We start from the raw sequence: 56,201 nt of genomic DNA on the forward strand, positions 1-56,201 counted from the left end.
TCAAGGGTGCATTCGCCGAGAAGACGGGCAACAAGCTCTCCTTCCTGCCGTTCTTCGCTCTCGCCGCCGCCGAGGCGCTTCGGGCCATCCCCATTGTGAACGCCACGATAGATGGCGACACGATTGTGTACCCGGCCTCGGAGAACATCAGCATCGCCGTCGACACCGAGCGTGGACTGCTGACCCCGGTTGTGCGCAACGCCGGCGAACTCGATCTGGCCGGTTTCGCCGCGCAGATCGCCGACCTCGCCGCTCGTACCAGGGACAACAAGCTCAAGCCCGATGAACTGAGTGGTGGAACGTTCACGCTGACCAACACTGGTTCGCGCGGTGCCCTGTTCGACACGCCCGTGGTGTTCCTGCCGCAGAGCGCCATTCTCGGCACCGGAATCGTCTACAAGAAGCCGCTCGTCGTCACCAACGACGGCCTCGACTCCATTGCAATCCGTTCCAGCGTGTACCTCGCGCTGTCGTACGACCACCGCATCATCGATGGAGCGGATGCTGCCCGCTTCCTCACCACGATGAAGGCACGGCTCGAAGCCGGTGCATTCGAGGGCAACCTCGGAATCTGACCAGCTCGAACTGCGTGAACGTTCGGCTCGCTACCTGAGTCGTTGAAAAACTCCGTGGGTGAAGACTCAATAGTCGAAAATCTCACGGAGACGCCAGCCGCCCTCGCCCTTGACCACAAGGACCGAGGCCGGCTGGCTTTCTTCGTGCCCCGGCGACGGGATCAAGGCAACGACGGCCAGGTCGCCGTTTCGTTCCGCCAGCGTCGGCAGGAACCCCACGTAGTCGGCCAGGGGGCCGCCCGTTCTCCCCTTCTGACGTTCTCGGGCGTCGTAGCTGTCGAGGGCCAGCAGGGCCGAACCGGTCTGATCCACCTCGACCAGGCAGACCAGGGACGCGGCCGCGAGACAGGACGCCCGGCGGGCGAGCAGCGCTACGACCGCCGAAACCGGGTCATCGCCCGCTATTGCCGCCTGGTCGGGGGCCGCCGCACCGTCCGCCACGGACGGAGTGGCAGGCGCATCGGTCGGGGCGGCCGAGCCGGCGGCATCCGCTGGTGGGTTGGCGGGTGCGTTGGCCGGCGCCAGCGCACTTGGAGAGCCGCTGGCGCGATCGCCCGATCCTGCACCGTTGTCTTCGCCAGTCTCGCCCGCCTGCCCCAAGACGGGAAACAGGGTGAGAGCGAGCACGAGCAGGCTCGCACCGCCGAAGGCCGACACCAGGAGTGGTCGCCGGTGACCGTGCAGCCGTTTTCGCAGCAGGTGACCGGCGTCTCTGAGCGGATGCGAGTCGACCACGGTCGCGAGGGTGCGACCCAACCGGGCTTGCCGTTGTCCTGTGCGCCTGCGGGCGGCCCAGCGGTCGGTGAGTCGGCGCAGGGCGACCCTGGCCTGGCCGAAGGGTGCGCGGGGCGGCACGTCATCGAATTCGTGGTCGCCGCCGAGGTCGCGGTCAAGGTCGAGGTCATGATCAAATTCGGTGTCGAAGCTGGTGTTGAATCTGTCGTCGATTTGAATGTCGAACCCGTCATCGTTGTCGGGATGTGTCGGGTGCGCCGGATCAGTACCGACGTGATTGCGGAATCTACTGAGAATCTTGTTCTGAGCGTGGTGGAAATTGTCGTGAATTCCGTCGCCGTGATCGCTGGTCGAGAGAGCGGGCTCGATGCCACGAGGTGCCGAGGAGAACGCGGGACCGGGCGTGCTCGGTGCGTTCACCTCCCCGGGGGCAGCGGCGTGAAAACCTCGCAACGGTGCGGCGTCGGCCCAATCGAAAAGGTTGCGCTCCAGGGTGCCGAGGATGGCCCCGAGGGGCGCGCCCGCAGTTCTCGCCCCGGACCCTCCACCGATCAGGTTCGTGGCCGCCTGGAATCGCCGCGCTATCGCCGCCCCGCTGCGGAACTGCGGGTGGGCCGGGTCGAGCGTGTCGACGAGGGACTGCATCACGATGCCGAGGCGCGCGTAGTCGGCTCGGAGCAGCCGCATCCGTTCACGGGGCAGGTCATTGAACTGCGTGACAGCTCCAAAACCGGTCAGCACGGCTCGACCGCTTGCGTCGAGCAGGATGCTGGCCAGGCTGAGGCCGCCGTGCGCGAACCCAGCCGTGTGCAGGGAGGTCAACGCCACGGTGACCGGTGCCAGCAACGTCACGACCTCCCCGGGTGACAGCCGCGGGTTGTCGACGAGGTACCGCGCCAAGGATCCCCCGGGGAGTCGTTCGAGGACCAGGCAGATTCGACCGTCACCGAGCTGCGCGACATCGAGCAACTGCACGAGCCCAGGCGCGGCCGGTGACGTGAGCACGGCAATATCGAGCTCGATACTGGAGGCCGCGATGTCGGCCCGAAAGACTTTCAGAGCCACGGCGCTCGCGCCCGGAGAATGGCCCAGGTACACCGTGGCTCGAGTCCCCGTACCGAGCAAACGGAGCACCCGATGTCCGGCGACGACACCATCGGTTTGTATCGTTGCCGCAGCGGTGAGCTGAGCTTCCCCGCCGGGCGGGGCGGACTGGCCACGACGGGGACGAAGCGAGGCCTCATCCTCGACCGGGGCCAGCTGTTCAGGGCGTCGTTTCACACCTTCATGTTCGGGCGCGGCCCCCTCTGCCGCGCAGCGCATCCCGCATCCGTGCACAACCAGCGCTGCCCTCCGCGGTGGAGGAGTCGAGGCACCATGAGCGGCCGCCTGCCAACGCCGCAGCCCACCAGTCGAACTCTGCCCCTAGACTAAGCAGATGCTCGACTTTGTCGTCGCGGGGCTAAGCGCCAACTCCGTGCCGTATGTTGAGGGCCTTGAGCTCCAACGCGCAGTCCACCGTTCCGTCGTCGCCGGAGAGCGGCCGGACACCGTCCTCCTGATGGAGCATCCCGCCGTCTATACGGCCGGTAAACGCACCCTGCCCGAGGAACGCCCGATCGATGACACGCCGGTCATCGACGCCGACCGAGGCGGCAAAATCACCTGGCACGGCCCCGGCCAATTGGTTGGCTACCCCATTGTGCACCTGCAGGAACCGGTGGACGTCGTCGGCTACGTTCGATGCCTCGAGGGCATACTGATCGAGGTTCTGATCGAATTCGGCATCGGTGCGGTTCGGGTGCCCGGACGGTCTGGGGTGTGGGTCGGGAAAGCCGGTCACGAAGACAAGATCGCCGCCATCGGCATTCGGGTCGCCCAGGGCGTGACCATGCACGGCTTCGCGCTCAATTGCAGCAACTCGCTCGAACCTTACTCGCGAATCATCGCCTGCGGAATCCGCGACGCCGGGGTGACCACGATGACACGTGTACTCGGGCACTCCGTCGACCCCGCCGAGCTGATCGACCCCATCACCAACGCGTTCCGTCGCGCACCGGGGCTGCACCAGGCGGCCCTGTCCCCCGCCAGCCTTGAGACCGTCAGGACGAACGCATGAGCGCAGTACCCGAAGGTCGCAAACTCCTGCGCCTGGAAATTCGCAACGCAGAAACCCCGATCGAACGTAAGCCCGCCTGGATCAAGACGGTCGCCCGGATGGGGCCCGAATATCAGAAACTGCAAAGCCTGGTCAAGAGCGAGAACCTGCACACCGTGTGTCAGGAAGCCGGCTGCCCCAACATCTTTGAATGTTGGGAAGACCGCGAAGCGACGTTTTTGATCGGCGGCTCGCAGTGCACCCGGCGATGTGACTTCTGCCAGATCGACACCGGCAAACCGGCCGACTACGACACCGACGAACCGCGTCGGGTCGGCGAATCCGTGGTGACCATGAACCTGCGTTACGCCACGGTCACCGGTGTGGCCCGAGACGACCTGCCCGATGAGGGCGCCTGGTTGTATGCCGAAACGATTCGCCAGATTCACCAGCAGAGTCCCGGCACGGGCGTTGAGATCCTCGTGCCGGACTTTTCCGGTAACCCGGAACACCTCGCTCAGGTCTTCGACGCCAAACCGGAGGTCTTTGCGCACAACGTGGAGACCGTGCCGCGCATCTTCAAGCGCATCCGCCCCGCGTTCCGCTATGACCGGTCGCTCGACGTGCTCACTCAGGGCCGGAACGCCGGCCTGATCACCAAATCCAACCTGATCCTCGGCATGGGTGAGGAACGCGCGGAGATCAGCCAGGCGCTGCACGACCTCTACGAGGCCGGAACCGACATCATCACCATCACGCAGTATTTGCGTCCGAGTGCCCGGCACCTGCCGGTGGCCCGGTGGGTGCGCCCGGAAGAGTTCGTCGAGCTCAACGAGGAAGCCAAGGAGATTGGCTTCCTGAGTGTTCTCTCCGGCCCGCTCGTGCGCTCGTCCTACCGTGCCGGGCGTCTGTGGGCGCAATCCATGGTCGCAACCGGGCGGGCGATCCCGCCCGAACTGCGCCAACTCGCGGATGCCCAGCTCGGCTTTGCGCAGGCCGTTTCCTGATGCGAGAGTGATTCCTAATGAGAGAGCACAGACGAATTCGGTCACGCGGCATTCGAGTGACTGGGTAGTCTTATACCCATGGCACGCAGCAAGGAAAAGACCCCCAAAAAAGCAAAACAGCCCGGCCGCTTGAAGCAAATGTGGCAGGTTTTCCAGATGACGAGACGCTACGACTCGAACATCGTCTGGATTCTGGTTTTGGCCTTCCTCTTACCGGTTTTGATCAGCCTGGCACTGGCCCTGCTGATCCCGGGCAGCAACGTCTTCACGATGGTGCTCTGGATCGTCGCCGGCGTTCTCGCCGGTATTCTGGCGATGCTCATCATCCTCGGTCGACGTGCCGAAAAAGCCGCATATTCGCAGATCGAAGGCCAGCCCGGTGCAGTCGGTGCCGTGTTGCGCAGTTCACTCAAACGCGGCTGGGTCGGCAGTGAGATGCCGGTCGCCGTCAACGGCAAAACCCAGGATGCGGTCTATCGGGCGGTCGGTCGTGGCGGCGTCGTATTGATCAGTGAGGGCCCCAAGACGCGTACCGCCCGCATGCTCGACGAAGAGAAGCGCAAAATTGTGCGTATCGGCGGCAATGTCGGCGTGACTGTGATCTCGGTCGGACCCGACGAAGACGCCGTGCCGCTGCATAAGCTGGCCCGGCGCCTCACCCGGATCAAGCCCACCCTGACCAAGGCGGAGGTGCTGGCCGTGAACAACCGGCTCAACTCCATGGGCACTAAGCTTCCCATTCCCAAGGGCGTCGACCCGATGAAGGCGCGCCCCCAGCGCGGCTGACGCCACGAGCAAAACGACGAAGGGCCGGACACGATGTCCGGCCCTTCGTCATTCCGGCATCCGCTGTTCCGGCGGATCCCTACTGACGGATAAGAGCCGTTCCGGCGATTTTGTCGTGGAAGCCGCGCTGGTCGGAGTCCCACACGAGCGCGGGAAGCGCAATGCCCAGCAGCACGGATCGCACGACCGGACGCCACAGTCCAACCCACCCGCCGTGAATGGAAATGATCCGCAGCCCCACGAGACGATGACCGATACTGGCGCCGATCGTCGGTATGAAAATGATTTGCAGAATGACGAAAATGATCAGGTTGGCGGCCGGATCGTAGTCGAAGAAGATCGCGGAGGCGCCGATGGCGATCGCCCAGTCAATGGCGAAGCCGAGCAGGCGTCGCAGCGGACGACCAATGGAACCGGGCCCGATCTTGGGTAATCCGAGCCGCTCCCCCGGCCATTTACTGGGCGGAAGCTGACCAAAAGTGTTCGGGCGGGAGCTGGAGTCTGGCACCCGATGAGTCTACCGAGGAGCCGCGCCTGTAACATGGGCGAAACATAAGCGTCACGGACAAGTAACGCAGCGCTACTAATCTCAATGAAGCCGATGCGTCCGATTCGGCCGTTTCCACACCCTCGTCGTCTGGAGTTAAAACCGCATGTTCCGCGATTCGTCCGAAGTGCTCAAATTCATCAAAGACAATGACGTCAAGTTTCTTGACATCCGTTTCACCGATCTCCCCGGTGTGCAGCAGCACTTCAACATTCCGGCTTCCACCGTCGATGAAGAGTTCTTCACCGTTGGCCAAATGTTCGATGGCTCCTCGATCCGCGGTTTCGCGTCGATCCACGAATCCGACATGCAGCTCATCCCCGACGTGTCGACGGCGTACCTCGACCCGTTCCGCACCGAGAAGACACTTATCATGCTCTTCGACATCTACAACCCCCGCAACGGTGAGATCTACTCGAAGGACCCGCGCCAGGTAGCAAAGAAGGCCGAGAAGTACCTCGCCTCCACCGGCATCGGAGACACCGCATTCTTCGGCTCCGAAGCCGAGTTCTATATTTTCGACGACGTGCGCTACGAAGTGAACCAGCACACCAGCTACTACAAGGTCGACTCCAGCGAGGGTGCCTGGAACTCGGGCCGCAAGGAAGACGGCGGAAACCTCGCCAACAAGACGCCGTTCAAGGGTGGCTACTTTCCGGTCAGCCCGGTCGACCAGCACGTTGATATGCGCGATGACATCTGCCTCAAGCTGATCGAATCGGGCCTTATCCTCGAACGCAGCCACCACGAGGTCGGCACCGGCGGTCAGGGCGAGATCAACTACAAGTTCGACACCATGGTGCACGCCGCCGACGACCTGCTCAAGTTCAAGTACATCGTCAAGAACACGGCGCACGAATGGAACAAGACGGCGACCTTCATGCCCAAGCCGCTGTTCGGCGACAACGGCTCCGGCATGCACACCCACCAGTCACTGTGGTCCGACGGCAAGCCGCTGTTCTACGACGAGGCCGGCTATGGCGGACTGTCCGACCTGGCCCGCTGGTACATCGGAGGCCTCCTCAAGCACGCCCCGGCCGTACTCGCCTTCACCAACCCCACGGTCAACTCGTACCACCGTCTCGTTCCCGGCTTCGAAGCCCCGGTCAACCTGGTCTACTCGGCCGGTAACCGTTCCGCGTCGATCCGTATCCCGATCACGGGCACCAACCCGAAAGCCAAGCGCCTCGAATTCCGCGCTCCCGATGCGTCGGGTAACCCGTATCTCGCCTTCGCCGCGCAGCTCATGGCCGGCCTCGACGGTATCAAGAACCGCATCGAGCCGCACGAGCCCGTTGACAAGGACCTCTACGAACTGCCGCCCGAAGAAGCCAAGAACATCCCGCAGGTTCCGGCTTCCCTCGAGGAGGCCCTGCAGGCCCTCGAAGTCGATCACGACTTTCTGCTCGCCGGAAACGTGTTCACGCCGGAACTGATCGAGACTTGGATCGAGTACAAGCGCGAAAACGAGATCAAGCCGCTCGCCCAGCGTCCGCACCCGTTCGAGTTCGAACTGTACTACGGCGTCTAAGCTCCGGCACACGCAGCTGCACGAATCACGGCTGCAGCAACAGGGGCACAGGGACCGCATCTTCGGATGCGGTCCTTTTCTCTTCGCGGCAGCCGCGCCTGCCCGGTCAGCCGACGGTCGGGCCCGGACGCTCCACGGGGCCGTAGAAGAGGCGCTCGAACACGGCGCGAGAGCGTCTGGTCACGGCGAGGTAGTCGTCTTCGAGTTGGTTTCCCGAGCCGGGCGGGTATTCCATGACCCGCGCGATGCCTTCAAGGGCCGCACGGTCGGTCGGCAAGACGTTCGAGGTGTGGTTCGTCCACAGCGTGATGGCCGAGCGGGCGCGGGACGCGAAGATCCAGGCGCTGCGCAGCACCACGGCATCCACTGCCGGTATCAGGCCGGCGCTGACGGCTTCAGCCAACGCCGACAGCGTCGACGTTGTGCGTAGCGCCGGAATCGCGGCTGCGTGCTGCAGCTGCAGCAGCTGAACCAGCCACTCCACGTCGCTCAGCGAGCCGCGCCCGAGCTTGAGGTGCCGGTTCGGGTCGGCGGCCTGCGGCAGCCGCTCGTTCTCCACTCGGGCCTTGATGCGGCGTACCTCCCGCACGGCCTGCTCGCTGATGGCGGCCGGGTACCGCACCTCATCGGCGACGGCTTCGAAATCGCGCAACAGAGCGGCATCGCCGGCCACACCGCGTCCGCGGAGCAGCGCCTGGGCCTCCCAGGTGAGCGACCAGCGCCGGTAGTACGCCTGATAGGAGTCCAGCGACCGCACCGCCGGGCCGTTGCTGCCCTCCGGCCGCAGCCCGATGTCCAGATCGAGCGGCAACCGACCGTCTTCGGTGAGGCGGTTGAGTTCCCGTACGATGAAGCGGGCCCGTTCGTTGGCCGCTTCACCCTCGAGGGTGCCCGCACGGAATACGTACATGACGTCGGCGTCGGAGCCGAAACCGAGCTCGGCTCCCCCGAAGCGACCCATGCCAATCACGCCGAATTCGATTCCGTCGCCGGCGGTACCGGCAGGATCAGCCGCGCCGCCGACCGCATCGGTATCCTCCGAAACGGTCAGATCGCCCCCGCGGATGGCGGCGATCACGCCCTGAATGTAGGTTGCGTTGACGTCGGTCAGACCCTGGCCGAGCTGGTCGAGGTCGATCTGGCCGAGGAGCGCCGCGAAGGCCAGCCGAAGCATCTCCCGGCGCCGGGCCGCGCGCAAAATCGTCGCGGCGGCATCCGGGCTCTCATGCCGTCCCAGCACCGCCCTGGCTTCGTCCTGCAGGGCCTTGAGCGGTCGGGGCTGAAGATCCGCCTCGTCTTCGAGCCAGGCGACCGCTTCCGGGATCTTCTCCAGCAACTCGCCGATGTACCGGCTTCCCGACAACACCCGGGTCAGGCGCTCTGCGGCGCCGGAGGAGTCGCGCAGCATGCGCAGAAACCAGTAGGTCGAGCCGAGGTTGTCGCTCAGTCGTCGAAAGGCCAGAAATCCGTAGTCCGGGTCGGCGCCCTGAGAGAGCCACTGTAACAAGACGGGCAGCAGATGTCGTTGGATAGCTGCACGCCTGGATACCCCGCCGGAAAGAGCAGCGATGTGCGCGAGCGCCCCCTTGGTATTGAGAAAACCGATCGCCGCCAGGCGGGCCTCGGCCTGTGCGCTTGTCAGGTTCAGTCCTTCCGCCGGCAGCGACGCCACCGCAGACAACAGCGGACGGTAGAACAGCCGTTCGTGCAGGCCACGCACCCGCTGTTTCGTTTCAGACCAGCGGATGGTCAGCCCGGCAGCGCTCGTAGCCAGGCCGGTCGATCGGGCCAGCACCCGCAGTTGGGTTTCGTCACGCGGCACCAGGTGGGTGCGGCGCAGTTTCTGTAGCTGCAGCCGATGTTCCATCAGGCGAAGCATGCGATAGTCCAGGGCGAATTCGGTGGCCTCGGCACGGCCGACATAACCGGCCGTCGCCAGCGCGGTCAGCGCGGGAAGCGTGCCGGCCTGGCGAACGTCGGCGTCGGTCTGGCCGTGCACCAGCTGGAGCAGTTGCACAGTGAATTCGATGTCGCGCAGCCCGCCGGGGCCGAGCTTGAGCTGCACGTCGACCTCTTCGTCGGGGATGTTGTCGGTGACCCGCTCCCGCATCCGCTGCACGGATTCGACGAAATTCTCCCGGCTGGCGCTGCTCCAGACCTTGGGGCTGACGGCGTCGATGTAACGAGCGCCGAGCTCCCGGTCACCGGCCAGCGTGCGGGCCTTGAGCAGCGCCTGGAATTCCCAACTCTTGGCCCAGCGATCGTAATAGGCCAGGTGCGATTCAATCGATCGGACGAGGGCGCCGCTCTTGCCCTCGGGGCGCAGGTTGGGGTCGACCTCCCACAGTTCCGGTTCAATCCCGGATTCGCCCAGGCCCCGCATGATCAGCACGGCGAGTCGGGTGGCGATTTCAACGGCACGGGAACTTTCCAGACCGGCCGTCTCGTCGCCGTCGGCGACGAAAATAACATCGACGTCGCTGACATAGTTGAGCTCGCTCGCGCCGGCCTTGCCCATGCCGATGACGGCCAGGCGGGTGGCGCGTACCTGGTCGATCAGAAAGACGCCGCGGCCGGCCGTTTCTCCGCTCGACATGGTTCGGGCAACGGCGAGGGCTGTTTCCAGCGCCGCAGTGGCGAGATCCGACAGGGTGCGGGCGACGCCGTCGAGCCCGGCAACCGGGTCGACCTGTTCGAGGTCGAAGGCGGCGAGCTGCGCCAACCGGCGGCGGTAGCGAACCCGGAGGGCAACCCAGGCCTCATCATCGATGAGGAGCGAGAAGCCGGCGACCGCACCGACGGCATCGAGAAGATCGTGCACCAGATCGTTGACGCTTGGAAGTACCACCAGCGGCGTCGTCAGCACCGGTAGCTCCTCGGGGTGGCGGAGGAAGAAGTCGGCGAGCCCGCTCGACGCCCCGAGCACTTTCAGGAGTCGCCCGGTCGCCGCGGGAGTGTGGAGGAGCGCGAACAGTTCAGCCGACCCTTGTCGCAACAGGGCGACCAGGGCGACGAGCGCTGCATCCGGGCTGGCCGTTGCCGTGAGCAGCGGCAACAGCGCACGGGTGTCGGTCGACCGGCCAGTCGCCGCCGAGCCGCTGTGCGGGCTGTTCGCACCGAGCTCGGCGACCTCGTCGAGGCGCGCGTGCACCTCGGCGAGATCAACGAATCCGACCCGAACGAGCTCGGTCAGGGTCAGTTGCAGACGCTCCATCGCGGGTGTTTCCTTCGATCATCGACACCTATGAGCAGTTTGAGCGAACTCCGAGGAACTAGAGCATCTCCAGGTTTTTTTGCAGTTCGAACGGGGTGACCTGCGACCGGTAATCGCGCCATTCCTGCCGCTTGTTCAGCAGGACATAGTTGAAGACCTGTTCGCCGAGGGTCTCGGCGACCAGTTCAGACTCCTCCATGAACTGGATGGCGTGGTCGAGGCTGGCCGGCAGCTGCGTGTAGCCGAGCGCACGGCGCTCGGTGTCGCTCAGGCTCCACACGTTGTCTTCGGCCTCCGGCGGTAGTTCATAGCCTTCTTCGATGCCTTTGAGCCCGGCAGCCAGCATGAGCGAGTACGCGAGGTAGGGGTTGGCCGCCGAATCAATGGCACGGTACTCCACGCGGGCGCTCTGGCCTTTGTTGGGCTTGTAGAGCGGCACCCGCACCAGCGCCGACCGGTTGTTGTGACCCCAGCAGACGAAGCTCGGGGCCTCGTCGCCGCCCCACAACCGCTTGTACGAGTTGACGAACTGGTTGGTCACTGCGGTGATTTCCGGGGCGTGCTTGAGCAGCCCGGCAATGAACTGGCGGCCGATCTTGGAGAGCTGGTACTTGGCGCCGGCCTCGTAGAAGGCGTTCGCGTCGCCCTCGAACAGTGACATGTGGGTGTGCATGCCGCTTCCCGGGTGTTCGGACATGGGCTTGGGCATGAACGTCGCGTAGACGCCCTGCTCGATCGCGACCTCCTTTACCACGGTTCGGAAGGTCATGATGTTGTCGGCGGTGGTCAGCGCGTCGGCGTAGCGCAGGTCGATCTCGTTTTGGCCGGGACCGGCCTCGTGGTGACTGAATTCCACGGAAATTCCGAGGTCCTCGAGCATGCGCACGGAGCGACGACGAAAGTCGTGGGCGGTTCCGCCGGGAACGTTGTCGAAGTAGCCGGCCGAATCGACCGGGATTGGTCCGTTCTTGCCGTACTTCGACGACTTCAGCAGGTAGAACTCGACCTCGGGGTGGGTGTAAAACGTGAAGCCGCGGTCGGCAGCCTTCGCGAGCGTGCGCTTGAGCACGTTGCGCGGGTCGGCCACGGCCGGCTGGCCGTCGGGCGTGGTGATGTCGCAGAACATACGAGCGGTCGGATCGACTTCACCTCGCCAGGGCAGGATCTGGAAGGTGGTGGGATCCGGGTGGGCCAGCACATCCGCTTCGAAGGAACGCGTCAGACCCTCGATGGCCGAGCCGTCAAAACCGAGGCCTTCGTTGAAGGCGCCTTCGACCTCGGCCGGTGCAATGGCAACGGATTTCAGGGTGCCGACGACATCGGTGAACCAGAGTCGAACGAACTTGATTCCCCGTTCCTCGATGGTCCGAAGAACGAAGTCGCGCTGCTTGTCCATTCACGCTCTTTCTGATTGCTGCAACCGGTACGGATTCAAATAGCCACGGTCCTGCATAGCTACCATCTAGGCTACTGGCTCCCGGCAGGATTGCTCGCCTGACTACACTTGTCGCATGCCAGAGTTGACAGCACGCGAGCCCGAGCCGACGGAATCTCCAGCGGTGCAGCATCCCTATGGCGCGGCTGCCGGGCCCAAGCGGGTGCGCACCCGCCACTTTCACAACGCCAAGTCGCAGGGCATCCCCATTACGGGACTGACCAGCTACGACATGCTCACCGCTCAAATCTTCGACGAGGCCGGGATCGACTTTCTTCTGGTGGGCGATTCGGCCGGCAACAACGTCTTCGGGTACGAGACCACCCTACCGGTCACCGTCGACGAACTCATCCCACTCACCCGTGCCGTTGCGCGGGCAGTAACCCGCGCGCTCGTCATCGCCGACATGCCGTTCGGTTCGTACGAGAGCGGTGCCGACCAGGCCTTGGCGACAGCCGTGCGGTTCATGAAGGAGGCGCAGGCGCACGCGGTGAAGCTCGAGGGCGGTCGGCGCAGTCACAAGCAGATCCGGCGCATCGTCACGGCCGGTATCCCCGTGATGGGCCACGTGGGATTCACCCCTCAAAGCGAGCACGGCCTGGGCGGCCACATCATCCAGGGCCGGGGGGACGAAGCCGCAGAACTTCTGGCGGATGCTCTCGCCGTGCAGGACGCCGGGGCCTTCGCCGTGGTGCTGGAGATGGTGCCGGCGACCGTCGCAGCGCGCGTGACGGAAGAGCTGTCGATCCCCACCATCGGTGTCGGGGCCGGGCCTTCCGTTGACGGTCAGTTGCTCGTGTGGACCGACTTTGCGGGCATGACCAGCGGTCGGGTGCCCAAGTTCGTGCGGCAGTACGCCGATGTGCGGGCGGTACTGACGGATGCTGTGCAGCGCTTCACCGCGGACGTCGCCTCGGGTGCGTACCCGGCTCCCGAGCACAGCTACGAGTAGAACCCGCAGGGACCGCGCTTACTCAGCGGGCGTCGCGGGCGTCGTCTTCCGACCATTTCGCACTGTTGGCGCGCAGCTTCTCCAGGGCATGAGCCGCCTCGTCGCGTGTGGCGAACGGCCCGACCCGATCCAGTGATGCCGACTGCAAGCCGTGCTCCACTTCACCGGTGCGCATGTTGTACCAGAATGCGTGTTCCTTGTCCTCGGCCATAAGCTTGATCCTATGCCTAAGGATTCGATCGGTCACCTCATCCCGGGAACGGTGTCATCGACGCGTTCCGTTCCCTCCCACATCGTTCGTCCCGAGTACGTGGGCAAGAAGGGGCCGAGCCCGTTCACCGGCTCCGACGTTTATTCGGCCGAGAAGATCGAGCTCATTCGTGAATCCGGCCGCATCGCCGCTGAGGCTATTGCCGCCGTCGGCCGGGCCATTGTGCCCGGCGTCACGACTGAAGAGCTCGACCAGGTCGGTCACGACTTCTTGGTGGCCAATGATGCGTACCCCTCGACCCTGGGCTACCGCGGCTACCCGAAATCGCTGTGCAGTTCGGTGAATGAGGTCATCTGTCACGGGATCCCCGACACCACGGTGCTTGAGAACGGTGACATTGTCAATATCGACATCACTGCCTTCAAGAACGGTGTGCACGGCGACACCAATGTCACGTTCATCGTCGGTGACGCCAGCGAGGAGGTGACTCTGCTAGTCGAACGAACCAGGGAGGCTCTCGCCCGCGGTATCAAGGCCGTAGCTCCCGGGCGTCAGGTCAACGTGATCGGACGCACAATCGAGACGTACGCCAAGCGTTTCAACTACGGCGTCATCCGCGACTACACCGGCCACGGCGTCGGCGAGGCGTTCCACTCCGGACTCATCATTCCGCACTACGACGCACCCCAGTACGACACGGTCATGGAGGTCGGAATGGTCTTCACCATCGAGCCGATGCTGACCCTCGGCACCAGCGACTGGGATATCTGGGGCGACGACTGGACGGTGCTCACCCGCGATCGGAGCATCACCGCACAGTTCGAGCACACCCTCGTCGTGACCGAGCGTGGCGCCGAGATCCTGACCCTCGCCTGACCGACTCGTTCCTAGGGCTCGTCCTCGGCATTACAGAGAGAGAATAGGCACATGACTGCAACGACGGCAATCGGTATCGACATCGGCGGTACCGGAATCAAAGGGGCGGTGGTTGACCTTTCGACCGGTGCTCTCCTCTCCGACCGGGTCAAGCTGCCCACACCGAGGGGCGGTCGCCCGCAGGACATCATCGAGGCCACCCGCACCCTGCTCGCCACCGTTTCGAAAAACGTCGAGGGCCTGCCGGTCGGTGTCTGCTTTCCGGCCGTCGTGAAGAACGGGCACACCATGTCGGCCGCGAATGTGTCGACGAAGTGGATCGGACTGGCTGCCGAAGCGTTGTTCGAAAAGGGACTCGGGCTTCCGATCCACTTCGTGAACGACGCGGATGCTGCCGGGTACGCCGAATCACAGTTCGGTGCTGCGCGGGGCGTGGCCGGCGTCGTTCTGCTGACCACCCTCGGCACCGGTATCGGTTCGGCGCTGCTCAACGACGGTGTGCTCGTGCCCAACACAGAACTGGGCCACCTGCAAATCGACGGCTACGACTACGAGACACGCGCGGCCTACTCGGCGAAGGAACGTGAGGACCTCAGCCGGGATAAGTGGGCTGCCCGGCTGCAAAAGTATTATTCAACTTTGGAACTACTCTTCTCCCCCGACCTGTTCATCGTGGGCGGCGGGGTCTCCAAGCACCACGAAAACTTTCTGCCCCTGCTCAACCTGAAAACGCGCATCATTCCCGCTGTGCACCGCAATAACGCCGGAATTCTTGGCGCGGCTTCTCTGGCCGCTCGGTTCTCCGACTAGCCGGCGGCCGGGAGCGCCCCGGAAGGCCCGGCCTGACACAATGGCCGGTCGGGCACGAGGGCCTGCCAGGCACGAGGGGTGGTCGGGCACGAGGGGTGGAATGGGCCGGCTAGTACGCCGGGTTCTGTCCAAGTGTTTGCACACCGTCGACGGCCATCTATCTCGTGACTACGTTGCCGCAGCCCTCTAGCGGCCTACCCGAAAGCTCGGCGAGCAGCCTCAACGCTTTCTGTCTGACCTTGCTCCGGACGAGGTTTACCGAGCCGACCAGGTCACCCTGGCCTCTGGTGGTCTCTTACACCACCGTTTCACCCTTACCGCCAGGTCCAACCCGAGGGCAGGGCGCTGGTGGCGGTCTACTTTCTGTGGCACTGTCTCGCGGGTTACCCCGGGTGGGTGTTACCCACCATCCTGCTCTGTGGAGCCCGGACGTTCCTCGGCAATCGCGTGATCCGAAGACCATACGACTGACGCGACCGTCTTGCCGACCCATTCCGAAAATCAAGCCTACAGGGCGTGCGCCGCGGCGCTGAACCTCGGCTAGATTCCGGACTCGTCGGTGCGCACCAGCACGGCACCACAGTCGGGGCAGAAGATAACTTCGTCGGCCGGCGCCTGGCGCACATCGGCGAGGTCGCTTCCGGTCAGTGTCATCGTGCATCCGCTGCAGGCGCGCGCCCGCAGCAGGGCCGCCGCATTGCCGTGGCCGGTGATCCGCAGGCGCTCGTACAGTGCCGCGAGGTCATCGGGGATGGTGGCGGCCACCGTGGCACGGTCCCGCGTCAGTTCACCGAGCTGACGGGTGAGGTCAACGAGCACCTCATCGCGCGCCAACTCCGTAGCGCTCACGCGCTCCGTGATGGCGTCCCGTTCCTGCTGCACGACGGCGACTGCGGCCTCGTGCTCTTCCTGACGCTCCAGCACGGCGATTTCGATCTCCTCCAGGTCGAAGAGACGCTTCTTGAGCGAGGCGATTTCAGAGTCCAGGGCCTGGATGTCCTTAATCGACGGGGTGTGCTGCAGACGGTCGGTGTCGCGCGCGATGCGCTTTTCGACGACCTCGACGTCGCTCTCGATGCGCCCCAATTCGGTGCGCACGTCGTCGAGCTCGCCCGAACGACCGAGCAGCTTCATGCGGCTGGCTTCAGCTTCACGATTGAGCGCGGCCAGCTCGGTGTGCTGCGCGAGCGACTTTGACTGGTGGCTGAGCTGAAGAACCTTGATGTCCAGGGCCTGAAGCCGCAGAAGTTCCTTCTGCTGGAGTGGTGATGCCTTCACGATGTCCTGACCTAACGCTGGAAGTGAGATGTGGTGCGGAAAAAAGGGAGCGACTCGGAGATTAGTGCACGAGTCAGTGCACGACGGCGAAGGACCACGGATCGGAATTCAGCTCGCTGACCGTGACCACCATCCCCGGCAGGGCTGCGCGCAGTTGTGCGGCTGCCGGTTCCAGCCAGAGCCATTCGCTCGCCCAGTGCGACACGTCTATGAGAGCCGGTCCACCGGCGCAGAGCGCCTGCTCGCGGGCCTCAGAGGCCGGGTGGTGGCGCAGGTCCGAAGTGATGTAGACATCCGCTGCCAGAACCTTGGGCTGGCGCAACAGCGAGTCCCCAGCACCGCCGCACAGCGCGACCGTGTTGATCGGTGCGGAATAATCGCCAGCGGCCCGCACCCCCGACGCCGTGGCCGGCAGCAGAGCCAGCAAAACGTGGGCCAGATGTCCGAGGGTCGTCGGCTGCGCAAGTCGACCGACCCGGCCGATCCCCGTACCGGGCAGCGCGTTCTCCGTGATGGGGGTCACCTCGACCAGCCCGAGCCGGGTGGCGATGATGTCGGAGACTCCGTCGGTGACGACGTCCGCATTGGTGTGGGCTGAGAGCAGAGCACACTCGGCGCGGATCAGCCGACTGAGCAGTGCACCCTTGTAACGGTCTTCGGCAATGCTCGTGACACCGCGAAGCAACAGCGGATGATGGGTCAGGAGCAGGTCGGAATCGGTGGCGATAGCCTCATCGACCGTAGCTGCGACCGCGTCGACGGCCAAGTGGATACTGCGCACCGGTCTCGACGGATCACCGCTGACCAGGCCGGGGGCATCCCACTCCTCTGCACCGGCAAGGGGCCACAGGGTATGGGCGACGCGGGTAACGTCGGCTAGCGAGAATGGCACCCGTTCAGCCTACCCGGAGACCGAGGTCGGAGCTTCGCCGGGCACGACGCACCCCGTTGCGCCGTGCCCGCCGAATATCGGGTCAGTAGTCGAAATCGTCGAACTGCGCGGCAGCCGACTCTTCACGGGTCCAGGCGGCCGGAATCATGGCACCGGTCTGGGCCTTACGGTGTAGAAAATCGGTGGTCTCCGGCTCTACAAGTTCGGGTGACGGGCCATCCGCCGTCACGCTGACCAGTTGGCTCGCCGAACCGATCAAGAACTGCGCCCGCAGCAGGTTACCGTCGTCGTCCATGACCGGGATATCCACGACATCGACCTGGCGTCGGTTACACAGTGCCTCGGCATAAAGCAGTACCGCGTCAGCAAGATCGCTGCCGGTTACTACTGAACCGCCCGGGTGAAATATGCGTTTCATGCTCGCCCCTCGAAAACTCGGAAAAAATCGCGTGCTACCAGGGTCCGGGGTTGCGAGAGCAAGTATATGCGCGGTCTACCCCAAGTCGACGGAATCTCGGCTATCTCGCATGTTGAGCTTCTACCGGACGGCGACCCGGCTGAACCCGAGACACTGCAGTGAACCCGAGACTCTATAGGGTGAGCGCGCGATTCACGATGCGTTCAGCAACGGCGGCCAAGGGAAGGCCATTGTTTCTGGCGTATTCACGAATTTTATCGAAGGCATCGCCCATGTGCACGCCGTGCGTATAGGCCACCACGCCCTTGGCCTGTTCGATCAGCACGCGGCTGCTGAGTGCGTGTTGGAGCTGCTGGCGAACAATGTCACTCTCCCGAATGGCGCGTTCCTGCAGGATGCCGATGGTCGCGACATCAGCCAGGGCCTGCACCGTATTGGTATCTCCCGTGCTCAGTCCCCCGGTGCGGTCCCAAAACAAGTTGAGGGAGCCGATCGTCGTGGCACGCAGCCGCAGCGGGACGGCATGCATGGAAGCGAACCCTTGGGCCAGAGCACCCGCCCGAAACTTTGGCCATTTGTCGCCGGTACCCTCAATATCGGGAATGGCTACGGCCCGGCCGGTCGTGAAGCTTTCCACGCACGGACCGCTTCCGGCTCGCAACTGAAGGATCTCGACGAGGCGGCTGCGCTCATTGGTTGAAGCCACAACCTCTAATTTTCCGTCGCCCGCCGACAGAATAATTCCCGCCGCCGAAGCCTCCAGCAGGGCGGCGCATTTTTCTACCAGGGTGTGCAGCAAATCGACGACATCGTAGTCGGCGACGAGAGTGTCGGCCAGGGTTACGAAGGTCTCGACGAGTTGACCTTCCCGGGTTTTTGTCACCATAATTCCATCCTAAGATTCGGGCATCGACGAAAAATCCAGTCGTCGTGTCACTACATCCGCGGCAACTTCCCGAACCGTTCGTCCGTGAGAGAACGCGTGGCCATGAATCATCAGGAGCGCATCCGCCGCGGAAAGATTGAGCTGGGCCAGAACCATTCCGGTCGCATGGTGTACGACACGCCTCGAGTATCCTTCATTATCTTCCAGATTCGTCTTCAATGTTCGCGACGCGAGCGATCGGCGCAAAACCTGCCCCGCAGCGATCTGGGCGAGCGCCTCAGCGTCGACGATCTGGCCAGGAGTCAGCTCCTTCGGACCCCGCGAGAACAGGGACACCGCGCCGATATCGAGCGACCCCATCGTCAGCGGGAACACATAGACAGTCCGAACGTCGATGCTGCGTGCTGCCTTCTGGAGTGCCGGCCAGGCCGCGTGTTGCACGGATTGAAAATCATCGATCAGCACCGGGCGCCGCGTCGTCAGGGCATCCCAGGACGGCCCTTCACCCAGATCGAACTGCAGCTCGTCAAAGATGGCCGCCAGGGTGTTGCTCGCGCAAATGGTTTCGGACCCGAACGGGGTGCCCAGTGTGCACACGGTGGCAGCGTGCACGGGCAAGGCCCGCACGAACGGCGCGCACATGCTCGTGTGCCGTTCAAACGATGCGGTCAGCTCGGCGATGGCGGCGCCGAACTCCCGCCGATCAATCATCGCGGATCGAGGCGGATCGGTCGACTTCGAACCGGTATTGAAGACCACATCGTTCCGTCATACGACCTCACGATCACGTCATTTCGCGTGAAACGCAGATCGTTTCACGCGGCCCGCCCGCCAAAACATCCGCTGCCGCCCCGTGGGCGACCACGACTAATGTTCTGTGGGCCCTACCGGGCTCGAACCGATGACATCCACGGTGTAAACGTGGCGCTCTACCAACTGAGCTAAAGGCCCCGACGACGACGAACAGTCGCGGGTCTGTTCAGTATAGGTCAGAGTCGATGCCTGATTGGCGACCCACGTGGGTTAGAGCACCGGTGCCAGCTGCCCGAGTGCGGCGCGGTAGGAGTCGATCGAACGCGCTTCACCGGGAGCGGTGATGAAACTGGCGCGGATGATGCCGCTCGGGTCGATGAGGAAGGTCGCCCGATTCGCGAATCCCTTTTCTTCGAGGAAGACGCCGTATTCCTTCGCCACGGCTCCGTGCGGCCAGAAATCAGCGACCAGGTCGAAGGTGTATTTCTCCTGCTCGCCGAAGGCGCGCAGGGCGTGTCGGGAGTCTACCGAAATGCCGATCAACTCGACGCCGCCGTCCTCGAACAGTGCGAGATTGTCCCTGAGCTCACACAACTCTCCGCTGCAGATTCCCGAGAATGCCAGCGGAAAGAAGACGAGCGCCACCGACTTCGTGCCCCGGTACTGGCTCAGCTGAACGCTTTCACCGAACTGGTTGATGAGTTTGAAATCGGGTGCCTGGGTGTCATTTTCGAGAGCCATGAATGCTCCTTTCCTGGTGCGCCCTCAGCGCACGGATTGGCCGGTGACACACTCTAGCCCGGCAATGTGCGCGCGTTCACAGTACCCGTCGGTTTTTTCGTCATCGGCACCCCCGTGCGCGGACAACGGGCGAAATCTGTAGGCTTACGTGGTGCCGCTGGTTGCAATCCAACCTGCTCTTTTATGGCACGTGCCCCCGTGGCGGCGCAAACGGTCGCCACGGAGCATCATCGCTGCACAAACCCCAAGGAGAGGTCGACTGTGACGGTCAACGACCAGGACCCGTATTCGACGAACAACGCCGACTCCGATCCGGAGGAAACGGCGGAGTGGTCGCAATCCCTCGATTCGCTCGTTGCCGAACACGGCCACGAACGCGGACGGGAGATCATGCTCAGCCTGTTGAAGCGTTCGAAAGAGCTGCATCTGGGTGTTCCCATGGTTCCGACGACGGATTACATCAACACCATCGCCACGGAGAACGAACCGGATTTTCCGGGTGACGAAGACATCGAGCGCCGCTACCGCGCCTGGATCCGCTGGAACGCCGCCGTTCTGGTGCACCGCGCTCAACGCCCCGGCATCGCCGTCGGTGGGCATATCGCGACCTATGCGTCATCCGCTGCCCTCTACGAAGTCGGTTTCAACCACTTCTTCCGCGGCCAGGACCACCCCGGCGGCGGAGACCAGATCTTTATCCAGGGCCACGCTTCCCCTGGCACCTACGCGCGTGCCTTCCTCGAGGGCCGGTTGACGGAGAACCAGCTCGACGGATTCCGTCAGGAAAAGTCGCACGCCCCCGACGGCATCTCGTCGTACCCGCACCCGCGGTTGATGCCGGAGTTCTGGCAGTTTCCCACGGTCTCCATGGGGCTCGGCCCGATCAACGCCATCTATCAGGCGCAGTTGAACCGCTACCTGACCAACCGCGGCATCAAGGATGCGAGCGACCAGCAGGTCTGGGCATTCCTGGGCGACGGCGAGATGGACGAGGTGGAAAGCCGCGGCCAGCTTCAGGTGGCTGCCAACGAGGGCCTCGACAACCTCAACTTCGTCATCAACTGCAACCTGCAGCGCCTCGACGGCCCGGTGCGCGGTAACGGGAAGATCATCCAGGAACTGGAAAGCTTCTTCCGCGGTGCCGGCTGGAACGTCATCAAGGTGGTCTGGGGCCGCGAGTGGGACAACCTGCTCAAGAACGACGTCGACGGCGCCCTGATCAACCTGATGAACGTCACGCCCGATGGCGACTATCAGACTTACAAGGCCGAGAGCGGCGCCTACGTGCGGGAGAACTTCTTCGGTCGGGACCCGCGTGCGCTCAAGCTCGTCGAGCACTTGAGCGACGACGAGGTCTGGAACCTCAAGCGCGGCGGCCACGACTACCGCAAGGTCTACGCGGCGTTCAAAGCCGCCTCCGAGCACAAGGGGCAGCCCACCGTCATTCTGGCGAAGACGATCAAGGGTTACGGCCTCGGTCCGAGCTTCGAGGGCCGCAACGCGACCCACCAGATGAAGAAGATGACCCTCGACAACCTCAAGTCGTTCCGAGACAGCATGCACGTGCCGATCACGGATGCCCAGCTCGAGGAGAACCCGTACCTGCCGCCGTACTACACCCCCGGCGACAAGGACGAGGCGATCGAGTACATGCACGAGCGCCGCCGTGCGCTCGGCGGTTACCTTCCCGAACGTCGCACCACGCACGCCAAGCTCAACCTCCCCGGCGACGAGACCTACAAGGTTGCCAAGAAAGGTTCGGGTACGCAGGAGATCGCTACGACGATGTCTTTCGTTCGGCTCCTCAAGGAGCTCGTGCGGGCGAAGGACTTCGGCAACCGCATCGTTCCGATCATCCCCGATGAGGCGCGAACCTTCGGTATCGACGCGTTCTTCCCCACCGCCAAGATCTACAACCCCAACGGCCAGCACTACACGTCCGTGGACCACGCCCAGCTGCTCTCCTACAAGGAGAGCCCTCAGGGTCAGATCCTGCACGTTGGCATCAACGAGGCCGGCGCTGCGGCCGCATTCACCAACGTCGGCACCTCGTATTCCACTCAGGGTGAACCACTCATCCCGGTATACGTCTTCTACTCCATGTTCGGATTCCAGCGCACGGGCGATGCTCTCTGGGCAGCCGGCGACATGATGGCCCGCGGGTTCATCATCGGCGCCACGGCCGGCCGCACGACGTTGACCGGCGAAGGTCTGCAGCATGCCGACGGACACTCGCCGCTGCTGGCGTCGACCAACCCGGCCGTGGTCTCCTATGACCCCGCCTACGGCTACGAGATCGGCCACATCGTACGCGCCGGCCTCGAGCGCATGTATGGCGGTGCCCACACCGACCCGAACGTCATGTACTACATCACGGTGTACAACGAGCCGGCCGTGCAGCCGGTTGAGCCCGCCGATGTCGACGTGGACGGCATCCTGCGCGGTCTTCACCGGGTCAGCGCGTCCACCGGGAGCGGTCCGAAGGCGCAGCTGCTGGCGTCCGGGGTCGCCGTTCCGTGGGCGCTGGAAGCTCAGCAGTTGCTCGCCGACGACTGGGGTGTCTCGGCGGACGTCTGGTCGGTCACCTCATGGACCGAACTGCGCCGCGACGGCCTGGCCGCTGAGGCACATAACTTCCTCAACCCCGACGACGAGCCGCGCATCCCGTACGTCACCGCAAAGCTCGACGGCGCTGCCGGCCCCTTCGTGGCGGTGTCGGACTTCATGCACGCCGTGCCCGACCAGATTCGGCAGTTCGTTCCGAGCGACTTCGCGACGCTCGGGGCCGACAGCTTCGGATTCTCCGACACCCGTCCGGCGGCACGTCGGTTCTTCAAGATCGACGGTCCGTCGATGGTCGTGCGCACACTCGAGCTGCTCGCTCGCCGCGGTGAGGTGGACCGGAGCCTCGCCGGTCAGGCAATCGCCAAGTATCGCCTGCACGACGTGAGCGCGGGTACCACCGGCTCTGCCGGGGGCGAGAGCTAAGAAACCGTGGCACCGGCGCCCAAGACGAAAGAGCAGACTCTCAACTGGCTGCGCACCATCTCCGGTGAGCTGTCGACCCAGACGCTTAAACGGCTCGAAGACACGCTGTCCTGGTATGGCGATATGCCCCCAGGGCGGCGGTCCGCCGTCGGCTTAGTGGCCCAGGCCGGAATCACGAGCTTCATCTCATGGTTCGACGATCCGCGGTCCACACCGTGGATCGCCGCTGACGTCTTCGGCGCCGCCCCGCGAGAACTGCTTCGCTCGGTGAGCCTGCAGCAGACGCTGCAACTCATTCGGGTGACCGTCGAGGTCGTCGAGGAACGCGTCAAAGATGGCGGTGAGGCCCTGCGGGAGGCCATCCTGCTTTACTCGCGTGAGATCGCCTTCGGCGCAGCGGATGTCTACGCTCGCGCCGCCGAGGCGCGCGGCCTCTGGGACGCACGGTTGGAAGCTCTCGTGGTCGATTCCATTCTCAGCGGGGAATATGACGACGAGCTGCCCAGCCGGATCGCGGCCCTCGGCTGGCACGGCCACGGGGAAGTCTGCGTTCTGGTCGGCACCACGCCGCAGATGCTCGACGTTGACCAGTTGCGCCGCGCCGCCCGGCACATGGCCGCAGACGTTCTCATCGGCGTGCAGGGAAACCGCCTCGTCCTCGTGATCGGTCGAGCCCGTCCGGCACCGGCTGACAGCGAAGACGTCGGTACGTCCGCGGCGTTGACCTTCATGGAGATCGCCAGGCAGCTCGAGCCGATCTTCGGTCCCGGGCATCTGGTGCTCGGCCACGAAGTGCCCAACCTCGTGGACGCGTCGAAGAGTGCCAAGGCCGCGCTGGCCGGTTTCGCGGTCGCCCGGTCGTGGCGGAATGCGCCCCGGCCGGTGCAGGCCGACGATCTGCTCCCCGAGCGGGCCCTGGCCGGTGATCCGCTCGCCCGGGCCACACTCATCCATCGCATCTATCGGCCGCTGCAGGCGCACTCCACCGAACTGCTCACCACGCTGTGGTGCTACCTCGACAACGGACGCTCGCTCGAGGCGACCGCACGCGAACTGTTCGTCCATCCCAACACCGTGCGCTATCGCCTCAAACGCGTCTCTGAGGTCATCGGCTATGACGCCACCGGAGCGCGCGAGGCGCTCATTCTGCAGTCGGCCTTGATCATCGGCTCGATCAGCGACCACGACGGATCAACCCGCCGTCGCTGATTTGCTGCGCGAAACGCCGTTGATGTGCGACTGCCGACAAAGCTTTCTTGGATACTTAGTGCGATCTGCACATTCATTCGCACCCTCAGATTGGAAGACTAACTAAGTGATCGTTGTCGTCTGCCCGGGTCAGGGCTCCCAAACTCCCGGATTCCTCGAACCCTGGCTGGCCCTGCCCGCCTTCAGTGCCGGCCTGCGGCAGATCTCCACTGACCTCGACCTGGACCTCGTCGCCCACGGCACGGTCAGTGACGCCGAGACCATTCGTGACACGGCGATCGCCCAGCCCCTCATCGTGGCGGCCGGCATCCTCACCCTCGAAGCGCTGCTCACGCCGGATCGCCGCGACCGCATCGCCGGGATCGCTGGGCACTCCGTGGGCGAGCTGACCGCCGCTGCCGGGGCCGGCATTCTGAACACCGCCGACGCAATACGGTTCGTGCGTGAGCGCGGTCTGGCCATGCAGGCCGCCGCCGCCCTCGTGCCCACCGGCATGAGCGCGGTGATCGGCGCCGACGAGACCGAGCTCCTGGCCCGACTCGACGAGCTCAAACTGGAACCGGCCAACTTCAACGGCAGTGGCCAGATCGTGGTCGCTGGAGCCCTCGACGCCCTCGCCGTTCTCGCCGCGACTCCCCCGCACCGCGCCCGCGTCATCCCGTTGCAGGTCGCCGGTGCATTCCACACCCGTTATATGAAGCCGGCCGTCGAACGGATGACTGTCGTCGCCGACTCGCTGCACCCCACCGATCCGAACCTCCCCATCTGGACCAACCGCGACGGCAGCCGGGTGAGCGACGGCATCCGTTTTGTGGACCTGCTCGTCGGCCAGGTGTCGTCGCCGGTACGGTGGGACAGGTGCATGGAGGCTTTCGCCGCGGCGGGAGTCACCGGAATCATCGAGGTTGCGCCCGCTGGCGCCCTCGTCGGTCTCGCGAAGCGAGGCCTCAAAGGCGTCCCCAGCGTCGCCATCAAGACCCCGGACGACCTACCCGCCGCCTGGGCCATGATCGACCAGCAGTGAATTCGCCAGCACGAGAGAATGTAACGAGAGAGACAATGCCAAAGCCCACACTTCAGCAGTCCCACGGACCGCAGTACACCCGCATCCTGTCCGTGGGCGCTGCCCGCGGTGAGAACCTCGTTCCCAATGCCGACCTCGTCGAGGCCATCGATTCGTCGGACGAGTGGATTCAGCAGCGCACCGGAATCATCACGCGTGCCCGGTCCGGCCAGGACGTCGGCGCCGTCGACCTCGCCACCGACGCCGCGCGCGAAGCCATCGAGAGAAGTGGTGTCGACCCGGCTCTCATCGACGCCGTCATCGTCGCCACCATCAGTAACGGCCGTCAGACTCCGTCGATCGCCGCCGTGGTGGCCGACCGGGTCGGCACCAACCCGGCCGCTGCCTACGACATCAATGCTGCCTGCGCCGGCTATGCCTATGCCATCGCCCAAGCGGATGCCCTGATTCGCACCGGTGCCGCGCATTTTGCACTCGTGATCGGCGCGGAGAAGCTTTCCGAACTCGTCGACCCGACCGACCGGAGCATCTCGTTCCTCCTCGGCGACGGCGCCGGCGCCGTCGTCATCGGGCCGAGCGACTACCCCGGAATTTCGACCACTGTCTGGGGCTCCGACGGGTCCAAGGCCGAGACAATCCAGATGGACCACACCCTGCAGGAATATCGCCGCGGCGAAGCCGCCTGGCCGACCCTGCGCCAGGAAGGCCCCGCAGTCTTCCGCTGGGCTGTCTGGGACATGGCCAAGGTGGCCAAGAAGGCCCTCGAGGTCGCGGGAATCGAAAGCGCGGACCTGGCCGCGTTCATTCCGCACCAGGCCAACATGCGCATCATCGACGAGTTCGCCAAGCAGCTCAAGCTGCCCGAATCCGTGGTCATCGCCCGCGACGTTGCCACCACCGGCAACACCTCGTCGGCCTCCATTCCGCTTGCCACCCATCGCCTGCTCGAGGAACACCCGGAACTCAGCGGCGGACTCGCACTGCAGATCGGCTTCGGTGCCGGACTCGTGTTCGGCGCGCAAGTCGTTGTGCTGCCCTAACCTGCCCACCCCCTAAACTAGTTCTCGGTCAACCGAGACACCCTCAAGGAGAAATAACATGGCATTGTCCACCGAAGAAGTTCTGACCGGCCTGGCCGAGCTCATCAACGACGAGACCGGAATCGCAACCGACACGGTTGAGCTGGGCAAGTCGTTCACCGACGACTTGGACATCGACTCCATCTCGATGATGACCATTGTCGTCAACGCAGAAGAGAAGTTCGACGTGAAGATCCCCGACGAAGAGGTCAAGAACCTCAAGACCGTCGGCGACGCCGTCGAGTTCATCGTGAAGGCACAGGACTAGGCCCAGGCCTGAACCAGGTCGGTCGGAAATCGGCCGACCTGTTCATTGGGCTGGTGCCGAACGCACCGGCCCACACGTTTGTCGTTCCATGGAGAGTTGACTTATGACCAAGAAAATCGTTATTACCGGTATCGGTGCCACTACGCCACTCGGCGGTACAGCGGTCGACACCTGGACGGCCCTTTTGGCCGGCGAATCGGGCGCCACGACCCTCGAGCACGCCTGGGTCACTGAAACGGCGATCCCCGTAACTTTTGCCGCACAGGCGCGCGTTAAAACCGTCGATGTGTTGCAGCGATTTGAGGTCAAGCGCCTCGACCCGTCCAGCCAATTCGCCCTGATCGCCGGACGTGAAGCCTGGGCCGATGCCGGCTCACCCGAGGTCGAGCCAGAGCGCCTCGCCGTCGACTGGGCAACCGGAATCGGCGGAGTGTGGACCCTGCTGGACGCGTGGGACACCCTGCGCGAACGCGGCCCGCGCCGCGTGCTGCCCATGACCGTGCCGATGCTCATGCCGAACGGCCCGGGAGCGGCCATCGGAATGGACCTGCACGCCCGCGCCGGCATCACCACAGTCGTCTCCGCGTGCGCCTCCAGCACCGAAGCCCTCATCAACGCTTACAACCGCCTGCAGGCCGGACTGGCCGACGTCGTCATTGCCGGAGGGTCAGAGGCCGCGATCCACCCGCTGCCGATTGCCTCCTTCGCTGCAATGCACGCCCTGTCGACGCGCAATGACGACCCGGCCACCGCGAGCCGACCGTACGACGTGACCCGGGACGGCTTCGTTCTCGGTGAGGGCGCTGCCGCCCTCGTCATCGAAACCGAAGAGCACGCGAAGGCCCGCGGCGCCCACATCTACGCCGAGCTCCTCGGCGGCGTCGTCAACAGCGATGCGTACCATGTGACCGCACCGGATCCGGAAGGATCGGCTGCCGCCCGCGCGATGGTGTCGACCATTGAGAATGCCGGGGCAACACTCCAGGACGTGTCCCACATCAACGTGCACGCCACGAGCACCCCGGTCGGTGACATCGCCGAGTACAACGCCCTCAAGCGCGTGTTCGGAGACCTGCTTGACGGCATCCCGGTGTCGGCGACGAAAGCATCGACCGGCCACCTGCTCGGTGGAGCGGGCGCGCTCGAAGCGTTCTTCACGGTGAAGGCCCTCGCCGAGCGCACTGCGCCGCCGACGATCAACCTCACGTCGCAGGATCCGGAAATCCCGCTCGACGTGGTAACCACACCGCGTGCCCTTCCGGCCGGCGACCTGCTCGCGCTGAGCAACTCCTTCGGGTTCGGCGGCCACAACGCCGTCGTGGCGTTCCGCTCCGTCTGATCCCTGCTGCAGGGCAATGACCCCGTCCGGGTTCGGACGGGGTCATTTCTGTCTGGCGATTCACCGTGCCTGGCCGGAACAGGGGCCCGGCTGTGACTTCGCGGGATTGCCGCCGGGAAGGTCACCGGACGACAGGCCGCGCCGCCGCGGGCGAACCGCACGCATAGGGGCATCCGCCGATCAGCCCACCTGATGAAGCCAGACCACCGCGTTCAGGTCGCTCGCCTGCCGAAACGGTTCCAGTTCGTCGTCCCAGGATTGCCCGAGGGCCAGGCGCAGCTGGCGGTGCAGTTCGATGGCGTTCGCCCCGGCACTGTCCATGGCCGATCGGATACGGTCTTCCGGCACGACGACATTGCCCACACTGTCGGTCTGCGCATAGAAGATGCCGAGTTCGGGCGTGTGCAGCCACCGGCCGCCGTCCGAATCGGGGCCGGCGTCTTCGGTGACTTCGAAGCGCAGCTGTTCCCAGCCGCGCAGAGCGGATGCGAGTGCGGCGCCGGTACCCGGCGCTCCCTCCCAGTAATACTCGGCCCGGAAGGAGCCGGGCAGAGCCGGCTGTTCCGACCAGTCGAAATTCACGGCCTCACCGAGGGCACGGCCAGCCGACCATTCGACGTGCGGGCACACGGCGCGTGGAGAAGAGTGCATAAAAAGCACCCCCCGTGCAATCGGTGCCCGACGGTTGAGTGTTGCGTCCATCGCGTTTCTCCGTTCCTAGTAGGTGCGTCTTCCCCAACGACCTCGGAACGACCGTGCTTCACAACGTCGAATTTTTCAACTCAGTGCTCGGCACGATGGCTAATGTGAAATTGTTCGGCCGCGGGAACCCTGCGAGCCGGTAGCGTCATTATGCCCCAGCCAGCTGTGCTTCTACAAGGACTGGTTGCACGGCGCTCGCGCTATTTGGCCTCGGCGTAGTTGTCGACGGTGGCCACGGTGAGCATGAAATCCACGGGAAAGTCGCCGAACAGCAACCGCCCGGCCGTGTCTGCGGCGGTCGTGATGATGTGGGCCACGGCGTCGGCGTGCACGGCTGGGGTGTGCACGATGACTTCGTCGTGCAGAAAGAACACCAGGTGCGGCGCGCTGTCGAAGGGAGCGCGAGCCCCCGGAGGACCAGATGCTGCGGCGGGTGCAGCGTACTCGCCTGCCGCCGCGGGCGGGACATCCGCTCTGGTGAGGGCGGTGAGCTCGCGTCGGATCTCTGCCATCCAGCACAGCGCCCACTCGGCGGCGCTGCCCTGAACGATGAAGTTGCGGGTGAAGCGTCCCCAATCGCGCGCCTGGCTGCGAGCGCGCCTTTCGTCGGTGCCCGTGGCGGCCGGATCGTACGCCCTCGCTTGAGTCTCGTGCCAGCCCGGTGGGGGTGTCGGTGATGAGCGCCCGAGGCGGGTGGTCACGACCTCGCCGCGTTCCCCGGCGCGGGCCGCCGATTCGGTCAGCGCGATGGCCAGGGGGTAGGCGCGGGCCAGCCGGGGCATGAGACGGCCGCTCTCCCCCGTCGTGGCTCCGTACATGGCGCCGAGCATGGCGACCTTGGCATGGTCGCGCGTTTCGACGACGCCACTCGACACGATTCCGGCGTACAGATCGGTGCCGCGACCGGCCCGCGCCATGCTCGGATCCTGCGCCAGCGCGGCGAGAATACGAGGTTCGAGCTGGGCGGCATCGGCGACGACGAGTTTCCAGCCGTCGTCGGCGACGACAGCACCGCGAATCTGTCTGGGCAGCTGCAGCGCTCCGCCGCCGCGGGTCGCCCAGCGGCCGGTCACAACTCCGCCCGGCACATAGTCGGGGTGGAACCGGCCGTCGACAACCCAGGATTCCATCCACGCCCAGCCATTGGCGCTGAGCAACCGGGACAGCTTTTTGTACTGCAGAAGAGGTTCGATGACCGGATGCTGGAGTTTTTTCAGCTCCCACCCGCGCGTTGACGTCACCGCGAGGCCCGCCCGCTGCAGCGCCTTGAACAGATCCTGCGGTGAATCGGGGTTGAGCGCGGCATCATCCAGTTCGAAGCGGATGCGCTGCGCCAGCCCCTCCAGTTGCTCCGGCCGAACGCCCGGTGCAACCCGCGTCCCCAGTTCCCGAGTGAGGAGGAGATCGTGCACGTCGGTGCGCCAGGGCAGCCCGGCGTAGCGCATCTCCGCGGCGATGAGCGCCCCGGCGGACTCGGCGGCGAGCAGCAGACGCAGCCGTCCCGGTTCGGCAGCGGATGCCACGGCCTCGAGTTGCCGGCGAAACTCCCGCAGGGCGGATTCATCGGCGCCGTCATCGGTAGAGGTGGCGTCGAAGTCGAAGAGTGTCGCCCGCGGTTCTGCGAGGTCGTTCACTGTTGAGCTCGCGAGGTCCCAGCGACCCGGCGCGGCCAGGGCGAGATCAGTCGTCGCGGTCAGAGCCGAATTCTTCAAAATCACATGGCACAGGCGAAGATCGTGGCAGCGTTGCACTCGGATTCCGCCGGCGAGCAGCGCCGGATAGACGTGGGCGGTGTCCTCCCAGACCCAGCGCGGCGCGGCGCTACTCGGTTCGACCGAGGAGACGAACGATGAAAATGCGGCCGGGGAGAGACGAAGGGGCTCCGCTATCGGAGTGCCGGCGTCGTCGAGGGTGTCGAGGAGGAATTCCCCGCCGCTCGCTTGCCGAACCAATACATACACCTCACTATTCTGCCCCGTTGCCTCTGGCAGCGCCGCGCCCATCGACTTCACGGTGACGGCTGCCTCACGGAACCGCGCAGCCGCGCCCATCGCTCTCCGGTGCCGGAGACAGCGCCGCGCCCATCGACTTCACGGTGACGGCTGCCTCACGGAACCGCGCAGCCGCGCCCATCGGCAGCACCCGTGCCGGAGACAGCGCCGCGCCCATCGACTTCACGGTGACGATGGGCGCGGTGATCTGCGAGAGACTACTGGTGGGATCGCGTCAGCCGGCGATCTTGTCGCCGTTGGGCGCGACCACCCACCAGACGCCGCCGACGGCCTGACCGGTGGTGTCACCGGCCGCAGCGTCGCCAGCCCAGTAATACAGGGGCAGGCCGTCGAGCGTGACCTGCTTGGTGCCGTCCGTGCGGGTGATGACGCCGACCGTTCCGGTGACACCGTCAACGACGGGAGTGTCCGAGTCGGCGACGACTGCGGGCCATTTCACGAGACACTCGCCCTCACAGGTACTCTTTCCCGAGTCCGCGACGTCCTTGTCGAAAACGTACAGGGTCATTCCCGCTGAATCGACGACGATCGTGCCGAGCGAACTATCGGCGGTAGCGAGCGTCGCCTCGGCGGCCGGTTCGGCCTCCTCGCTCGACGAGCTCGGCGTGTCGGCCGCCGGCGCCGTCGTTCCCTGCGAGCATCCGGTCAACGCGAGAGCGCTGAGGGCCACCGCCCCGACGACCGGCCCGAGCTTGAGCCAAATTCTGCTGTTCATGATTGCTTCCTTCTCTCGGTGCCCTGCTCTGAGATGGTGCGTGATGAGGTGGTGCTTGTCGATGACACGCTGCGCTGTTCGGGCGTGCAGGCGTAGGGGCCCTGGAGTTACCACGAGGTACAGCCAGGAATGGTTCAGCCCTCGGCAGGATCCCGCACGGGTGTCGGCCCGACGGCGTTCCAGTGTGTGGCGGCAAAGAGGAAGCGGGTGAATCGCCGACGGCCGGGGCCGATGCCGATTCACCCGCTTTCACCGAAGGTGCAGCGGATGCCGCGCCCTAGTCGCCGCCGAGACTCACCGAGAGTTTCACGACCTTGCCGATCGGTTGCGGAGCCCCGGTTGCGTCGGCCACGAAGGAGTTTGTCGTGACATAGACGCTGTTGCCGGCCAGTTCGATCGCTGACGGTGAGGTGACCGGAATCTGCAACACCCGCTCGGTCAGGGTCGGGTGAAACACGGAGACCTGTCCGGTGCCGTTGGGGCCTCCGAACAGCTCAGTCACGGCGATCAGTCCGGTGCGTTGGGACACGGCCAGGTCAGTCGCTCCGACGAACCCGCCCTTCACGAACTGCACGTCGCCGTTGGCCGGGTTGAATCGGTAGACCGCGCCGCGAGCGCCGAGGCTCGCGTCTTCGGGACCGCCGGGCAGGCTCGTCACGTAGAGCCAGCCGTCGCCCCCCTGCTCGACGTCGGTCGGTACCGGTTCAAACCGGTAACCGAATCCTGCCGTGCAGGCCGGAAATCCGACACCGGCGGCGATCTCAGGGGTCACCATGATGGGGTCGCCGGCTGGGAGCACGGCGGCCGTACTGACCGTTCCGTCGTAGCCGACTTTTAGGATGGCGTTCGCGCCGGCATCCGCCACGTAGACGGCGTCGTCCAATGGGAGACTCGCATAGGGGTGGGTGTCGACGATTCCGGCGTAGGAAGCTGGACCCGTCGGTGCCGCCGGGTCGAATTGGTCGAGGCAGGCCTGGGGTAGGTCGACGAAGCCATACGTGTTGACCTGGTCGGGGTTAGCTGTGCTCTCGTAGGCGTAAAGGTCAGCGAGTGGCGCGGACATACCACCGACGGGCATCGCGTAGAGCGCCGATGCCGTGTGGTCCTGGGTGTTGGTGGAGTAGTAGACCGTGCCGCTGCGCACCGATACGGCGCCCAGCTCATCGCCGGGGTTGGCGCTGGCCACGACACTGCTCGTGCCGTCGGGGCTGACCTTCGTCAGCACTCCCAGTGCGTTCTGCGAGACGTAGGTGGTGCCCCCCGCCCCGACCCCCAGACTGAGCGGTAGGAATAGGCCGCTCGCTAAGACCGTGGGACCCCCGAGAGTGGGAATCTCCACAGCGGATGCCGGGGCTGCGACCATCGCCGAAGCGACGGCGGTGACGCAGGCGACGGCGGTAAAGACCAACTTTTTCACAACGTGCTCCTTGACTCGGTGTGGCTTTCAGGGTGATCGTCCGAGAAAACACGACGGGTCGCGGAGGAACGGTATTACTGGTGGATGCGTCAGCCAGTACTGCGTGTGTGCGGCGCACCAGTGCGACGTGGATCGTGCTGTCCCGAAGGAGCCGACGCACACAGACGCCGACGAGGGCACAGTATCCCCGAAGCTGAGAGTTGTCTAGGTAATTCTGGCCTAATCGTTGGCGAACACGATGGGCTTATCGGCTTATCGGCTTATCGGCTTATCGGCTTGCCGCGCTAGCTTTCGCCGACAGCCTTTTCGAGCAGAGCCACCAGTTTCTTCTGATCCGCGGCGGTCAACTTCGTGACCGCATAGGAGGTGGGCCAGAGATCACCCTCGTCGAGGTTCGCGTCTGGTTGAAAGCCGATCGTGGCATAGCGCACCTTGAATTTGGCTGCACTCTGAAAGAACACCACCACCTTGCCGTCGCTGGTGGCATAGGCCGGCATTCCGTACCACGTCTTCGCCCCGAGGCTCGTGTGCGTCGTGACCAGCTGATGTAGGGTCTCGGCTAATTCGTGATCCGTTCCCGTCATCTCGGCGATCGCGGCGAGACAGGCAGCCTCCAGATCGGCGCCAGCCTTGGCGGCCTTCACTTCGGCCGCCGCTGCCCGCATTGCGGCCTTTTCTTCCCTGCTGAACGTGCTGCTCATGGCTGTCCTCTCACTGGTGCGCTCCAAACCACCCACTGTAAACGGAATCGAGGCCCGATGACCCGATCAACGGCTGGAACCCGCCGGTTGGGTGGGATGCTCGCGCACGGCCACGATGGTGAAGACCAGTGCCACGGCTGCAGTCCCGGCCAGCAGGAGCAGACCGATGGCGTAGCTGTTGTCGGCGGCGTTGTAGGTCGCCCCCATCACGAGCGGGGGAAAGTAGCCGCCGAGCCCGCCGGCCGCGCTGACGATACCGCTGACCGACCCGACCTTGTCGGGCGGCGCGTTACGTCCCAACCAGGCGAAGACTCCGCCGGCTCCCAGCCCGAGGGCTGACGCCATCGCCACAAAGGTCAGCCCGGCCGGTATCTCGCCGTCGGGGCGCAGATTGACCAGCCAAGCGAGCACGGCGACGGCGGCCAGCGACGCGATAACGACGGGTTTGGGACCGATCCGGTCGGCGAGGATCCCACCGACCGGGCGCAGCAGAACCGCAGCCACGGCGAAGCCGGCCGTGCGGGTTCCCGCCGCTGTCAGATCGAAATCGTAGATATCGCGCAGGTAGGTGGGCAGATAGGTCGAGAACGCCACGAAACCGCCGAAGACCACACCGTAGAGAAAACACATCTGCCAGGTCACACCGAGTTTCGCGGCGGAGAGGAGCTTGGGAATGAACGGTTGGGTGTTGGACACCCAGCTCGGCGCATTCCCGAGGCAGGTTCGCACGAGGACCGCGGTCGCGACCAGCAAGCCAGCCAGGATCAGGTGGGTGGGAATGTAGCCGAACCACGTGACGAATCTCGGCGTGAAGAACGCGGACAGGGCTGTGCCCCCCATTCCCGCACCGAAGATGCCGGTGGCAAAGCCGCGCCGCGACAGCTCGTACCACGTGCTCACGAACGGTATCCCCACGGCGAAGACTGTTCCGGCAACGCCCAACAGAAGTGCGCAGAATACGAGAGCCCAGTAGACCCCCAGGGTTCCGGCCAGCGCAACGAGCAGAAGCGCCGGCACGGTGCCCAACAGTACCGCGGTGAACATGATCGGTCCCCCGAACCGATCCGTCAGTACGCCCACCGGAATACGACCGATCGACCCGACGAAGACGGGCATCGCCACCAAAATGGATGCCTGCGTCGACGTCAACTCCAGATCGAGGCTGTACCGCACCCCGAGCGGCGCCACGCTTGTCCACGCCCAAAAACACACCACAGACGACAACGTCGCGAGAACGAGATTGAACCCCTTGCTGGCCCTGGCACGTTCCCGCAGAGTTTCAGCCACGGCTACTTCTTGTCTCGCGTTCGGTCTGAGGTGCCGATGGGTGCCCAACCCCGCCGGATCGGCCTGATCGCGCCGGGTACCTGGTCGCGGGTGCGGTAGACGATGTAGGGCCGGAACAGATAATGCAGCGGGGCGGTGAAGGCGTGCACCAGCCGGGTGAAGGGCCAGATGATGAACAGCAGCATACCGACGAGGGTGTGGATGTGGAACGAGAATGGGGCAGCGGCCATCGCGGCGATGTCCGGCTGAAAAATGAACAGCGAGCGGAACCAGGGCGCCACAGTCTCCCGGTAGTTGTGCCCGTGGTCGCCTTCGAACACACTCGCCAGGGTGGTCCACAGGCCAAGCACGATCGCTGCGGTCAGCACGACGTACATGACCTTGTCATTGCGGGTGGTCGCCATGAATACCGGCCCGGTCTTGCGCCGACGGTAGATCAGAATGAGAATCCCGCCGAGGGTACCGACCCCGGCGACGCCGCCGACGAGCAGGGCGTTGAGGTGGTAGAAATCCTGACTCATTCCCACGGCAAGGGTCCAGGCCATCGGGATCACCAGTCCGAAGAAGTGACCGGCGATGACCGCGAGCAGTCCGAAGTGAAAGATTGGAGAGCCGATTCGCAGCAGCCGGCTCTCGTAGAGTTGCGACGATCTGGTCGTCCAGCCGAACTGGTCGTAGCGGTAGCGCCAGATGGAGCCGCCGATCAGAATGGCGACCATGACATAGGGCAGCACACCCCACAGCAGCAGGTCCATCGTCAGGCCCCCTTCAGCGGCAGCAGCCGCGGATCGTAGGGTTCGAGGCCGACCGTTTCGGTCGGCGGACCGTAGCCGGCCATGCGCTGCACCGCCTCCCGGTCGGCCGGCGAGGCGCCGGGCAGGGTGGCGCAGACGTCGGCGACGACCTGGCCGTACGGTGAGCCGTGCTCGATCAGGGCAAGCCGCAGCAGCTCGAGGCTTGGCCGGTACTGCCGCAGCAGTTCTCGTCCGGCGACGGGGTCGGCGATCGCCGCGAATTCGAGCACGAGCGGCAGAAAATCGGGCAGTTCGCCGTGGGTGTTGGTGAGAAAATCGGTCTGCCGATACACCTTCTTGAAGGCGGCGAGCACGTCGCCGCGGCGGCGGGTGTCACCGTCAGTCCAGTACGACAGATAGAGCGGATGATGCTTGCTCAGGTCGAAAGTCTCCACATAACGGCGCTGCAGTGAGCCGACGTCGCTGGCGGCGAGATAGGCGAAGAAGTCGTTGAAGGTCGCCGCCTTGCGGCCCTGCTCGGCGAGGGCGGCGCGCATCAGCGCAACCCGTTCGAGCAGCTCGGCGTCGGGATAGGACAGGCACCAGCCGGCGGCCTGATAGACCACCCGGTCGCGCATCATGGCGTGCCTGCGGAGTCACCGGAACCCGGGCTGGATCCCCCGGCCGCAGTCGGGCCGCCCAGGTCGGCCGGGGAGGCCGCGGCCGCCCGCGGCACATCGCGGGACTCCGGAAACAGGCCGGCCGGGGCCCCGTTGCCGTCCCAGTTGAGCAGATTGACCCGGTTGCGCAAGGTCGCCGCGCCGCTCGCCGTGTCGGAGGTCTGCCGGTCTTTCAGGGCGTAGAAGTTCTCGACCGCTACCGGTGTCGGCCGTCCACTCGCCTCGCCGAACGGCGAGTCCTCGTACATGCCGGGGCCGCCCTCGAAGTCCACGGAACAGCCCATCTCTTCCAGATCGTGCGCCTGCTCCACGTGCGCCTTCGGAATGACGTAACGCTCCTCATATTTCGCGATGGCCATCAACCGGTACATTTCGTACATCGACTCCGGCGACATTCCGACGGAGGCCGGAATAGCGGCATCCGCTTGCTGACCGAGGGTGATGCCGCGCATGTACGCCCGCATCGCGGCGAGTTTTCGCAACACTTCGGTGATGAGATCGGTGTCGCCCGCGGTAAAGAGCTCAGCGAGGTACTCGACCGGAATGCGCAGGGCGTCGATCGCGCCGAACAGGGTTCCGCTGTCTTCAGCGTCATGGCCCTGGTCGCTGAGCAGATCCACGATCGGCGAGAGCGGCGGCACGTACCAGACCATCGGCATGGTGCGATATTCGGGGTGCAGCGGCAACGCGACCTGGTACACCTTGGCGAGGGCGTAGACCGGCGACCGGCGGGCGGCGTCGATCCAGTCGTCGGGTATGCCCTGAGCGGATGCCGCAGCCGCCACCGCGGGATCGTTCGGGTCGAGCAGCAGATCCATCTGCGACTGGTAGAGGTCGGTCTCGTCGGTGACAGCTGCAGCATCCGTCACCCGATCGGCGTCGTAGAGAAACAGGCCCAGGTAGCGCAGCCGCCCCACGCAGGTTTCCGAGCACACCGTGGGCAACCCGATTTCGACGCGGGGATAGCAGAAGGTGCACTTCTCGGCCTTGCCGGTCTTGTGGTTGAAGTAGATCTTCTTGTACGGGCAGCCGGTGATGCACTGACGCCAACCGCGACACTTGTCCTGGTCAACCAGCACGATGCCGTCCTCGACCCGCTTGTAGATCGCGCCCGACGGGCACGACGCCATGCAGGACGGGTTGAGACAGTGCTCGCAGATGCGCGGCAGGTAGAACATGAAGGTCTGCTCGAAGGCGAACTTGATCTTGTCTTCGGATTCACGACGCACCTTCTCGCCAATGGGGTCGAGGTGGCCCATCTCGGGAGCGCCGGCGAGGTCGTCGTCCCAATTCGCCGACCAGGTGATCTGGGTGTCCTTGCCGGTGATCAGTGATTTCGGCCGCGCGACGGGAAAGTCATCGCCGAGCGGCGCATCGATGAGGGTTTTGTAGTCGTAGGTCCAGGGCTCGTAGTAGTCCTTCAGCTCGGGCTGCACCGGGCTCGCGAACAGCCCGAGCAGCTTGGCCACGCGGCCGCCGCTATTCAGCGCGAGCCGCCCCTTCTTGTTGAGCTTCCACCCGCCCCGCCACTTCTCCTGGTCTTCATATCGGCGCGGATAGCCCTGCCCCGGCCGGGTTTCCACGTTGTTGAACCAGACGTATTCGGTGCCGGCGCGGTTGGTCCACGCCTGTTTGCAGGTGACCGAGCAGGTATGGCAGCCGATGCACTTGTCGAGGTTCATTACCATGCCCATTTGAGCCATAACGCGCATCAGTACCGCACCTCCTGGGAACGTCGCCGAATGGTTGAGACCATGTCTCGCTGGTTGCCGGTCGGCCCCAGGTAGTTGAAGGCATAGGAAAGCTGCGCGTAGCCGCCGATCAGGTGCGTCGGTTTCACCAGCAGCCGGCTGACCGAGTTGTGGATGCCGCCGCGCCGCCCGGTGGCTTCGGACTTGGGTACGTCGATGGTGCGCTCCTGCGCGTGGTAGACGTAGACGACGCCCTGCGGCATCCGGTGGCTGACGATGGCCCGGCCCACGAGCACACCGTTCATGCTGACGCACTCGACCCAGTCGTTGTCGGCAACCTCGATCGACGCCGCGTCAATCGGACTCATCCACACGGTCGGGCCGCCGCGGGACAGCGACAGCATGAACAGGTTGTCCTGATACTCGGAATGGATCGACCATTTCGAGTGCGGCGTGAGATAACGCACGGTGACCTCGGTGGTGCCGTTCGGCCCGAACTTGGGCTCGCCGAACAGGCGCTGCATGTCAAGCGGTGGCCGGTAGATGGGCAGGGCCTCGCCGAGGTCGATCATCCAGTCATGATCGAGAAAGAAGTGCATACGCCCGGTGAGGGTATGCCAGGGCTTGAGCCGTTCCACGTTAATTGTGAACGGCGAGTAGCGCCGGCCTCCGGTTTCCGATCCCGACCATTCCGGTGACGTGATCACCGGCACCGGGGCGGCCTGGGTCTGGGCGAAGGTGACGCGTTTCTCCTCCGAGCCGGTGGCGAGGTCGACGAGGTGCATGCCGGTCTGCTTTTCAAGCTCCCGAAACCCCTGTACGGCCAGTTCGCCGTTGGTCGTTCCGGAGAAACTCAGAATGGCCTGGGCGAATTTCGCGTCGGTGTCGATCGCCGACCGGCCGTCACCGGCACCGCCCCGCATCACCCCGTTGCTGCCCTTGAGCCGTTCGATCTCGTGCTCCAGCCGGTAGGTCACGTTTTTCACCGTGAAACCGCGCTGTTCGGCGAGCGGCCCCACGGTCGCGAGCTTCTCGGCGATGGCGGTGTAGTCGCGTTCCACGATCGAGAAGACCGGCATGTTCTGCCCCGGGACTGCGGCAACGGATGCGTCCCGCCAGTCCCGCACGACCCCGCCCGGCTGCGCGATCTCACCGGGTGTGTCGTGTTGCAGTGGCACGCTCACCAGGTCTTTCCGGGTACCGAGGTGAACCCGGGCCTGCCGGGAGAATTCTTCGGCGAGCAGGCGGAAGGTGTCGAAATCGGTCTTGGCCTCCCACGGCGGATCGATCGCCGGGCTGAAGGCGTGCACGAACGGATGCATGTCGGTTGAGGACAGGTCGTGCTTTTCGTACCAGGTGGCAGCGGGAAATACGATGTCCGACAGCAGGGTAGTCGAGGTCATGCGAAAATCAGCCGATGCGAGCAGGTCGAGTTTGCCCTCTGGCGCGGTTTCGCGCCAGAGGACATCGCGGGGCCGGGCGGCGTTCACGTGGTCCTGGCCGAGCACGTTGTGGTGCGTGCCGAGCAGATGCTTGAGAAAATACTCGTTGCCCTTGGCCGAGGAACCGAACAGGTTCGAGCGCCACAGCATGAGGGTGCGCGGCCAATTCTCCGGGGCATCGACGTCGTCGATGGCGGGGGTGAGTCGGCCACTGGTGAGCGCGTCGGCGATGTACCGCGGGGCATCCGTTGTGTCGCCGCGGTCGATCGCTGCCTGCACCTCATCGGCCAGGTCGAGCGGGTTGCGGTCGAACTGCGGGTAGAACGGCATCCAGCCGAGCCGCGCGGACTGGGCCAGAGTGTCGGCGGTATGCATGCCATCGAAGTGGCCGGTGGCGAGCGGCGATTTCAGCGAATCGGCCGAGTACCCGTCTGACCGCCACTGGTCGGTGTGCATGTACCAGTAGCCGGTGCCGATCATGGTGCGCGGCGGGCGGCTCCAGTCCAGCGCGTTGGCGAGCGAGATCCAGCCGGTGATCGGCCGGGTCTTCTCCTGCCCGACGTAGTGCGCCCAGCCGCCCCCGTTGCGGCCCATGCAGCCGGTGAGCATCAGCAGGGACAGCACAGCCCGGTAGGTCGCGTCGCCGTGGAACCACTGGCAGATACCGGCACCCATGATGATCATCGACCGGCCCTTGGATTCTTCGGCGTTGCGGGCGAATTCCCGCGCCACCCGAATGCACGCCTCGGCCGGAACACTCGTGATCTCGGCCTGCCAGGCCGGCGTGTATGGCGTTGACACGTCGTCGTAGCCGGTGGCCCAGTCGCCCGGAAGTCCGGGCCGGCCCACCCCGTACTGTGCCAGCATCAGGTCGAACACCGTCGTCACGAGGTGCCCGGCGACGCGGCGCACCGGCACTCCCCTGGTGAGCACGGATCCCTCACCGGACGGCGCTTCGAAACACGGCAGGCGGATGCTCGCGGTCTCGCCGTTCATCCCGCCGTTCGCCTCGTCGAGCAGGCTCAGCGCCGGGTCGACACCCTCCAGGTCGAGGTTCCATTTGCCCTGCCCGGCTTCGCCGTAGCGGTAGCCGATCGAGCCGTTCGGCACGACGGGCTGGCCGGTGTTCGCGTCGAGCAGCACTGTTTTGAATGCGGCTCCCTCGGTGCCCGCTTGCTCCGGCAGGTCGGCCGCCACGAGGAACTTGGTGGGCACGAGGCCCTGCCCATCGGGGTGTTCCTCCAGTCGCACCAGAAAGGGCAGGTCGGTGTACCGGCGCACATACCCCTCAAAGTACGGGATGCTCCGGTCGACGAAGAATTCCTTGAGCAGTACGTGGCCCATCGCCATCGCGAGGGCGGCATCCGTTCCCGCCTGAGCGGGCAGCCATTCGTCGGCGAACTTGGTGTTGTCGGCGTAGTCCGGGCTGATCGCGACGACTTTGGTGCCGCGGTAGCGTACCTCGGTCATCCAGTGGGCATCCGGTGTGCGCGTCACCGGCACGTTCGAACCCCACATCATGAGATAGGTGGCATCCCACCAGTCGCCGGATTCGGGAACGTCGGTCTGGTCACCGAACACCTGTGGGCTGGCCACCGGAAGGTCGGCGTACCAGTCGTAGAACGACGTCATGACCCCGCCGATCAGCTGAATGAAACGGTTTCCGGCAGCGTGGGAGACCATTGACATGGCTGGGATCGGCGAGAAACCCGAGCAGCGGTCCGGGCCGTAGGTCTTGATGGTGTGCACGTGGGCGGCGGCGGTGATCTCGATCGCTTCCGTCCACGGAATGCGTACGAGGCCGCCTTTTCCGCGGGCCTGCTGGTAGCGGCGACGGCGTTCGGGGTCTCCCACGACATCCGCCCAGGCCCGCACCGGGTCATTCAGTCGGGCCTTGGCCTCCCGGTACATGTCGACGAGAACGCCGCGGGCGTAGGGATACCGCACCCGAGTCGGCGAGTAGGTGTACCAGCTGAAGGCCGCTCCGCGCGGGCAGCCGCGAGGTTCGTACTCGGGGCTGTCCGGACCCACCGAGGGGTAGTCCGTCTGCTGGGCTTCCCAGGTGACGATGCCGTCACGCACGTAGACCTTCCACGAACACGACCCCGTGCAGTTCACGCCATGGGTGGACCTAACCACCTTGTCGTGGCTCCACCGGTCACGGTAGAACACGTCTCCTTTACGGCCACCCTGGCGAAATACCGCCCGGCCGTCATCTGTCTGTTCCCACCGCGTGAAGAAACGGCCCAGCGACAGCATTGCATCCGACGCTTTTCCGTCCAACCCGGCAGGCAAAGGACCAGCTGCCATGCGAACAGCCTAGATCGGCCTTTCGCCGAGCGCCAGCACAAATTGAAACACCCGGCGGGTCGGCCGGAACTTCGGCCAGGGGAACCAACTCGTTGGTTGTACGCATGGGTTCAAGTTCGCCCCGGTGTACGGCCGGGCCGCCGCAGAACACGCCCTGACCGGTGCGAGCGAAAGGCAGCATCCGCTAGTGTGCCAAGAACGCCGTCCATATTGAAAACGTTTCATAGCGCGGATGCGTCGACCGTAGTGAGGGTCACCGCCATGCCAGCGGCCAGCTCCTGGCCCGCGACGCCTATGATCGACTGATGACCGCACGCAACATCCTGATCCTCCTTGACGTTGATGGGGTGCTGAACCCTCGGGTCATCGCCCAGCGCCTGGTACTCGATCCGCCGCGCGCGCACCTCGTGCGACAGCTCGGAGCCCTTGGATCCATTGTGTGGGCGACCACGTGGTCTCCCACACACACATTTCACCTGACGAAGTACCTCGAACTGTCCTCGGCGACCGAGGGCATTGCCTTTCCACATAACCTGCACTTCGACCCGTCGGCTCCCGCACCGACCGCCAAGTTGCATTGGGTCAGTCGCTGGCTGGCGCGACAAGATCCGGTGCCCGATGCGGTGATCTGGATCGACGACATCCTGCGCCAGGACGCGCGCGACTGGGCCATCGCGCAGGTTCGGCCCACTCTCCTGGTGCAGCCGGATATGACCATCGGCCTCACCGCTCAGCACGTCGACGAGATACGCCGCTTCATCGCCGGTCTCGCACGAACGGATGCCGCAACCTCCACCCCGGCGGACAGCGCACGATGAAGAGCGCACCATCAGTGATCGTGTTCGACGTCAACGAGACACTCTCCGACATGTCCCCGCTGAGCGCTCGGTTCGCCGAGATCGGCGCCCCGGCCCACTTGGCCCAGATCTGGTTCGCCGCCCTCCTCCGAGACGGATTCGCCCTCGCTGCCGCCGGCGGAACCGCAAATTTCTCCGCGATCGGAGCTGAAATTCTGCGTGAAACCCTCAGGGGCGTTCCCCTGACACGCCGGGTCGACGATGCCGTGGCGCACATCTTGAACGGCTTCGACACGCTGAGCCTGCACCCCGACATAGCCGAAGGAGTATCCCGGTTAAAGAGCGCAGGGTTGCGTCTCGTGACCCTTTCCAACGGACCTGCCCAGGTGGCCGAGTCGCTGCTGACGCGCTCCCGGCTGCGCGGCGAATTCGAGGCCGTCCTCACCGTCGAAGACGCCCCGGCGTGGAAGCCGGTTCGAGCGGCTTACGATTACGCCGCGGCGGCCTGCGGAGTTGCACCGGGTGACCTGCTCCTCGTGGCGGTGCACCCCTGGGACCTTCACGGGGCAGCACAGGCCGGCCTCAGCACCGCATGGCTGAACCGCAGCGGCGGCGTCTACCCGAGCTACTTCGCAGCACCGGACCACACGATCAGCGCCCTGGGCGGCCTGGCCGACCTGTTGGAGGGTCAGACCTTGGCCTGACCTCTCACTGCGCGCCGTCGACGAGTTTGAGCCCCACAATGCAGCCGATCAGGCCCACCAGCAGGGCAATCCTCACCCAGGATACGCTCGCGTCACCGCTGATCATCGCCCAGGTCACAGTCAGCGCGGCGCCGATCCCCACCCAGACGGCGTAGGCCGTTCCAATCGGAATCTCCCGCATCGCCCAGGCCAGGCCGGCCATGCTGAGCGCGAGTGCCCCGCCGAAAATCACGGTCGGCCACAATTTGGTGAAGCCCTCGGATTTGCCGAGCGCGGTCGCCCAGACAGCTTCGAGCACTCCGGACGCAATCAAAATGATCCACGACATGACTGATACTCCTTGGCCAGTCTTGTCGCGTTCCGGGTACTGATCCGTCGTCCGGGGCCGCGCATCGCGACCTGCTTCGACTCTAGGCACCGCCACTGGGCAAACCATGTGCAGAACCGCAGGCCCCCCTAAACGGATGCCGCGGCATCCGCTTCGCGTGCCTCCCTGCTGCGCTCGCGCGCCTGCGTTGCCCCTGTCGGTGTGAGAACCGAGTCGTGCACCACGCCGACGTCATCACCCTCAAGGGCGCCAGCTACGGACTCAAAGACAGCGGCATCACCACGCTGCCTTCCGCCAGACCAGAGAACACCACAGAATAGACACACAACGGTGGCCTACTTTTCGAAGAGCGCCAACGGAATATTCTCAAAGAGCGTCGACAAATAAGATGCTCATGACCCTCAGCGAAGGTACGTCGAGGCGGTCATGCAGTGGAATTCGCGGCGGCGAAAGCCAAGCGCGAGGCACACGGTTATGGGCCATCCGGCTAACGGCAGTAGACCAACTGGTAAGACGGCTAATTGTCCCCACCGCCCGTGAGCCGAACCCTGGACGAGACAGAGTGCTCATCAGACGATCCGTATGCGATAAACGAACGACATTCGATCAAACGCGAGAGCGCGCAGGCCCGTCTTCAGACGATGCATCGTGAGAGTTCGCACTCTAGCTAAAGGCGTATGGCCAGTGACGAGGCGAGAAACGCCGAGCCGGTGATCGCCAGCACGGCTCGAGTCGTGTTCGCACGACTCCAACCTGCGTCGAAAGATCGCCACGCGTCAGCGGCGTCCCACTCGGATGGCCTGATCCGGGCCAGCGCGTTGTTCCGCGGCACATTAGAGAGGATTGTCGTGACGAAGGACGCCACTGTTAGGCCTGCGCCGATGAGGCGAACGGGAACTATTCCGGCGCTATCGCCCGGGAACATAGCAATGACGGCTGCCGCGCACGCGGCCAGGGCGCCCCCGAAGAAGACAATCATGAAAGGAGGACGAAGGGCTTTTTCGTTGACTCGTTGCATCACGGCCACGGCCTCAGGGGCCGAACGAAGGCGCAGGGCCGGAGACACGATTGTGGCGAACGTGAAATAGACCCCTCCCGTGACGCCAGCCCCGACCGCCGCTGCGACCGTCACGACGGTGCCGAACAGTTCCGTCACGAGTGAGCCACGGATCTTTCGTGCCACAGGCCCGTTGCGGCAACGCGCCGCGCATAGAGCGCGAAGTCGGTCAAAGGCCGGCCGAGTGCCATTTCCAGGTCCTCGGTCAGCGAAGCATTGCGACCATCGGCCACGTCCTGGACCAAGTCGGCGAGCGGCTCTGCTTCCGAAGCGGGAATGCCGTCCGCCGCGACATCCGCTACGAACTCCGCCGGGGTGCTCGGCTGATAGCAAATTTGTCGCCCGGTCGCATGGGACAGTTCGGCCGCGACGTCGGTCATTGACAGGAGTCGCGGTCCGGTGATCTCGTAGACGCGACCGGCGTGTCCCTTTTCGGTCAGCGCGGCGGTCGCCAGATCGGCCAGGTCATCAAGATCGACGAACGGTTCCCGCACGGCGCCGGCTGGAAGTACCAGGCGGCCTCGTTGTACCGGCCCGAGTAGGAAATGTTCGCTGAAATTCTGGGCGAACCACGACGACCGCACGATCGTCCAATCGGTGCCGGACTGTTGGATCGCACGCTCGCTGGCGCGTGCGCCCTGTTCGCCGCGGCCCGACAGGAGGACCAACCGGCGCACCTTGTGAGCGCGTGCTCGGTCTGCGAACTGCGCGATGAGGTCCGAGACACCAGGGAAGGCGAGGTCCGGGGAGTAGCAGACATATGCCGCGTAGGTGCCGCTCAGCGCGGCGTCCCAGGTCGAGGGCTGAGCCCAATCAAACGGATGCACGAATCGCCTGGAGGCCACCCGTGTGAGCACGCCGCGAATTCGAAGCCGCTCGGTAATGCGACGGCCGGTGCGGCCGGTACCGCCGAGAACAAGAACTGGTGAATTCGTCATATCCTCAGCCAACACATCATTGAACAGATGTTGAATAGCTGATCGAGTCGATTACATTCGTGATCGTCTAGTGTGGGGATGTGGACGCACTCACTCATCTCCTCAGCGGCCCGCACGCGCAGCGGGCGTTTGCGTTGCGCGTCGTCATGGACCCACCGTGGTCGATCGATGTTCAGGATCGCGCGCCACTGACTCTCATCGCGATTCTGTCCGGCGAAGCATCTCTGGTCACGGAGCGGGCGCGGGTCAGCCTGAAACCCGGGGATATTGCCATCGTGCGCGGACCGGAACCGTATCGTCTTGCAGACGACCCCGAGCGCGAAGGGCTTGTCGTCATTCACCCCGGTCAAATCTGCACGACCCGGGACGGCAATCACGTCAGCATCAGCATGGCGCAGGGTGTGCGCACCTGGGGAAACTCGCCCACAGGCGCTACGACCATGCTGATTGGTACGTACGAATCTGACGCTCAGATCGGCACGGTAGTCGCTGCGGCACTGCCTGTAGTCGCGGTCGTCCCCGCGGGACACGTCGACGAGGCGCTGCTGCGCCTCCTCCGTGATGAAATCTCCGTTGACGCGCCCGGACAGGGCGGCGCAGTCGACCGCCTCCTCGACGTCTTGCTTGTGCACGCGCTGCGCGGCTGGGCGCGCGAACACCCTGAATCTGCCTCCGGGTGGCTCGCGGCGGGCCGTGATCCTCTCGTGTCCGATGCCCTGAGGCTCCTGCATGAATCACCCGGCGCGCCCTGGACCATCGAATCGCTCGCCCAACACTTATCCGTCTCGCGAGCAACGCTCGCGCACCGTTTTCGCACGTCAGTAGGCGAACCTCCGATGGCATACCTCACCAGCTGGCGGATGCTACTGGCCGGCGAGCTGCTTTCAGACCCGCGTCGGACAACCGCAGACATCGCTCAACTGGTGGGCTACGGTAGCCCCTTCACCCTCAGCACCGCCTTCAAACGCCACCACGGCGTCAGCCCTACCGAATATCGCCGCCATTGACAAACGTCTCTGGCCATACGAGCTGGCTGACCGAAGCGGGCCCTTAAGCCACGCCGATCGAGCACGAGCTGTTGAGGCGGGCGTTGACCCACCCGTAGCTATCGCCCGTGGAACCGACGGATGCGACGGCTTCGGCTTGGGCGAGGCGTTCGGTGTAACGCACGGCTCGATACTGCACCCCGCGGTCTGAGTGGTGGACGAGTTGGGAGAGGTCGCGTCCTTCACTCTCCCGGGTCCAGATCCCCATCTCCAGCACGTCGAGCGCGAGGCGCGTGGGTATGCTGGACAGCTGCCAGCCGACGACCCGACGAGAAAACTCGTCGGTGACGAACGCCGCGTAGACCCAGCCGGAGAACGTGCGGATGTAGGTGATGTCCGCCACCCAAAGGCAATTTGGTGCTGGCGCGGTGAACGCCCGCCGCACCAGGTCGTCGGGGCGGTCGCTGAGCGGCCCTGGAATCGTGGTCCGCGGAGTCCTCGACCGGGTAATGCCGCGCAAGCCCTCGCGGCGCAAGAGCCGTTCAACCGTGCAGCGGGCGACCGGGTGGTCATCGCGTTTGAGCTGAGCGTGGACCTTCCGCACCCCGTAGACGCCGTAGTTCGTCTGGTGCACGTCTCTGATCTTCACCACGGTCACCTCATCCATTTCGATCGTAGTGACGGCGGCCGGCTGATGGCCGCGTAGTACGTCGACGGGGCGATCTACAGTTCCTTGCAGATCGGCTCGACCCCGTAGTCGTGCTTGTTCTGGTCGATGAACGTGGTCATCTGTTGGAGGGGCGGTCGAGCTCCGCCGCGAAGAAAGCCGACGCACTGCGCAGAATGGCATTCGCCCTCCGCAACTCACGGTTCTCTCGCTCCAGCTCGAGCAGCCGGGCGGCGTCATCCGTCGTGGTCCCCGGGCGAACGCCGGCATCGATCTCGGCATGCAAGACCCACCTCCGCAGCGTGTCCGCAGGGACCCCGAATTGCTGCCCAATACGAGCTGACGCCCCTCGAGCAAACGCGCCATCGCCGCCGCCCTCCTTACGAGCGGACATCAACAAACGCAGCGCCCGCTCCTTCAACTCCGGCGGATATCTCTTCCCTGTTGGCATAATTCTCAACCTTTCCGGGTGATCAAAAACCTCCATTAAACCCGGGGCGAGACACTGGCGCAGGTCCCCTCACGCGAAGACGATCGAGGTCACTCGCGGCCACTCGAAATGGATCGAGCGCCTTTCGCGTAAGCGTCCACAATAAGCAGCTTTTCGGAATAGGCGTTGAATAAACGTTGACCGCATCAAATCTCGCCGCACCGCCGCTGCTAAAGGATAAATCTTGATCAGATGACGATTTCACAATCAGTGCTGAGACTCGAATCCATTACCCAAGCCAAATCTGGCGATTTTGACCGGTTCGCAGGCGAACAGAATGCCCGATCAGGTGCTGAGTTCTGATTGGTGTGTCAATGTCTTGACACGGGGCTTTACGTCCGTCCATCGTAGGTGCCCATCAAGCCGCACGGCTTTGGCATGTGGCCATCTCCACCGATGGTGCCGTCTAGAGCGTTCAACTGGGTCGACCACCCGCTTCCAGCGGAAGGAGAAGGGCGTCACGGGCCCGCGGTCACGAATGTCGATCTATAGTCACGTTCACGAACCCTGCAATTCGTGCAGCCCGGCCAGACGCAGTTTCCGGTCCTCTGGAAGTGAGTTTTCGGGATGCGATGGGACTGTCACCCGGGGTGGGCGTAGGCGGACGGGGGCCCCGCTCCGCGCCCACCCTCGCCTAATCCGTTTAGTCCTGTGTGCCGTCTTCAAGGGCGACGCCGTTAGTTCGGGCCTGAATGTGGCACTACCTCGTCGACGTGCAGCGCTCCAGGAGGCAGGTCGTGCAGGGAAGGTTGTTAGTTGTTCGCCGCGAACGGTGCCTGGTCTATGAATTTCGCACTGGTCGCGCAATCCACCAGGAGTCCTGCCAGTGCTGCGCGGTGCAAAGTAATGCCGCGCGGCGGGGTTTCAACGCTGATGACGGGTGCCGTATTGGTCTCACCGTCAGTCAAGCGAGGAACCCGAACGAGTGTCCATCGTAATTCACTGTCTCGCCAGATTTCGTATTCCCGTTTCCGGTCCTCTGACGCTTTTCCCGCGAGGGTGCGGGCGAGGGCTCCGATAACACGATCTCGTAGGCCCTTTTGATCGCCCGGCACGTCGAGGCCGCCAACGCTTATCCCGACGAAGCGTGTCACGCCCGAAGTCCTCATCGCGGTAGCGGTGTGTTGAGCGAGCAGGGTGTGGAGGTTCGAATCGCGGCCTCGAGCACCAACGGCAGAAATCACGGCGCCCGCTCCTTCGACAACTCTTGTGACGGCATCCAAATCACGAACATCGCCTTCATGCACAATGACACCGTCTTCAATAAGGGACGCGCCGTTGCGAGCAAGAGCGATGACCTGGTGGCCGCGTTCCGTCGCCTCTCGAAGGACGAGGCGGCCGGTCCGGCCGGTGGCTCCAAGGACTGCGATGTTCATGCGGTGTGCCTCTCGGTCGGCGTGGAAGCAGGATTCCAGACTTGGCGTTCTCTATGTGCAAACTCAGCGAAACCTATGGGGTCACGGCCGAGAACCGGGCGAACCTCATCGGAGAGGTTGGCAGCGAGGCCAAGACGAGCCGTGGTATAAATGGCGGCAGTGACGAGGACCATCCCCCACGGCATCCCCAGAGTGTGGCGTGCGTGCCAAATGTATCGGGCGATACCGGGCCGGGCATAGCGGATGGTGCGGCCGAGTTCTGCGCTCAGAATCAGAGCGATCTGCTCGTAGGTGAGTGCTTCGTTCCCTGTCACCGTCGTAGCGGTGTTGGCGTGGGTCAACGGGTTGAGTAACGCGTCTGCAGCGATGGCGCCGACGTCTTCGGCGTCAACGAAGGCCGTCGCACCGCGCCCAGCAGGAACGACGATCTCATCGCGATCGCGAACATCAGTGAGGTGGGTGGTAGACAGGTTTTGGTGGAAGAACGAGGCACGCACGAACGTCCAGGTGACACCCGAGGTGCGCAGCCACGCTTCGATGGCAGCGTGCGGCACCACCTTGTTTTTTTCTGCCCCCTGAAGCGAGAGAAACACGATCTGTTTCACACCGGACTTTTTGGCAAATTCGAGAGCGGGAAGCATTTGTTTCTTTGGTTTGCCCAGTTGCGGGGGTCGCAGCAGGAACATCCGCTGAATGCCCTCAAACGCAGCTGTCCACGTGGTGTGGTCAGTGAAGTCAAGTGTGACGGCATCCACACGATCGCCGAAAATCTGGGTGACTGACTCGGCAGTGCGCCCGGCGGCTCGCACTCTGCACCCGGCCGCAAGCAGCCGTTCCACCACGACGCGGCCAACGTTGCCAGTCGCGCCGGTCACCAGAATCAGGTCAGTTCTCATCCGGATCCCCTATCTGTGTCATAAGCGTGCTCACGATCCTACATGTGTAGAGTACAACTATGTTGCGTGGTGACGAGTGGGACAAGATCGACGCGTCCCTGATCAGGATGCGTCGGCTACTGCAGGGGCCGAAGCAAGTGAACGGGGTGGCCGATCTCTCAGCCGTTCTCGTCGTTGACGCCATTGTTCGTCGTCGTGCTCATGGCGAGCGGACCCGAATCTCAGATATCGCCGGGAACCTCTCGGTGAAGCCCTCCACGGCAAGCCGGCTCGTGGCTGCCACAGAGAATGCCGGCTTCGTTGAGCGTTTACCCGGGCGAGACGATCCACGGAGTGTGAATCTTGATCTCACGCCGACTGGTGAAGAACTCAACGCGACTGCCAAGCAGTTCCGGATCGACTTCCTCCGCCGGGCGGCACCGCGTTGGGACGCGCATACAGTGGCCGTTTTCGCGGACCTGCTTGACGAGTTCTCTCGAGCGGCTGCCGCCGGTCCAGCAGGTGCGGGAGACGCACCTTGAGATGTCCATCACCGTTCAGTCATCACAGGTGCCCACTGAGCCCCACTGCTTGAGCCGGTGGCGTTTCCACCGACGGTGCCGAATTCTGGGGCGTCCAGCTGGGTTGACGTGCAGCCGCCAGCGGGGGAAACGTCACGGCACGGTCGTCATGAATGTCGACCTGTTGTCAGTTCACGGACCTCACAATTCGTGCAGGCCGGCCAGCGGCCGTATGTGGTCCTCAGGTCACAATCTTTTGGACGCGATAGAACTTCCGGCGGCGTAGGCGTCGGCGTAGGGGTGGGTGGACGAGCACACCCGTACCCGCCCACCCACGCTTGAACCAGTTAGTCCTGTGTGCCGTCTTCGACAGCGACGCCGTTGATGTCGTCAGTCGTGTCTTCGGTGTCGGACTCTGTACCGGTTTCCGCGGTCGACTCGGTGCCGGAGTCGTCCGCAGTTTCGCCGTCGACGGTGCCGTCTTCGACCTCGTCCTGAACGTTGTCCGTATCGGTTGAGGAGGTGGGTTCGACACTCGATTGTGACGAGTCTGCGCCGGGCTGAGACCTTGGCCGTGCCCAGGCCGGGATTGTGCTTGGTCGGATCGCCAAAACCGGTCGAAGGCGTGCCCCAGGTTCACCTCCAGCCGGGCGGCATCCGCTGGGTTGTTGGAGCGCGCATCGCGGAGATGCCGTTTGCCATCCCAGCTACGCCTGACCTACAGCACCTATAACGCCGCGTCGTGCGGTGCCGAGGTCGCATTTGCCACGACTATGAGATGCCCGACCGGCTTGCGGCGGCCGTGGGCGTCGCCGAGTGTGATTTCGGTCGCGCGCTATGCGCGCCAGGCGTTGTAGACGTCGGCCAAGGTCTGTGGTCCTCGCTCCACGCGCTGCCGCAATGATCTGGCAGCAAGCACGGAGCATGTTTGCATCGGACTTACCGGCTCGGGTCTGATCCCGGTGATGACGGGCTGGTTCAGGTACATGTAGCCCTTGACTCGCTCCCCGCCCGATACCCATCGGCCCCCGACCGTCTGAATGAGCACCTCTCCGAGGTAGCGAGCGGCACCGTCAATCAGCCAGAGGGTGTCTGCGGAGAAGCGGGCGTATCCCGCAGAGCTGGGGTGGTGGAACCACGAGGGCAGATCTTCGGGAGGCTCGAGCTGATCCGCATCGATTTGAGGTCCGGGTTGGCCCAGGGCTGCCGGTTCGTATCCTGCTCGCCAAGCAAGCTTCGGCTCTACTGCATCCCACACCGGCTCGAGCGAGCCAGGTGAGAACGTCAGTTCGCGGTCGATGGTCGATGCGAACCGGTCGAGTGACATTTGCTGATCGCCGAGAAAGCCGGCGAGGTACTCGGCCGCGTCGGCACTGGTCATCGCGACGAAGTCGGTGTAGGCGGGCATCGAGCGGCTCCTATGCGGGGATATGGATCGTGTACGGGATTTCTAGCTCGTCCAGGAGGTCGAGCACCGGCTTGCTCGGTCCCATAGTCTTCGAGACGGCACTGGCAAAGAAGTGCCAATGAGCCCCCTCAATGTCGCCCTGATCCACGAGGTAAGCATCCGACCTTATCTGCCGCTCAATTGACGGGCTCAGATTAACACGACCCACTTTCGATTCGTGAGCCACGTTGTCAACGAAAACATCGAATCGCCGGTGGAAGTCATTGCAGACCTCGATGCAGTCTTTCGTGGAACGTGCGATTTGTGTGTATTTGCTGCCATCCTTCGCTCGATAGAGCCCGGCCAGGAATGCTTCTCCTTCCTGACCCGTGGCGAAGAACCCAGCTCGGCCACTGTTGACATTGACGTGACCGGGGCGTTTCATCGCCTCAGCGAGACTATCGAGGCCGACCCTCCCCTTCTGAAGTCGGAGAAGCGACTTTTCGCTGGAGCCGGCGGCCCGGAGGTACGCCCAGTTCGGCGTGATCTGCGCAATGGTCGTCACTTTGATGTCGTCCGGAACCCACTTGAGCGCCACGATGGCAGCACCCACAGCGGGGGCAAGCTCGGGGTGACGCAGGACGAACTTCGCGGTTTTGGCGGGGATAGCGGCCGCGTCGCCAACGGCCGGTGCCATGCCGACGACGCTGAAGCCTGCGCCGACCCAGTCAGCATGGATGCCCGACCCGATGGCATCGCGGAGGTCGGCAGCCCCGCCGATCACCCAGCCGACTCCGGGAATGAAGCTGGAGCTTCCGGAGGCAAGATTGCCGGCCAACCAGGCGAGAGAGTCACCCGGAATGATCTCGCCAACGAACGCACCCTGGGCGAACTCCCACGCGTAGGTCGATGGCTCGACCCTTACATCGGCCCATAATGGGTCGAGGCCCTGGCTCTCCTGATTCTTAACTTCGTACCCGTCGTCGAAGCCGTCACCGTCAGTGTCAGCAACATCCGGAGCCGTGCCGAGATACTCGACCTCGCGGCCGTCCTCGACCCCATCGCCATCGCTGTCGCGATCGAACGCATCGAGGGAGAGATCGGCTTCAGCCGCATCGGACAGGTCATCCCCGTCAGTATCGGACATCAGCGGGCTCGAGAAAACCACGAACTCGACGCCCGCGTCAGGGACAGTGACCGCCTGGCCGGCTTCCTCCCCGTCGGTGAGTTTGTCGTCGTCAGTGTCGGGATCCATCGGATCGGTTCGGTAGACCGCGCCCCTCGCGCTCAGCCAGCCGCTCGTCTCGGCCCTGTCATCGAGATCGTCGTCGTCTGAGTCGCCCTTAGTGGGGTTGGAATTGCCCGCATACAGCGTGCTCGCGCCGGGGTCAGAGACCACCCGACCCGCCTCGTCCCCATCGGTGAGCCCGTCGCCGTCCGTATCGGCCGCATGAGGATCAGTGGTAAACGTGTTGCCAACGACCGTGCGCCAGCCGGACGCCTCAACGTGATCTGCCAACCCGTCCCCGTCGGAGTCCGCCTGGCTACTGGCTACGTAGCCGAGGCCGACGACAATGAGGACCACCACCAATGCACTAGCAACACTGTTGCCGTCACGGGGTATCGGGCGACCAGTGCGCATGCCTTGGCTTTTGAGCGGGCCGCGAGGCCGAAGCCGTCGAAACTTCTTGTAAATTCGCACCTGCGTGGGATCGTGGAGAGGGACTTGAAGAAGAGGTACTCACCCGAGCAGATCTCGGGACGGTTGAAACGCGAGTTCCCAGATAGGGAGGAGGTGCGGGTGTCACCCGAAACGATCTACCAATCCCTCTATGTGGAGTCTCGCGGCGCGCTGAAACGGGAACTGACGGCGTCGTTACACACCGGCCGGACCTTGCGGCGCCCGTCACGCAAGGTCGGCCAACGCGAGAACCGGATCCCCGGAATGAGCAACATTGCCGAACACCCGCCAGAAGCTGAGGACCGTGCCATTCCCGGGCATTGGGAGGGCGATTTGCTCATCGACAAAGGGAACCTGTCCGCGATCGGGACTCTGGTGGAACGCACCACCGGGATCACGATGCTCCTCCATCTACCCGACGGTTATAAGCCCGATCAGGTCGCCCCAGCGCTGGCGTCGAAGATCCAAACTCTGCCCGCCATGCTGCGGCGGTCGCTGACGTGGGATCAGGGACCCGAGATGCGGAACTGGAAAACGGTCGCTATCGACGTGGACATTGAGATCTACTTCTGCGACCCGCACGCCCCCTGGCAGCGAGGCAGCAACGAGAAAACCAACGGCCTGTTACGTCAATACTTCCCCAAGGGCACCGACCTCACCATTCACAGCGCCGAAGACCTTGACCGGGTCGCCGCGGAACTCAACGACCGCCCACGCAAACGCCTACAATTCCAGAAACCGATCGAAGCGACTGGCGAACTCCTGTTGCAATAACCGCTTGAATCTGCCGAACCCTCAGCGGGACGGATGCCGGGCACGAACCCCAGCGCGAACGGCTGCCGCGAGCCCATGCCAACATCTGCGACACGAGCGCAGCGCTCCGGCCAAAACGGCGGAGAACGCCTCTTCGATCACTGCTGTGACGGTTGCACGCGGTCTACGATATCGCGCAACATATCGACCTCGATCCGTAGCGCACTGGGTCCCTGCGGGGTGAGCCTCACCCATGTGCGGGCTCGTCTGCCGTCGTATCCCCGTCGGGGCACTACGCATTCGAGTTGCGTCGAGGCCCGTGAGATTCGCATTGCGCTCAGTATTGAGGGCAGGCCCGCATGAGCCGATTTGTCGGGCGGAACGCGGTCTCCGTCAACGCGAACTCGCACGCCTCTTTCCACCGCAGATCAAACGTGGATCTCCGTCCTGAGGGTGTTCATGGTGCGGAATATATCGGAACCGGGCCGATGCCCTGGGCCAGCACGATGCGGCCCCCGCGGACTGACGTTGCTGAGGCCCGGCAGTGATTGCTACTGCCGGGCCTCAGATTCGCGTCAGTTTGCGTTGTTCGCGAGCCTGGCTGCCTCGGCCACCTGATGGTGCAGCTCTGCGTGATCGGCGGCGGTGAGCGCCTCGTCGCCATCAAATGAGTACGGCTTGCCTTCCCCGGTTTCGATGAACGCCTTGAGACTACCGTTCACGAACATGCCCCACGCGTTCGAGCACACGTCGTAGCACTCGTCCTCGGGCTCGAGGCCCTCGTGAGTGAAGGTGACCCGCGTTCCGCCGTCGGCCTCCTCGATGTCGAACCGGACGGTCGTGCCGTTCCACTCCTGCTTGTCGACGGTGAAGTCGAGGTAGCTGCCCGTGACGAGCCATGCGATGCGTCTTGCCGGTTCGATATCGGTGACCCGGAATCCGCTGTAGTGCAGCCCGGGGACGACGTAGACGAACTCGTCGCCGACGGCGGTGGTCGAGCCGGTGATCCGCCCCCACCACCCGGGGACGTCGTTGATCGCGTCGAACGCCTTTTGCGGCGTGGCATCCACGGTGATCGTCGTCGTGAAGTTCGCGTTCATTTCTCTGCTCCTTTGCGTGCCTCCCTCGGCGGAGAGGTCTCCTGAACTTGCTTGATGCAAGTGAGTGTAACCCCAGAAACTTGCATCATGCAAGTGGTAGAGTCGAGCCATGTTGGGGAAGGCTTATGACACGCAGGTGTGCTCGATCGCGCGATCACTCGAGCTCGTCGGCGAGCGGTGGAGTCTGCTCATCATCCGCGACGCCTTGTTCGCTCGGGTGACGCGCTTCGGCGACTTCCAGCACAACCTCGGGATCGCGACCAACGTGCTCACCTCGCGGCTGGATTCGTTCGTCGCGAGCGGCATCATGGAGCGCGAAGGTTCTGCCGACTACATCCTCACGACAAAGGGGCGCGCACTCGCGGTCGCGCTCATCGCCCTCACCGAGTGGGGAAACGCCTGGGCGTCCCCCATCGAACCACCGATCCTGTACCGACACGCCGCCTGCGGTGACGGCGCGGTGCACGCGGTCGCGACTTGTGAGACGTGCGGCATCGTGCCGGCGGAGGAGGTCGCCGTCCGCATCGGTCCCGGCATGCCGGCCGACTACCTCGCCGGGCGACGCGGAGGAACCCGCGCGGGTTGATCGAATCCCGCGGCCGCTGGGACTCGTCACGGAGAACCCACTCTCTCACCCTCGTCCCGCAAGCCGGACGTCGAACGCGACAGATCTGGGGCCAAAGCATCTGGCGGCCGAGTGCGCCGACGTTGTGTCACAGGGGGACCTCACCGGGACGAACGCTGGTGACCACTGTGGGACCTACTGCGCGACGCGACACCTGCGCGACCGCGCTGGCTTTCCCGACAAGGTGGCGCCCAGTGGGGCGATTTCTGCTTCTTCCGCGGCGATTCAGATGACCTCGACACTTTCGCGTCGATTTCCAGCCTTCGGGGTCGGACTGGTGGGGCCTCCAGGGTTGGTCAGTGGTTGCGGAGGCGCTCCGTGAGGATGGCCACGCCTGACCCGGTGAGGTTGTGCAGGTGTGCGGCGCGTCCCGCCATCACCATGACGAGGTCGAGGACCGGACCGGACCGGACCGGACACCTCTGGCCCAACACCGTGGCAAAAGGGGAGTTGGTCGCACTCAGGGCGATCCCCTTGGCGGTCGTGTGTGACGCCACGGCGAAGTCTCTGGCTGCGTAGTTCTCGGCTACGAATGTCACGGTGTCCACCTGCGGTGTCGTTGTGATGCCGAGT

Annotated in this window: 52 protein-coding genes, 1 tRNA gene, 1 other RNA gene, 1 pseudogene, 1 riboswitch and 1 other annotated feature (1 of these 57 cut by a window edge); of the genes and pseudogenes, 21 read left to right on the forward strand and 34 right to left on the reverse strand. The window is 64.4% G+C overall.

Going from position 1 to position 56,201, the window contains the following annotated elements; translation table 11 throughout:
- Positions 1-575, forward strand: the 3' portion of a protein-coding gene (gene sucB / locus BMW72_RS05350) for a 2-oxoglutarate dehydrogenase, E2 component, dihydrolipoamide succinyltransferase (protein ID WP_092108014.1). It extends 814 nt beyond the left edge of the window; 575 of the gene's 1,389 nt are visible here — the last part of the coding sequence; its start codon lies beyond the left edge, outside the window; it ends in the stop codon at positions 573-575.
- Positions 576-641: 66 nt separating this feature from the next.
- Here the strand turns inward: sucB and BMW72_RS05355 are convergent, their stop codons facing one another.
- Positions 642-2,591: a protein kinase domain-containing protein gene (locus tag BMW72_RS05355; protein WP_166787701.1), complete on the reverse strand. Its 1,950-nt coding sequence runs from the start codon at positions 2,589-2,591 to the stop codon at positions 642-644.
- A 157-nt stretch (positions 2,592-2,748) separates the two neighbouring features.
- Between BMW72_RS05355 and lipB the strand changes: the two genes are divergently transcribed.
- The 3 genes from lipB (at position 2,749) to BMW72_RS05370 (ending at position 5,201) form a co-directional block, all read left to right on the forward strand.
- Complete coding sequence (gene lipB / locus BMW72_RS05360) at positions 2,749-3,429, forward strand: lipoyl(octanoyl) transferase LipB (RefSeq protein WP_092108018.1); 681 nt, start codon at positions 2,749-2,751, stop codon at positions 3,427-3,429.
- Positions 3,426-4,415 carry a lipoyl synthase gene (lipA, locus tag BMW72_RS05365; RefSeq protein ID WP_092108021.1) on the forward strand — a complete coding sequence of 330 codons (990 nt, stop codon included), beginning with the start codon at positions 3,426-3,428 and terminating at the stop codon, positions 4,413-4,415. Before lipB ends, lipA begins: the two co-directional genes overlap by 4 nt.
- A gap of 78 nt (positions 4,416-4,493) precedes the next feature.
- Positions 4,494-5,201: a DUF4191 domain-containing protein gene (locus BMW72_RS05370; RefSeq protein WP_092108023.1), complete on the forward strand. Its 708-nt coding sequence runs from the start codon at positions 4,494-4,496 to the stop codon at positions 5,199-5,201.
- Positions 5,202-5,280: 79 nt separating this feature from the next.
- On the opposite strand, the gene BMW72_RS05375 is transcribed toward BMW72_RS05370, so the two are convergent.
- Complete coding sequence (locus BMW72_RS05375; protein ID WP_092108025.1) at positions 5,281-5,709, reverse strand: RDD family protein; 429 nt, start codon at positions 5,707-5,709, stop codon at positions 5,281-5,283.
- Between the two features lie 145 nt (positions 5,710-5,854).
- Here BMW72_RS05375 and glnA point away from each other — a divergent pair, with 145 nt between their 5' ends.
- Positions 5,855-7,279 carry a type I glutamate--ammonia ligase gene (gene glnA / locus BMW72_RS05380; RefSeq protein WP_092108027.1) on the forward strand — a complete coding sequence of 475 codons (1,425 nt, stop codon included), beginning with the start codon at positions 5,855-5,857 and terminating at the stop codon, positions 7,277-7,279.
- A 106-nt stretch (positions 7,280-7,385) separates the two neighbouring features.
- Here the strand turns inward: glnA and BMW72_RS05385 are convergent, their stop codons facing one another.
- Together BMW72_RS05385 and BMW72_RS05390 are read right to left on the reverse strand one after the other, a co-directional pair.
- Positions 7,386-10,493 carry a bifunctional [glutamine synthetase] adenylyltransferase/[glutamine synthetase]-adenylyl-L-tyrosine phosphorylase gene (locus BMW72_RS05385; protein ID WP_092108029.1) on the reverse strand — a complete coding sequence of 1,036 codons (3,108 nt, stop codon included), beginning with the start codon at positions 10,491-10,493 and terminating at the stop codon, positions 7,386-7,388.
- 58 nt (positions 10,494-10,551) lie between these two features.
- On the reverse strand, positions 10,552-11,889 hold the full coding sequence (locus BMW72_RS05390) for a glutamine synthetase family protein (protein WP_092108031.1): 1,338 nt from the start codon (positions 11,887-11,889) through the stop codon (positions 10,552-10,554).
- Between the two features lie 115 nt (positions 11,890-12,004).
- Between BMW72_RS05390 and panB the strand changes: the two genes are divergently transcribed.
- Complete coding sequence (gene panB / locus BMW72_RS05395) at positions 12,005-12,880, forward strand: 3-methyl-2-oxobutanoate hydroxymethyltransferase (RefSeq protein WP_092108033.1); 876 nt, start codon at positions 12,005-12,007, stop codon at positions 12,878-12,880.
- A gap of 22 nt (positions 12,881-12,902) precedes the next feature.
- On the opposite strand, the gene BMW72_RS05400 is transcribed toward panB, so the two are convergent.
- The gene (locus tag BMW72_RS05400; protein ID WP_092108035.1) at positions 12,903-13,091 is read right to left on the reverse strand and encodes an SPOR domain-containing protein; all 189 of its coding nucleotides are present in this window, start codon (positions 13,089-13,091) and stop codon (positions 12,903-12,905) included.
- Positions 13,092-13,103: 12 nt separating this feature from the next.
- Between BMW72_RS05400 and map the strand changes: the two genes are divergently transcribed.
- Positions 13,104-13,967: a type I methionyl aminopeptidase gene (gene map / locus BMW72_RS05405; RefSeq protein WP_092108037.1), complete on the forward strand. Its 864-nt coding sequence runs from the start codon at positions 13,104-13,106 to the stop codon at positions 13,965-13,967.
- A 51-nt stretch (positions 13,968-14,018) separates the two neighbouring features.
- A complete protein-coding gene (gene ppgK / locus BMW72_RS05410; RefSeq protein ID WP_092108039.1) occupies positions 14,019-14,777 on the forward strand; it encodes a polyphosphate--glucose phosphotransferase in 759 nt (252 codons plus the stop codon).
- A 97-nt stretch (positions 14,778-14,874) separates the two neighbouring features.
- On the opposite strand, the gene rnpB is transcribed toward ppgK, so the two are convergent.
- The 8 genes from rnpB to BMW72_RS05450 all read right to left on the reverse strand — a co-directional run bounded on the left by rnpB (position 14,875) and on the right by BMW72_RS05450 (position 19,745).
- Positions 14,875-15,269: RNase P RNA component class A (gene rnpB, locus BMW72_RS05415), an RNA gene on the reverse strand.
- Positions 15,270-15,317: 48 nt separating this feature from the next.
- Positions 15,318-16,055 (reverse strand): zinc ribbon domain-containing protein, encoded by a 738-nt coding sequence (locus BMW72_RS05420; protein WP_092108041.1) that lies wholly within the window; start codon positions 16,053-16,055, stop codon positions 15,318-15,320.
- Between the two features lie 73 nt (positions 16,056-16,128).
- On the reverse strand, positions 16,129-16,947 hold the full coding sequence (locus BMW72_RS05425; RefSeq protein WP_092108043.1) for a Nif3-like dinuclear metal center hexameric protein: 819 nt from the start codon (positions 16,945-16,947) through the stop codon (positions 16,129-16,131).
- A gap of 82 nt (positions 16,948-17,029) precedes the next feature.
- Complete coding sequence (locus tag BMW72_RS18340; protein WP_134360231.1) at positions 17,030-17,365, reverse strand: hypothetical protein; 336 nt, start codon at positions 17,363-17,365, stop codon at positions 17,030-17,032.
- 172 nt (positions 17,366-17,537) lie between these two features.
- A complete protein-coding gene (locus tag BMW72_RS05435; protein ID WP_174843164.1) occupies positions 17,538-18,251 on the reverse strand; it encodes a GAF and ANTAR domain-containing protein in 714 nt (237 codons plus the stop codon).
- Between the two features lie 9 nt (positions 18,252-18,260).
- Complete coding sequence (locus BMW72_RS05440; protein ID WP_092108047.1) at positions 18,261-19,010, reverse strand: GAF and ANTAR domain-containing protein; 750 nt, start codon at positions 19,008-19,010, stop codon at positions 18,261-18,263.
- A gap of 119 nt (positions 19,011-19,129) precedes the next feature.
- Positions 19,130-19,202 (reverse strand) — tRNA-Val (locus BMW72_RS05445).
- A gap of 72 nt (positions 19,203-19,274) precedes the next feature.
- Positions 19,275-19,745: a peroxiredoxin gene (locus BMW72_RS05450; RefSeq protein ID WP_092108049.1), complete on the reverse strand. Its 471-nt coding sequence runs from the start codon at positions 19,743-19,745 to the stop codon at positions 19,275-19,277.
- 261 nt (positions 19,746-20,006) lie between these two features.
- Between BMW72_RS05450 and aceE the strand changes: the two genes are divergently transcribed.
- The 6 genes from aceE to BMW72_RS05480 all read left to right on the forward strand — a co-directional run bounded on the left by aceE (position 20,007) and on the right by BMW72_RS05480 (position 27,652).
- Positions 20,007-22,733 carry a pyruvate dehydrogenase (acetyl-transferring), homodimeric type gene (gene aceE / locus BMW72_RS05455; protein ID WP_092108051.1) on the forward strand — a complete coding sequence of 909 codons (2,727 nt, stop codon included), beginning with the start codon at positions 20,007-20,009 and terminating at the stop codon, positions 22,731-22,733.
- A 6-nt stretch (positions 22,734-22,739) separates the two neighbouring features.
- Positions 22,740-23,942: a PucR family transcriptional regulator gene (locus BMW72_RS05460; RefSeq protein WP_092108053.1), complete on the forward strand. Its 1,203-nt coding sequence runs from the start codon at positions 22,740-22,742 to the stop codon at positions 23,940-23,942.
- Between the two features lie 106 nt (positions 23,943-24,048).
- Complete coding sequence (locus BMW72_RS05465) at positions 24,049-24,966, forward strand: ACP S-malonyltransferase (protein WP_092108055.1); 918 nt, start codon at positions 24,049-24,051, stop codon at positions 24,964-24,966.
- A gap of 35 nt (positions 24,967-25,001) precedes the next feature.
- Positions 25,002-26,006: a beta-ketoacyl-ACP synthase III gene (locus BMW72_RS05470; RefSeq protein ID WP_092108057.1), complete on the forward strand. Its 1,005-nt coding sequence runs from the start codon at positions 25,002-25,004 to the stop codon at positions 26,004-26,006.
- A 58-nt stretch (positions 26,007-26,064) separates the two neighbouring features.
- Positions 26,065-26,313 (forward strand): acyl carrier protein, encoded by a 249-nt coding sequence (locus BMW72_RS05475; RefSeq protein ID WP_092108059.1) that lies wholly within the window; start codon positions 26,065-26,067, stop codon positions 26,311-26,313.
- A gap of 103 nt (positions 26,314-26,416) precedes the next feature.
- Entirely contained in the window at positions 26,417-27,652 is a 1,236-nt protein-coding gene (locus tag BMW72_RS05480; RefSeq protein ID WP_092108061.1) for a beta-ketoacyl-[acyl-carrier-protein] synthase family protein, read from the forward strand.
- 180 nt (positions 27,653-27,832) lie between these two features.
- Here BMW72_RS05480 and BMW72_RS05485 read toward each other — a convergent pair whose 3' ends face one another.
- The 10 genes from BMW72_RS05485 to BMW72_RS05530 all read right to left on the reverse strand — a co-directional run bounded on the left by BMW72_RS05485 (position 27,833) and on the right by BMW72_RS05530 (position 41,343).
- Complete coding sequence (locus tag BMW72_RS05485) at positions 27,833-28,303, reverse strand: DUF3145 domain-containing protein (RefSeq protein ID WP_241983850.1); 471 nt, start codon at positions 28,301-28,303, stop codon at positions 27,833-27,835.
- 251 nt (positions 28,304-28,554) lie between these two features.
- The gene (locus BMW72_RS05490) at positions 28,555-30,315 is read right to left on the reverse strand and encodes a bifunctional 3'-5' exonuclease/DNA polymerase (RefSeq protein ID WP_241983856.1); all 1,761 of its coding nucleotides are present in this window, start codon (positions 30,313-30,315) and stop codon (positions 28,555-28,557) included.
- Between the two features lie 265 nt (positions 30,316-30,580).
- Positions 30,581-31,081, reverse strand: a complete 501-nt coding sequence (locus BMW72_RS05495) for a COG4315 family predicted lipoprotein (RefSeq protein WP_092108065.1) — start codon at positions 31,079-31,081, stop codon at positions 30,581-30,583.
- A gap of 277 nt (positions 31,082-31,358) precedes the next feature.
- A complete protein-coding gene (locus tag BMW72_RS05500) occupies positions 31,359-32,498 on the reverse strand; it encodes a ScyD/ScyE family protein (protein ID WP_092108067.1) in 1,140 nt (379 codons plus the stop codon).
- Positions 32,499-32,782: 284 nt separating this feature from the next.
- Positions 32,783-33,199, reverse strand: a complete 417-nt coding sequence (locus BMW72_RS05505) for a hypothetical protein (protein ID WP_092108069.1) — start codon at positions 33,197-33,199, stop codon at positions 32,783-32,785.
- Positions 33,200-33,265: 66 nt separating this feature from the next.
- Positions 33,266-34,486: an MFS transporter gene (locus BMW72_RS05510; protein WP_092108071.1), complete on the reverse strand. Its 1,221-nt coding sequence runs from the start codon at positions 34,484-34,486 to the stop codon at positions 33,266-33,268.
- A gap of 2 nt (positions 34,487-34,488) precedes the next feature.
- Entirely contained in the window at positions 34,489-35,241 is a 753-nt protein-coding gene (narI, locus tag BMW72_RS05515; RefSeq protein WP_092108073.1) for a respiratory nitrate reductase subunit gamma, read from the reverse strand.
- A 2-nt stretch (positions 35,242-35,243) separates the two neighbouring features.
- Complete coding sequence (narJ, locus tag BMW72_RS05520) at positions 35,244-35,861, reverse strand: nitrate reductase molybdenum cofactor assembly chaperone (protein ID WP_092108075.1); 618 nt, start codon at positions 35,859-35,861, stop codon at positions 35,244-35,246.
- Positions 35,858-37,612, reverse strand: a complete 1,755-nt coding sequence (narH, locus tag BMW72_RS05525) for a nitrate reductase subunit beta (protein WP_092108077.1) — start codon at positions 37,610-37,612, stop codon at positions 35,858-35,860. Before narH ends, narJ begins: the two co-directional genes overlap by 4 nt.
- Positions 37,612-41,343, reverse strand: a complete 3,732-nt coding sequence (locus BMW72_RS05530) for a nitrate reductase subunit alpha (protein WP_092108079.1) — start codon at positions 41,341-41,343, stop codon at positions 37,612-37,614. Before BMW72_RS05530 ends, narH begins: the two co-directional genes overlap by 1 nt.
- A gap of 305 nt (positions 41,344-41,648) precedes the next feature.
- On the opposite strand from BMW72_RS05530, the gene BMW72_RS05540 reads away from it, so the two are divergent.
- Positions 41,649-42,161: an HAD domain-containing protein gene (locus BMW72_RS05540; protein ID WP_134360224.1), complete on the forward strand. Its 513-nt coding sequence runs from the start codon at positions 41,649-41,651 to the stop codon at positions 42,159-42,161.
- Positions 42,158-42,844 carry a haloacid dehalogenase type II gene (locus BMW72_RS05545; protein WP_092108085.1) on the forward strand — a complete coding sequence of 229 codons (687 nt, stop codon included), beginning with the start codon at positions 42,158-42,160 and terminating at the stop codon, positions 42,842-42,844. Before BMW72_RS05540 ends, BMW72_RS05545 begins: the two co-directional genes overlap by 4 nt.
- Before the next feature lie 4 nt (positions 42,845-42,848).
- On the opposite strand, the gene BMW72_RS05550 is transcribed toward BMW72_RS05545, so the two are convergent.
- The 3 genes from BMW72_RS05550 to BMW72_RS05560 all read right to left on the reverse strand — a co-directional run bounded on the left by BMW72_RS05550 (position 42,849) and on the right by BMW72_RS05560 (position 45,167).
- On the reverse strand, positions 42,849-43,172 hold the full coding sequence (locus tag BMW72_RS05550) for a DMT family transporter (RefSeq protein WP_092108087.1): 324 nt from the start codon (positions 43,170-43,172) through the stop codon (positions 42,849-42,851).
- An 11-nt stretch (positions 43,173-43,183) separates the two neighbouring features.
- A riboswitch (guanidine-III (ykkC-III) riboswitch) is annotated at positions 43,184-43,247 on the reverse strand.
- Between the two features lie 592 nt (positions 43,248-43,839).
- Entirely contained in the window at positions 43,840-44,328 is a 489-nt protein-coding gene (locus tag BMW72_RS05555; RefSeq protein ID WP_166787828.1) for an anthrone oxygenase family protein, read from the reverse strand.
- The gene (locus tag BMW72_RS05560; RefSeq protein WP_092108092.1) at positions 44,325-45,167 is read right to left on the reverse strand and encodes an NAD(P)H-binding protein; all 843 of its coding nucleotides are present in this window, start codon (positions 45,165-45,167) and stop codon (positions 44,325-44,327) included. Before BMW72_RS05560 ends, BMW72_RS05555 begins: the two co-directional genes overlap by 4 nt.
- Before the next feature lie 80 nt (positions 45,168-45,247).
- On the opposite strand from BMW72_RS05560, the gene BMW72_RS05565 reads away from it, so the two are divergent.
- Positions 45,248-46,174, forward strand: coding sequence for an AraC family transcriptional regulator (locus BMW72_RS05565; RefSeq protein WP_092108094.1), 927 nt, complete (start codon positions 45,248-45,250; stop codon positions 46,172-46,174).
- A gap of 43 nt (positions 46,175-46,217) precedes the next feature.
- Here the strand turns inward: BMW72_RS05565 and BMW72_RS05570 are convergent, their stop codons facing one another.
- The 4 genes from BMW72_RS05570 to BMW72_RS05580 form a co-directional block, all read right to left on the reverse strand.
- Positions 46,218-46,820, reverse strand: coding sequence for an IS3 family transposase (locus BMW72_RS05570; protein ID WP_166787827.1), 603 nt, complete (start codon positions 46,818-46,820; stop codon positions 46,218-46,220).
- 47 nt (positions 46,821-46,867) lie between these two features.
- Positions 46,868-46,981: a sequence feature (AL1L pseudoknot), on the reverse strand.
- Positions 46,939-47,307 carry a transposase gene (locus tag BMW72_RS19490; protein WP_134360221.1) on the reverse strand — a complete coding sequence of 123 codons (369 nt, stop codon included), beginning with the start codon at positions 47,305-47,307 and terminating at the stop codon, positions 46,939-46,941. (Overlaps the previous feature by 43 nt.)
- Positions 47,308-48,062: 755 nt before the next feature.
- Positions 48,063-48,686, reverse strand: a complete 624-nt coding sequence (locus tag BMW72_RS05575; protein WP_092108098.1) for an NAD(P)-dependent oxidoreductase — start codon at positions 48,684-48,686, stop codon at positions 48,063-48,065.
- On the reverse strand, positions 48,683-49,582 hold the full coding sequence (locus BMW72_RS05580) for an NmrA family NAD(P)-binding protein (RefSeq protein WP_092108100.1): 900 nt from the start codon (positions 49,580-49,582) through the stop codon (positions 48,683-48,685). The genes BMW72_RS05575 and BMW72_RS05580 overlap by 4 nt, the downstream gene beginning before the upstream one ends.
- Before the next feature lie 59 nt (positions 49,583-49,641).
- Between BMW72_RS05580 and BMW72_RS05585 the strand changes: the two genes are divergently transcribed.
- Positions 49,642-50,103, forward strand: coding sequence for a MarR family winged helix-turn-helix transcriptional regulator (locus tag BMW72_RS05585; RefSeq protein ID WP_092108103.1), 462 nt, complete (start codon positions 49,642-49,644; stop codon positions 50,101-50,103).
- A gap of 317 nt (positions 50,104-50,420) precedes the next feature.
- Positions 50,421-50,600: a hypothetical protein gene (locus tag BMW72_RS18350; RefSeq protein ID WP_134450469.1), complete on the forward strand. Its 180-nt coding sequence runs from the start codon at positions 50,421-50,423 to the stop codon at positions 50,598-50,600.
- Between the two features lie 317 nt (positions 50,601-50,917).
- On the opposite strand, the gene BMW72_RS05595 is transcribed toward BMW72_RS18350, so the two are convergent.
- Together BMW72_RS05595 and BMW72_RS05600 are read right to left on the reverse strand one after the other, a co-directional pair.
- Entirely contained in the window at positions 50,918-51,490 is a 573-nt protein-coding gene (locus BMW72_RS05595) for a hypothetical protein (protein WP_092108107.1), read from the reverse strand.
- Positions 51,491-51,500: 10 nt separating this feature from the next.
- Positions 51,501-53,111, reverse strand: a complete 1,611-nt coding sequence (locus BMW72_RS05600; RefSeq protein ID WP_166787825.1) for a hypothetical protein — start codon at positions 53,109-53,111, stop codon at positions 51,501-51,503.
- Between BMW72_RS05600 and BMW72_RS05605 the strand changes: the two are divergent.
- Positions 53,076-53,924 (forward strand): annotated as a pseudogene (locus BMW72_RS05605) (IS30 family transposase); the annotation flags it as partial. The gene BMW72_RS05600 and the pseudogene BMW72_RS05605 sit on opposite strands and share 36 nt — an antisense overlap.
- Before the next feature lie 554 nt (positions 53,925-54,478).
- On the opposite strand, the gene BMW72_RS05610 reads toward BMW72_RS05605, so the two are convergent.
- Positions 54,479-55,003 carry an SRPBCC family protein gene (locus BMW72_RS05610; RefSeq protein ID WP_092108113.1) on the reverse strand — a complete coding sequence of 175 codons (525 nt, stop codon included), beginning with the start codon at positions 55,001-55,003 and terminating at the stop codon, positions 54,479-54,481.
- 109 nt (positions 55,004-55,112) lie between these two features.
- Between BMW72_RS05610 and BMW72_RS05615 the strand changes: the two genes are divergently transcribed.
- Positions 55,113-55,589 (forward strand): winged helix-turn-helix transcriptional regulator, encoded by a 477-nt coding sequence (locus BMW72_RS05615; RefSeq protein WP_092108115.1) that lies wholly within the window; start codon positions 55,113-55,115, stop codon positions 55,587-55,589.
- A 335-nt stretch (positions 55,590-55,924) separates the two neighbouring features.
- On the opposite strand, the gene BMW72_RS19210 is transcribed toward BMW72_RS05615, so the two are convergent.
- Positions 55,925-56,167 (reverse strand): hypothetical protein, encoded by a 243-nt coding sequence (locus tag BMW72_RS19210; RefSeq protein WP_241984078.1) that lies wholly within the window; start codon positions 56,165-56,167, stop codon positions 55,925-55,927.
- Positions 56,168-56,201: the final 34 nt, after the last annotated feature.

The organism is Cryobacterium luteum (genome assembly GCF_900110125.1).
Taxonomy (GTDB): Bacteria; Actinomycetota; Actinomycetes; order Actinomycetales; family Microbacteriaceae; genus Cryobacterium; species Cryobacterium luteum.

What these genes read in the sequence shown, in the direction of transcription:
- lipB (WP_092108018.1), top strand. Translation starts at nt 2,749, where the DNA reads ATGCTCGACTTTGTCGTCGCGGGGCTAAGCGCCAACTCCGTGCCGTAT.
- lipA (WP_092108021.1), top strand. Translation starts at nt 3,426, where the DNA reads ATGAGCGCAGTACCCGAAGGTCGCAAACTCCTGCGCCTGGAAATTCGC.
- BMW72_RS05370 (WP_092108023.1), top strand. Translation starts at nt 4,494, where the DNA reads ATGGCACGCAGCAAGGAAAAGACCCCCAAAAAAGCAAAACAGCCCGGC.
- glnA (WP_092108027.1), top strand. Translation starts at nt 5,855, where the DNA reads ATGTTCCGCGATTCGTCCGAAGTGCTCAAATTCATCAAAGACAATGAC.
- BMW72_RS05385 (WP_092108029.1), bottom strand. Translation starts at nt 10,493, where the DNA reads ATGGAGCGTCTGCAACTGACCCTGACCGAGCTCGTTCGGGTCGGATTC.
- BMW72_RS05390 (WP_092108031.1), bottom strand. Translation starts at nt 11,889, where the DNA reads ATGGACAAGCAGCGCGACTTCGTTCTTCGGACCATCGAGGAACGGGGA.
- panB (WP_092108033.1), top strand. Translation starts at nt 12,005, where the DNA reads ATGCCAGAGTTGACAGCACGCGAGCCCGAGCCGACGGAATCTCCAGCG.
- BMW72_RS05400 (WP_092108035.1), bottom strand. Translation starts at nt 13,091, where the DNA reads ATGGCCGAGGACAAGGAACACGCATTCTGGTACAACATGCGCACCGGT.
- map (WP_092108037.1), top strand. Translation starts at nt 13,104, where the DNA reads ATGCCTAAGGATTCGATCGGTCACCTCATCCCGGGAACGGTGTCATCG.
- ppgK (WP_092108039.1), top strand. Translation starts at nt 14,019, where the DNA reads ATGACTGCAACGACGGCAATCGGTATCGACATCGGCGGTACCGGAATC.
- BMW72_RS18340 (WP_134360231.1), bottom strand. Translation starts at nt 17,365, where the DNA reads ATGAAACGCATATTTCACCCGGGCGGTTCAGTAGTAACCGGCAGCGAT.
- BMW72_RS05435 (WP_174843164.1), bottom strand. Translation starts at nt 18,251, where the DNA reads ATGGTGACAAAAACCCGGGAAGGTCAACTCGTCGAGACCTTCGTAACC.
- BMW72_RS05450 (WP_092108049.1), bottom strand. Translation starts at nt 19,745, where the DNA reads ATGGCTCTCGAAAATGACACCCAGGCACCCGATTTCAAACTCATCAAC.
- BMW72_RS05470 (WP_092108057.1), top strand. Translation starts at nt 25,002, where the DNA reads ATGCCAAAGCCCACACTTCAGCAGTCCCACGGACCGCAGTACACCCGC.
- BMW72_RS05475 (WP_092108059.1), top strand. Translation starts at nt 26,065, where the DNA reads ATGGCATTGTCCACCGAAGAAGTTCTGACCGGCCTGGCCGAGCTCATC.
- BMW72_RS05480 (WP_092108061.1), top strand. Translation starts at nt 26,417, where the DNA reads ATGACCAAGAAAATCGTTATTACCGGTATCGGTGCCACTACGCCACTC.
- BMW72_RS05485 (WP_241983850.1), bottom strand. Translation starts at nt 28,303, where the DNA reads ATGCACTCTTCTCCACGCGCCGTGTGCCCGCACGTCGAATGGTCGGCT.
- BMW72_RS05495 (WP_092108065.1), bottom strand. Translation starts at nt 31,081, where the DNA reads ATGAACAGCAGAATTTGGCTCAAGCTCGGGCCGGTCGTCGGGGCGGTG.
- BMW72_RS05505 (WP_092108069.1), bottom strand. Translation starts at nt 33,199, where the DNA reads ATGAGCAGCACGTTCAGCAGGGAAGAAAAGGCCGCAATGCGGGCAGCG.
- narI (WP_092108073.1), bottom strand. Translation starts at nt 35,241, where the DNA reads ATGGACCTGCTGCTGTGGGGTGTGCTGCCCTATGTCATGGTCGCCATT.
- narJ (WP_092108075.1), bottom strand. Translation starts at nt 35,861, where the DNA reads ATGATGCGCGACCGGGTGGTCTATCAGGCCGCCGGCTGGTGCCTGTCC.
- narH (WP_092108077.1), bottom strand. Translation starts at nt 37,612, where the DNA reads ATGCGCGTTATGGCTCAAATGGGCATGGTAATGAACCTCGACAAGTGC.
- BMW72_RS05530 (WP_092108079.1), bottom strand. Translation starts at nt 41,343, where the DNA reads ATGGCAGCTGGTCCTTTGCCTGCCGGGTTGGACGGAAAAGCGTCGGAT.
- BMW72_RS05540 (WP_134360224.1), top strand. Translation starts at nt 41,649, where the DNA reads ATGACCGCACGCAACATCCTGATCCTCCTTGACGTTGATGGGGTGCTG.
- BMW72_RS05545 (WP_092108085.1), top strand. Translation starts at nt 42,158, where the DNA reads ATGAAGAGCGCACCATCAGTGATCGTGTTCGACGTCAACGAGACACTC.
- BMW72_RS05550 (WP_092108087.1), bottom strand. Translation starts at nt 43,172, where the DNA reads ATGTCGTGGATCATTTTGATTGCGTCCGGAGTGCTCGAAGCTGTCTGG.
- BMW72_RS05560 (WP_092108092.1), bottom strand. Translation starts at nt 45,167, where the DNA reads ATGACGAATTCACCAGTTCTTGTTCTCGGCGGTACCGGCCGCACCGGC.
- BMW72_RS05570 (WP_166787827.1), bottom strand. Translation starts at nt 46,820, where the DNA reads ATGGATGAGGTGACCGTGGTGAAGATCAGAGACGTGCACCAGACGAAC.
- BMW72_RS19490 (WP_134360221.1), bottom strand. Translation starts at nt 47,307, where the DNA reads ATGGAGGTTTTTGATCACCCGGAAAGGTTGAGAATTATGCCAACAGGG.
- BMW72_RS05575 (WP_092108098.1), bottom strand. Translation starts at nt 48,686, where the DNA reads ATGAACATCGCAGTCCTTGGAGCCACCGGCCGGACCGGCCGCCTCGTC.
- BMW72_RS05580 (WP_092108100.1), bottom strand. Translation starts at nt 49,582, where the DNA reads ATGAGAACTGACCTGATTCTGGTGACCGGCGCGACTGGCAACGTTGGC.
- BMW72_RS05585 (WP_092108103.1), top strand. Translation starts at nt 49,642, where the DNA reads ATGTTGCGTGGTGACGAGTGGGACAAGATCGACGCGTCCCTGATCAGG.
- BMW72_RS05595 (WP_092108107.1), bottom strand. Translation starts at nt 51,490, where the DNA reads ATGCCCGCCTACACCGACTTCGTCGCGATGACCAGTGCCGACGCGGCC.
- BMW72_RS05600 (WP_166787825.1), bottom strand. Translation starts at nt 53,111, where the DNA reads ATGCGCACTGGTCGCCCGATACCCCGTGACGGCAACAGTGTTGCTAGT.
- BMW72_RS05610 (WP_092108113.1), bottom strand. Translation starts at nt 55,003, where the DNA reads ATGAACGCGAACTTCACGACGACGATCACCGTGGATGCCACGCCGCAA.
- BMW72_RS05615 (WP_092108115.1), top strand. Translation starts at nt 55,113, where the DNA reads ATGTTGGGGAAGGCTTATGACACGCAGGTGTGCTCGATCGCGCGATCA.